Source organism: Pseudomonas sp. NPDC087612, assembly GCF_044743505.1.
In the GTDB taxonomy this organism is placed as follows: Bacteria; Pseudomonadota; Gammaproteobacteria; order Pseudomonadales; family Pseudomonadaceae; genus Aquipseudomonas.
In genome coordinates, this window is sequence record NZ_JBIUWO010000004.1 from 246,606 (window position 1) to 302,217 (window position 55,612).

At 63.2% G+C, this 55,612-nt stretch carries 51 protein-coding genes and 1 pseudogene (2 of these 52 only partly in view); 27 read left to right on the forward strand and 25 right to left on the reverse strand.

Translation table 11 applies throughout. From position 1 onward, the window contains the following. Positions 1-275: the start of a fumarate hydratase gene (locus ACIOVF_RS10025; protein ID WP_045197431.1), read on the reverse strand. It extends 1,249 nt beyond the left edge of the window; only the first 275 of its 1,524 coding nucleotides appear in the window; it begins with the start codon at positions 273-275; its stop codon lies beyond the left edge, outside the window. Between the two features lie 316 nt (positions 276-591). On the opposite strand from ACIOVF_RS10025, the gene ACIOVF_RS10030 reads away from it, so the two are divergent. The 3 genes from ACIOVF_RS10030 to ACIOVF_RS10040 all read left to right on the forward strand — a co-directional run bounded on the left by ACIOVF_RS10030 (position 592) and on the right by ACIOVF_RS10040 (position 3,167). After that, positions 592-1,704, forward strand: coding sequence for a diguanylate cyclase (locus tag ACIOVF_RS10030; protein ID WP_258607934.1), 1,113 nt, complete (start codon positions 592-594; stop codon positions 1,702-1,704). Further along, positions 1,697-2,635 carry an iron-sulfur-binding ferredoxin reductase gene (locus tag ACIOVF_RS10035; RefSeq protein ID WP_401289146.1) on the forward strand — a complete coding sequence of 313 codons (939 nt, stop codon included), beginning with the start codon at positions 1,697-1,699 and terminating at the stop codon, positions 2,633-2,635. Before ACIOVF_RS10030 ends, ACIOVF_RS10035 begins: the two co-directional genes overlap by 8 nt. 343 nt (positions 2,636-2,978) lie before the next feature. After that, positions 2,979-3,167 carry a hypothetical protein gene (locus ACIOVF_RS10040; protein ID WP_258715716.1) on the forward strand — a complete coding sequence of 63 codons (189 nt, stop codon included), beginning with the start codon at positions 2,979-2,981 and terminating at the stop codon, positions 3,165-3,167. A 143-nt stretch (positions 3,168-3,310) separates the two neighbouring features. Here the strand turns inward: ACIOVF_RS10040 and pyk are convergent, their stop codons facing one another. Beyond that, positions 3,311-4,762 (reverse strand): pyruvate kinase, encoded by a 1,452-nt coding sequence (pyk, locus tag ACIOVF_RS10045; RefSeq protein ID WP_045197438.1) that lies wholly within the window; start codon positions 4,760-4,762, stop codon positions 3,311-3,313. Positions 4,763-5,006: 244 nt separating this feature from the next. Here pyk and ACIOVF_RS10050 point away from each other — a divergent pair, with 244 nt between their 5' ends. From ACIOVF_RS10050 to sbcB, 3 genes are all read left to right on the forward strand, one after another. Continuing rightward, a complete protein-coding gene (locus ACIOVF_RS10050; protein WP_045197440.1) occupies positions 5,007-5,393 on the forward strand; it encodes a tol-pal system YbgF family protein in 387 nt (128 codons plus the stop codon). Between the two features lie 126 nt (positions 5,394-5,519). Then, positions 5,520-5,879: a PilZ domain-containing protein gene (locus tag ACIOVF_RS10055; protein ID WP_045197442.1), complete on the forward strand. Its 360-nt coding sequence runs from the start codon at positions 5,520-5,522 to the stop codon at positions 5,877-5,879. A gap of 61 nt (positions 5,880-5,940) precedes the next feature. Continuing rightward, the gene (sbcB, locus tag ACIOVF_RS10060) at positions 5,941-7,371 is read left to right on the forward strand and encodes an exodeoxyribonuclease I (RefSeq protein WP_401289150.1); all 1,431 of its coding nucleotides are present in this window, start codon (positions 5,941-5,943) and stop codon (positions 7,369-7,371) included. A 74-nt stretch (positions 7,372-7,445) separates the two neighbouring features. Here the strand turns inward: sbcB and mvaT are convergent, their stop codons facing one another. Beyond that, positions 7,446-7,823: a histone-like nucleoid-structuring protein MvaT gene (gene mvaT, locus ACIOVF_RS10065; protein WP_045197447.1), complete on the reverse strand. Its 378-nt coding sequence runs from the start codon at positions 7,821-7,823 to the stop codon at positions 7,446-7,448. A gap of 313 nt (positions 7,824-8,136) precedes the next feature. Here mvaT and purU point away from each other — a divergent pair, with 313 nt between their 5' ends. Continuing rightward, complete coding sequence (gene purU, locus ACIOVF_RS10070; RefSeq protein ID WP_045197450.1) at positions 8,137-8,988, forward strand: formyltetrahydrofolate deformylase; 852 nt, start codon at positions 8,137-8,139, stop codon at positions 8,986-8,988. Between the two features lie 23 nt (positions 8,989-9,011). Continuing rightward, positions 9,012-9,185 (forward strand): hypothetical protein, encoded by a 174-nt coding sequence (locus tag ACIOVF_RS10075; protein ID WP_176794221.1) that lies wholly within the window; start codon positions 9,012-9,014, stop codon positions 9,183-9,185. Here the strand turns inward: ACIOVF_RS10075 and ACIOVF_RS10080 are convergent. From ACIOVF_RS10080 to ACIOVF_RS10100, 5 genes and pseudogenes are all read right to left on the reverse strand, one after another. After that, the gene (locus tag ACIOVF_RS10080) at positions 9,160-10,164 is read right to left on the reverse strand and encodes a lysylphosphatidylglycerol synthase transmembrane domain-containing protein (RefSeq protein WP_401289155.1); all 1,005 of its coding nucleotides are present in this window, start codon (positions 10,162-10,164) and stop codon (positions 9,160-9,162) included. The two genes, ACIOVF_RS10075 and ACIOVF_RS10080, sit on opposite strands and share 26 nt — an antisense overlap. After that, on the reverse strand, positions 10,161-10,922 hold the full coding sequence (locus tag ACIOVF_RS10085) for a DUF2334 domain-containing protein (RefSeq protein ID WP_045197453.1): 762 nt from the start codon (positions 10,920-10,922) through the stop codon (positions 10,161-10,163). Before ACIOVF_RS10085 ends, ACIOVF_RS10080 begins: the two co-directional genes overlap by 4 nt. Continuing rightward, complete coding sequence (locus ACIOVF_RS10090; RefSeq protein WP_401289159.1) at positions 10,915-12,036, reverse strand: glycosyltransferase family 4 protein; 1,122 nt, start codon at positions 12,034-12,036, stop codon at positions 10,915-10,917. The genes ACIOVF_RS10085 and ACIOVF_RS10090 overlap by 8 nt, the downstream gene beginning before the upstream one ends. Positions 12,037-12,238: 202 nt before the next feature. Continuing rightward, positions 12,239-13,003 (reverse strand): methyl-accepting chemotaxis protein, encoded by a 765-nt coding sequence (locus ACIOVF_RS10095; RefSeq protein WP_371128668.1) that lies wholly within the window; start codon positions 13,001-13,003, stop codon positions 12,239-12,241. Positions 13,004-13,096: 93 nt separating this feature from the next. Then, positions 13,097-14,119: pseudogene (locus tag ACIOVF_RS10100) on the reverse strand (cache domain-containing protein); the annotation flags it as partial. A 169-nt stretch (positions 14,120-14,288) separates the two neighbouring features. Here ACIOVF_RS10100 and ACIOVF_RS10105 point away from each other — a divergent pair. Continuing rightward, positions 14,289-15,767, forward strand: a complete 1,479-nt coding sequence (locus ACIOVF_RS10105; protein ID WP_401289162.1) for a helicase HerA-like domain-containing protein — start codon at positions 14,289-14,291, stop codon at positions 15,765-15,767. 55 nt (positions 15,768-15,822) lie between these two features. On the opposite strand, the gene ACIOVF_RS10110 is transcribed toward ACIOVF_RS10105, so the two are convergent. Together ACIOVF_RS10110 and ACIOVF_RS10115 are read right to left on the reverse strand one after the other, a co-directional pair. Further along, positions 15,823-17,295 (reverse strand): inorganic phosphate transporter, encoded by a 1,473-nt coding sequence (locus tag ACIOVF_RS10110; protein ID WP_045197461.1) that lies wholly within the window; start codon positions 17,293-17,295, stop codon positions 15,823-15,825. Between the two features lie 341 nt (positions 17,296-17,636). After that, entirely contained in the window at positions 17,637-17,837 is a 201-nt protein-coding gene (locus tag ACIOVF_RS10115) for a hypothetical protein (RefSeq protein ID WP_010220873.1), read from the reverse strand. A 607-nt stretch (positions 17,838-18,444) separates the two neighbouring features. Here ACIOVF_RS10115 and pcaR point away from each other — a divergent pair. From pcaR to pcaC, 9 genes are all read left to right on the forward strand, one after another. Beyond that, positions 18,445-19,320, forward strand: a complete 876-nt coding sequence (pcaR, locus tag ACIOVF_RS10120; protein WP_176794222.1) for a pca regulon transcriptional regulator PcaR — start codon at positions 18,445-18,447, stop codon at positions 19,318-19,320. A gap of 277 nt (positions 19,321-19,597) precedes the next feature. Beyond that, on the forward strand, positions 19,598-20,944 hold the full coding sequence (locus ACIOVF_RS10125) for an MFS transporter (protein WP_093379926.1): 1,347 nt from the start codon (positions 19,598-19,600) through the stop codon (positions 20,942-20,944). A 167-nt stretch (positions 20,945-21,111) separates the two neighbouring features. Beyond that, positions 21,112-21,969 (forward strand): CoA transferase subunit A, encoded by an 858-nt coding sequence (locus ACIOVF_RS10130; protein WP_258607922.1) that lies wholly within the window; start codon positions 21,112-21,114, stop codon positions 21,967-21,969. Continuing rightward, positions 21,966-22,745: a CoA-transferase subunit beta gene (locus tag ACIOVF_RS10135; protein WP_045197471.1), complete on the forward strand. Its 780-nt coding sequence runs from the start codon at positions 21,966-21,968 to the stop codon at positions 22,743-22,745. Before ACIOVF_RS10130 ends, ACIOVF_RS10135 begins: the two co-directional genes overlap by 4 nt. After that, positions 22,742-23,947, forward strand: a complete 1,206-nt coding sequence (pcaF, locus tag ACIOVF_RS10140; protein ID WP_401289438.1) for a 3-oxoadipyl-CoA thiolase — start codon at positions 22,742-22,744, stop codon at positions 23,945-23,947. The genes ACIOVF_RS10135 and pcaF overlap by 4 nt, the downstream gene beginning before the upstream one ends. Before the next feature lie 119 nt (positions 23,948-24,066). Next, the gene (locus ACIOVF_RS10145) at positions 24,067-25,356 is read left to right on the forward strand and encodes an MFS family transporter (RefSeq protein WP_045197475.1); all 1,290 of its coding nucleotides are present in this window, start codon (positions 24,067-24,069) and stop codon (positions 25,354-25,356) included. A 19-nt stretch (positions 25,357-25,375) separates the two neighbouring features. Continuing rightward, positions 25,376-26,740, forward strand: a complete 1,365-nt coding sequence (locus ACIOVF_RS10150; RefSeq protein WP_401289170.1) for a 3-carboxy-cis,cis-muconate cycloisomerase — start codon at positions 25,376-25,378, stop codon at positions 26,738-26,740. 11 nt (positions 26,741-26,751) lie between these two features. Then, positions 26,752-27,549, forward strand: a complete 798-nt coding sequence (pcaD, locus tag ACIOVF_RS10155; RefSeq protein WP_401289173.1) for a 3-oxoadipate enol-lactonase — start codon at positions 26,752-26,754, stop codon at positions 27,547-27,549. Positions 27,550-27,551: 2 nt separating this feature from the next. Continuing rightward, positions 27,552-27,944 (forward strand): 4-carboxymuconolactone decarboxylase, encoded by a 393-nt coding sequence (gene pcaC, locus ACIOVF_RS10160; RefSeq protein WP_045197482.1) that lies wholly within the window; start codon positions 27,552-27,554, stop codon positions 27,942-27,944. Positions 27,945-28,019: 75 nt separating this feature from the next. On the opposite strand, the gene ACIOVF_RS10165 is transcribed toward pcaC, so the two are convergent. Next, positions 28,020-28,544, reverse strand: coding sequence for a DUF962 domain-containing protein (locus ACIOVF_RS10165; RefSeq protein WP_401289176.1), 525 nt, complete (start codon positions 28,542-28,544; stop codon positions 28,020-28,022). A gap of 88 nt (positions 28,545-28,632) precedes the next feature. Here ACIOVF_RS10165 and ACIOVF_RS10170 point away from each other — a divergent pair, with 88 nt between their 5' ends. Next, the gene (locus ACIOVF_RS10170) at positions 28,633-29,322 is read left to right on the forward strand and encodes a Crp/Fnr family transcriptional regulator (RefSeq protein WP_045197486.1); all 690 of its coding nucleotides are present in this window, start codon (positions 28,633-28,635) and stop codon (positions 29,320-29,322) included. On the opposite strand, the gene ACIOVF_RS10175 is transcribed toward ACIOVF_RS10170, so the two are convergent. The 3 genes from ACIOVF_RS10175 to ACIOVF_RS10185 are packed head-to-tail and all read right to left on the reverse strand — an operon-like array spanning position 29,294 to position 33,321. After that, positions 29,294-30,895: an arylsulfatase gene (locus ACIOVF_RS10175; RefSeq protein WP_401289179.1), complete on the reverse strand. Its 1,602-nt coding sequence runs from the start codon at positions 30,893-30,895 to the stop codon at positions 29,294-29,296. The genes ACIOVF_RS10170 and ACIOVF_RS10175 overlap by 29 nt on opposite strands. 9 nt (positions 30,896-30,904) lie before the next feature. Then, on the reverse strand, positions 30,905-31,729 hold the full coding sequence (locus ACIOVF_RS10180) for an ABC transporter ATP-binding protein (RefSeq protein WP_045197491.1): 825 nt from the start codon (positions 31,727-31,729) through the stop codon (positions 30,905-30,907). Then, the gene (locus ACIOVF_RS10185; RefSeq protein ID WP_401289182.1) at positions 31,726-33,321 is read right to left on the reverse strand and encodes an ABC transporter permease; all 1,596 of its coding nucleotides are present in this window, start codon (positions 33,319-33,321) and stop codon (positions 31,726-31,728) included. The genes ACIOVF_RS10180 and ACIOVF_RS10185 overlap by 4 nt, the downstream gene beginning before the upstream one ends. 279 nt (positions 33,322-33,600) lie before the next feature. Between ACIOVF_RS10185 and ACIOVF_RS10190 the strand changes: the two genes are divergently transcribed. Further along, a complete protein-coding gene (locus ACIOVF_RS10190; protein ID WP_093379938.1) occupies positions 33,601-34,647 on the forward strand; it encodes an ABC transporter substrate-binding protein in 1,047 nt (348 codons plus the stop codon). On the opposite strand, the gene ACIOVF_RS10195 is transcribed toward ACIOVF_RS10190, so the two are convergent. Then, positions 34,604-35,530 (reverse strand): LysR family transcriptional regulator, encoded by a 927-nt coding sequence (locus tag ACIOVF_RS10195; RefSeq protein WP_093379941.1) that lies wholly within the window; start codon positions 35,528-35,530, stop codon positions 34,604-34,606. The genes ACIOVF_RS10190 and ACIOVF_RS10195 overlap by 44 nt on opposite strands. A 182-nt stretch (positions 35,531-35,712) precedes the next feature. On the opposite strand from ACIOVF_RS10195, the gene ACIOVF_RS10200 reads away from it, so the two are divergent. Then, positions 35,713-36,618, forward strand: coding sequence for a TauD/TfdA family dioxygenase (locus tag ACIOVF_RS10200; protein WP_258607909.1), 906 nt, complete (start codon positions 35,713-35,715; stop codon positions 36,616-36,618). A gap of 84 nt (positions 36,619-36,702) precedes the next feature. Here the strand turns inward: ACIOVF_RS10200 and ACIOVF_RS10205 are convergent, their stop codons facing one another. From ACIOVF_RS10205 to ACIOVF_RS10225, 5 genes are all read right to left on the reverse strand, one after another. Beyond that, the gene (locus ACIOVF_RS10205) at positions 36,703-37,950 is read right to left on the reverse strand and encodes an OprD family porin (RefSeq protein ID WP_371128636.1); all 1,248 of its coding nucleotides are present in this window, start codon (positions 37,948-37,950) and stop codon (positions 36,703-36,705) included. A 394-nt stretch (positions 37,951-38,344) separates the two neighbouring features. Continuing rightward, entirely contained in the window at positions 38,345-38,467 is a 123-nt protein-coding gene (locus ACIOVF_RS10210; RefSeq protein WP_275559691.1) for a hypothetical protein, read from the reverse strand. A 373-nt stretch (positions 38,468-38,840) separates the two neighbouring features. Next, positions 38,841-40,295, reverse strand: coding sequence for an AdeC/AdeK/OprM family multidrug efflux complex outer membrane factor (locus ACIOVF_RS10215; protein ID WP_045197503.1), 1,455 nt, complete (start codon positions 40,293-40,295; stop codon positions 38,841-38,843). Then, positions 40,292-43,444 (reverse strand): efflux RND transporter permease subunit, encoded by a 3,153-nt coding sequence (locus ACIOVF_RS10220; protein WP_045197505.1) that lies wholly within the window; start codon positions 43,442-43,444, stop codon positions 40,292-40,294. The genes ACIOVF_RS10215 and ACIOVF_RS10220 overlap by 4 nt, the downstream gene beginning before the upstream one ends. Positions 43,445-43,447: 3 nt before the next feature. Beyond that, complete coding sequence (locus ACIOVF_RS10225; protein ID WP_258607908.1) at positions 43,448-44,599, reverse strand: efflux RND transporter periplasmic adaptor subunit; 1,152 nt, start codon at positions 44,597-44,599, stop codon at positions 43,448-43,450. 259 nt (positions 44,600-44,858) lie between these two features. On the opposite strand from ACIOVF_RS10225, the gene ACIOVF_RS10230 reads away from it, so the two are divergent. Beyond that, positions 44,859-45,491, forward strand: a complete 633-nt coding sequence (locus ACIOVF_RS10230; RefSeq protein WP_045197509.1) for a TetR family transcriptional regulator — start codon at positions 44,859-44,861, stop codon at positions 45,489-45,491. A 49-nt stretch (positions 45,492-45,540) separates the two neighbouring features. Here ACIOVF_RS10230 and ACIOVF_RS10235 read toward each other — a convergent pair whose 3' ends face one another. Next, positions 45,541-46,998, reverse strand: a complete 1,458-nt coding sequence (locus ACIOVF_RS10235) for an MDR family MFS transporter (protein ID WP_401289188.1) — start codon at positions 46,996-46,998, stop codon at positions 45,541-45,543. A gap of 78 nt (positions 46,999-47,076) precedes the next feature. Beyond that, positions 47,077-48,270 carry a 4-hydroxybenzoate 3-monooxygenase gene (gene pobA / locus ACIOVF_RS10240; protein ID WP_093379954.1) on the reverse strand — a complete coding sequence of 398 codons (1,194 nt, stop codon included), beginning with the start codon at positions 48,268-48,270 and terminating at the stop codon, positions 47,077-47,079. 168 nt (positions 48,271-48,438) lie between these two features. Between pobA and ACIOVF_RS10245 the strand changes: the two genes are divergently transcribed. Then, positions 48,439-49,317 carry a helix-turn-helix domain-containing protein gene (locus ACIOVF_RS10245; protein WP_093379957.1) on the forward strand — a complete coding sequence of 293 codons (879 nt, stop codon included), beginning with the start codon at positions 48,439-48,441 and terminating at the stop codon, positions 49,315-49,317. Here ACIOVF_RS10245 and ACIOVF_RS10250 read toward each other — a convergent pair. After that, positions 49,310-49,483, reverse strand: coding sequence for a hypothetical protein (locus tag ACIOVF_RS10250; RefSeq protein ID WP_401289192.1), 174 nt, complete (start codon positions 49,481-49,483; stop codon positions 49,310-49,312). The two genes, ACIOVF_RS10245 and ACIOVF_RS10250, sit on opposite strands and share 8 nt — an antisense overlap. 71 nt (positions 49,484-49,554) lie before the next feature. Then, the gene (locus ACIOVF_RS10255) at positions 49,555-50,463 is read right to left on the reverse strand and encodes a LysR family transcriptional regulator (RefSeq protein WP_045197516.1); all 909 of its coding nucleotides are present in this window, start codon (positions 50,461-50,463) and stop codon (positions 49,555-49,557) included. A 105-nt stretch (positions 50,464-50,568) separates the two neighbouring features. Between ACIOVF_RS10255 and ACIOVF_RS10260 the strand changes: the two genes are divergently transcribed. Both ACIOVF_RS10260 and ACIOVF_RS10265 read left to right on the forward strand, forming a co-directional pair. After that, positions 50,569-51,450, forward strand: a complete 882-nt coding sequence (locus ACIOVF_RS10260; protein ID WP_401289196.1) for an MBL fold metallo-hydrolase — start codon at positions 50,569-50,571, stop codon at positions 51,448-51,450. 30 nt (positions 51,451-51,480) lie between these two features. Then, positions 51,481-52,095 (forward strand): NAD(P)-dependent oxidoreductase, encoded by a 615-nt coding sequence (locus tag ACIOVF_RS10265; RefSeq protein ID WP_401289198.1) that lies wholly within the window; start codon positions 51,481-51,483, stop codon positions 52,093-52,095. Here ACIOVF_RS10265 and ACIOVF_RS10270 read toward each other — a convergent pair. Next, positions 52,089-52,970: a LysR substrate-binding domain-containing protein gene (locus ACIOVF_RS10270; RefSeq protein WP_401289201.1), complete on the reverse strand. Its 882-nt coding sequence runs from the start codon at positions 52,968-52,970 to the stop codon at positions 52,089-52,091. The two genes, ACIOVF_RS10265 and ACIOVF_RS10270, sit on opposite strands and share 7 nt — an antisense overlap. Positions 52,971-53,083: 113 nt before the next feature. On the opposite strand from ACIOVF_RS10270, the gene ACIOVF_RS10275 reads away from it, so the two are divergent. Continuing rightward, on the forward strand, positions 53,084-54,721 hold the full coding sequence (locus ACIOVF_RS10275; protein WP_401289204.1) for a 5-guanidino-2-oxopentanoate decarboxylase: 1,638 nt from the start codon (positions 53,084-53,086) through the stop codon (positions 54,719-54,721). After that, a protein-coding gene (locus ACIOVF_RS10280; protein WP_401289207.1) for an aldehyde dehydrogenase family protein crosses the window boundary here: on the forward strand, positions 54,718-55,612 show its 5' portion. It continues 539 nt past the right edge of the window; 895 of the gene's 1,434 nt are visible here — the first part of the coding sequence; its start codon is at positions 54,718-54,720; the stop codon falls past the right edge of the window. The genes ACIOVF_RS10275 and ACIOVF_RS10280 overlap by 4 nt, the downstream gene beginning before the upstream one ends.

The following is a 55,612-nucleotide window of genomic DNA, read 5'->3' on the forward strand; positions in this document are numbered from 1 at the left end:
TCCAGGCTCATGGTCGCGCCGTCCCAGCGCACATCCATACCGACGCGCACGAACACGGTAACGATACCGGTGTCCTGGCAGATCGGCCGGTGGCCGGTGGCGCACATGCGCGAGTTGATCAGGATCTGGGCGATGGAATCGCGCGCAGCCGGCGACTCTTCACGCAGATAGGCCTCATGCATGGCCTGGATGAAATCAACGGGGTGGTAGTACGAAATGAACTGCAGGGCGTCGGCAACGCTCTGAATCAGGTCGTCTTGCTTGATCACGGTCATGCAGCGCGCTCCTCTTAAAGACGGGAACATTCATTAAGGTATTCCGACGCGGACTGGCCGAGGTGTCGAAACGACCTTCAACAGGCGCCAACGCAAGGCTGTCGGCGCAAAAAAGGCGCGGCAGTATAGCGCGCATCCGCGGTTGGCACACGTACCAAAGGTCCCCACCAAGGTCGGCAGTGGCCGGGCACTGTTCTTGCCTGAATGCCTGTCAGGGCCGATATGTGCAACCATGGCAATTATTCTTCACACACCCTAAAGTGGCGGTTGGCCATGTCTTATTCCTCTGCCCTGGCCAGAGTACGGTGAGCCACCTGTGACCGAAACAGCGCTGCAGAAGCTTCTCCTCAAACGTTTTCTCATGGCGGCCGGCACCTATCTGTTGGTGTTGGCGCTGGTCTGGGTTGCGCTGTTGAATGGCCATCTGCAAGCCTCCCTGGATGTCTTGTTGCTGGGCAGCGGCCTGTTGCTGGTGAGCCAGTTGCTGCTCGGCTGGGTGTTTGCCAGTGGCCGCAACCTGCGCTTTGGCGATCCGAGCCTGACCGAATTCCAGGTGTTGCTGGCGATTGCCTGGCAGACCTGGCTGCTGGCCCAGCTTGACCAGGGCCGCGGTACTTTTCTGATGTTTTATCCGTTGATTCTGATGTTCGGCCTGTTTCACCTGAGGGGGCGGGTGTTCGTGCGCTGCGCGCTGCTGGTGCTGTGCAGCTTCTTCGGCCTGATTGCCTGGGAGGCCTGGCAGGTGCCGCATTTCGCCGGTTCGCTGCTGGCGTTGCAGGCCAGTGCCTTGCTGGTGGTGTTGTGCTGGTTGTGCCTGTATGCCCGCTATGTGCAGGCCGCTCGCCAGCGCATGCGCCAACGCCGCTATGCCTTGCAAGCCCATCAGGACACCTTGCGGGGCATGATGCGCCAGCTTGAAGACCTGGTGGCCACCGACGAACTGACCGGGCTGTTCAACCGTCGGCATTTTCTCAGTCTGGCCAGCCGCGAGCTTGCGCACATGCGCGCAGACAGCAGCCACGGCCTGGCGTTGATCGACCTCGATCATTTCAAGCGCATCAACGATGTCTATGGGCATGCCGCCGGCGACCAGGTGCTGCAAGCCTTCGCCTCGATCGCCAGCGATTGCCTGGGCGACACTGCGGTGCTGGCCCGTTACGGTGGCGAAGAGTTCGTGCTGTTGCTGCCCGATTGCAGCCAAGCGCAGCTGTTCAGCTGTTGTGAACGCTTGCGCAAGGCCTTTGCCCTGGCCCAGCCGCCAGCGGTCGGCTTGCGCGTCGAACCGTTAAGCCTGTCGGCCGGGCTGACCCTGTTGGCGCCTGGCGATGATCTCGACGACGCCTTGCAACGTGCCGATCAGGCCTTGTACCGGGCCAAACACTGTGGGCGCAACCGCTGCCTGGCCGCCTGGGAGGCCGTCGATGCCTGAGTTGCGGGTCGCTGAGCGACAATGGCAGGTGGCCGCGGGCAGCAACCTGCTCGATGTCCTTAATGATGCCGGGCTGGCGGTGCCCTACAGTTGCCGTGCCGGCAGTTGCCACGCCTGCCTGGTGCGCTGCCTGCAAGGCCAGCCCGCAGATGCCCGGCCCGATGCCCTGGCGGCGGACAAACGCCAGCAAGGTTGGCGCCTGGCGTGCCAGTGCAGTGTCGAAGAAGATTTGCAGGTGGCCTTGTTCGACCCGCTCGCAGATGGCCTGCCGGCCGAGGTCAGCGGCCTGGACTGGCTGAGCCCGACGGTGCTGCGCCTGCGGCTTGAGCCGCAAAGGGCACTACGCTACCAGGCCGGCCAGCACCTGGTGTTGTGGAGCCCGAACGGGGTCGCCCGGCCTTATTCGCTGGCGAGCCTGCCGGGGGAGGAGGGCTTTCTCGAGTTTCACCTCGATTGCCGGCAACCCGGTGCCTTCTGCGATGCCGCCCGGCAACTGACTATCGGTTCGACGTTGCGCTTGGGCGAGTTGCGCGGTGGCGCCTTGCATTACGATCCGGACTGGCAGGAGCGCCCGTTGTGGCTGCTGGCCGCCGGCACTGGCCTGGCGCCGTTATGGGGGATTGTGCGCGAAGCCTTGCGCCAGGAACACCACGGCCCGATTCGCCTGCTGCACCTGGCCCATGACCCGCAGGAACATTACCTGGCGCCCGCACTGACGGCGCTTGCCAGCCAGCATCCGCAATTGCAGGTCGAGCTGCTGACCCCGCAGCAGTTGCCCCAGGCTCTGGCGGCGCTACGCCTGCCGTCACGCCAGACCGTGACCCTGGCCTGTGGCTCGGCGGCCAGTGTCGAGCAGTTTGCCCGGCGCATGTTTCTCGCCGGCCTGCCGCGCAATCAGTTGCTTGCCGATGTTTTTATTGGCCACGCCTGATTCCCCGCAGGTAAAAAAAGGTTCTTCACAAAATCCGGGTTGGATGTTGAGGCTGCGAGTTTATCCATTCAGTGTGGGGCTGCTGCTGGCCCCTTCCGCCTTTACGGCGGCCTACTTTTCTCTTGGGAAGAAGTAGGCAAAACCGCTTGCTCCTGCATACGGCCCTACGCTGCGCTTCGGGTCCCCTCGCTACGGCACCTTCCGGGGCATCGCGGCCTACGACTTGCTTCGCAAGTCTACATCTCGCGTCTTCGGCTGCCGCCGAAGGTGCTGCGCACCGCCCCTACAGGCACCTACGCTCGGCCTCCTGAAGTCGCTTTTCGCGGCGCCTGGAAGTACGTGCATGAACATCAAGATCAAGATCAAGACCAAACAAGTTGGTGCTCGTTTTATCAGCGGGCTTGTCCCGCTCCTGCGTCAGCATGGCTTCGCCAACATCAGCTTTCGCAGATACATCAGTGCAGGCGCCGCCCGTACATGTGTCCACCACGTGTCCGGTCCGTACACCAAGAACAAAAGGGACCCGCCGTAAGGGCGGAAGGGGCCAGCAGCGGCGCCACACCGAATGGATAAGCCCGCAACAACCCAAGAATCATAGCCCCAGGGATTCCGTGAAGAATCAAAAAAAAGCCCCGCAGCACAGGCTACGGGGCTTTGTTCAGCAGGGCCTGAGCATCAGACCAGCGAATCACCGACGTGCAGGATCTTCATGCCGTTGGTACCACCGATGGTGTGGTAGCTGTCGCCTTTGGTCAGGATCGCCCAGTCACCTGGCTCGACCGCGCCGCGCTGCAGCAACTCGTCGACTGCCGCCTGGCTGACTTTCTCCGCCGGCAGGGCTGCCGGATCGAAAGCCACCGGGTACACGCCACGGAACATCGCAGCGCGAGCCAGGGTGGCGCGGTGCGGCGAGAACGCGTAGATCGGCACCGAGGAACGCAGGCGCGACATGATCAGCGGGGTGTAGCCACTTTCGGTGAGGGCGATGATTGCCTTGACGCCGGGGAAGTGGTTGGCGGTGTACATGGCCGCCAGGGCGATGCTTTCGTCGCAGCGCTCGAAGCGGGTGTGCAGACGGTGGCTGGACTTCTGGCTGGTCGGGTGCTTTTCCGCGCCCAGGCAGATGCGCGCCATGGCCTGTACCGCTTCGATCGGGTAGGCGCCGGCGGCGCTTTCGGCCGAGAGCATCACCGCATCGGTGTTGTCCAGCACGGCGTTGGCCACGTCGGACACTTCGGCGCGGGTCGGCATCGGGTTCTGGATCATCGACTCCATCATCTGGGTCGCCACGATCACCGCCTTGTTGTTGCGGCGGGCGTGCTGGATGATCTTCTTCTGGATCGCGATCAGCTCGGCATCGCCGATTTCCACGCCCAGGTCGCCACGGGCAACCATGACCGCGTCACTGGCGGCGATCAGGCCGTCGAGGGTCTCGTCATCGGCGACCGCTTCGGCGCGCTCGATCTTGGCCACCAGCCAGGCGCTACCGCCGGCTTCGTCGCGCAGGCGACGGGCGTATTCCATGTCGCAGGCGTCGCGCGGGAAGGAAACGGCCAGGTAGTCCAGGTCCATTTCGGCTGCCAGCTTGATGTCGGCCTTGTCTTTTTCGGTCAGCGCCGGAGCTGTCAGGCCGCCGCCGCGACGGTTGATGCCTTTATGGTCGGACAGCGGGCCGCCGATCAGCACTTCGCAGTGCAGGGCGTCGGCGGTGGCGCTGGTTACGCGCATGACCACGCGGCCGTCGTCGAGCAGCAGTTCGTCGCCGACGCCGCAGTCCTTGACCAGGTCCGGATAGTCGATGCCGACGATATCCTGGGTGCCTTCGGTCAGCGGATGGGCGGTGGAGAAGGTGAAGCGGTCACCGACCTTGAGTTCGATACGCTTGTTGCTGAACTTGGCGATACGGATCTTCGGCCCTTGCAGGTCACCGAGCAGCGCCACGTGGCGGCCCAGGCGGGCAGCGATATCGCGGATCAGGCGCGCGCGAGCCTTGTGCTCGTCAGGCGTGCCGTGGGAGAAGTTCAGGCGAGCGACATCCAGGCCGGCGAGGATCAGTTGCTCGATCACTTCCGGCGAGTTGCTGGCGGGGCCAAGGGTGGCGACGATTTTGGTACGGCGGATGGTCATGCACAGACTCCTATAGTGAAGCGCAGCGAAAGGCTACTCCGGAAAATCGCTGTAGTCATTGTTCCTTTGCACTACCTGGCGGTTAGCGCGGGTGGCGTTTGAACGGCTACAGGGCCCGAGCGCCGCTGGTGTGGGAGCGGCGGTGCGACGACTCGACTTGACCCGCGATGAGGCCAGTGCAGCCAGCCACGTCTACAGATTTTCCGCACAAAGCCGATACACTGCTCAATACAGGAGATCCCCCATGCGAGCCTTGATCGTTTTAGCCCTGGCCACCAGCGTCGTCGGTTGCACCCGCTGGTCGATGGACCATCATTTGAACAACGCCTACCGCGCCTATGACCGGGGCAACTGCGAGAAGGTCATGCTCGAGCTGTCCCAGGTCGAGCGCACCAGCCGTGCCCGACCGTTCATCCAGCCGGAAGTGTCGCTGCTGCGTGGCCAGTGCCTGGAACGGCAGAAATTGTTCGTCGATGCGGCGCAGACCTACCAGTTCATTCTTCAGCGCTACCCGCAGAGCGAGTACGCCTTCCGTGCCCGTGCCCGGCTGCAGACCCTCGAACAACTGGGCCACTACCGCAGCGGCGAAGCGGCGATTGCCCGCCCGGCAACCACCACGCCTTGGCGTTAATACTAAAGTCAGCAGGTCTGATTGTGACGCGCGGGTCAGGGTGCGCTAATCTTGTTGCTGAAATGAAGGAAAAACAGCAGCCCTAGCGCGGCCCTGCTAAAAGGGTCTTCGACAGCGATCCCGACCATGTTTGACGAGCGCCGCATCGAGCGTCACCAGCTCCCTTATTTTCTCAAAGTCTTCAACCGCTTCACCGACCAGCCCATCGGCTACCTGGGAAATGTGTCCGAAGACGGCCTGATGCTGATCAGCCAGCTGCCGATGCTGGTCGGCCCGGATTTCGAGTTGCAGCTCAAAGTCCCGGGCCGCGATGGCGCAGTGCACCTGATCAACCTCACCGCCAGTTGCCTGTGGAGCCATGAAGACCAGACGCCCGGGCATTACGACTCGGGTTTCATGCTGCTGCAGGCGCCACGTGACTACGAGCAACTGGTGCGTGCCCTGCGCAACTATTTCAGCTTCCATCCGTTGAACGCTTCGGCCTGACGCTGGCCGTGACGGGCTGCTGGCCCTAGACTCTGGGCGACCTTCTGTTCAGGACGACCCCGTGAGCTCCAGCATTTTCTGGCACGACTACGAAACCACCGGTATCAACCCGCGCAACGACCGGCCCTTGCAGGTCGCCGGGGTGCGCACCGACCTTGACCTCAACGAGATCGAGGCGCCGATCAACTTCTATTGCCAGCCCAGCGCCGATATCCTGCCGCATCCCAAGGCTTGCCTGGTCACCGGCATCACTCCGCAGCAACTGGCCGCCAACGGCTTGAGCGAAGCCGAGTTCATGACCCGGGTGCATGCCGAACTGGCCCGCCCCGGCACCTGTGGCGCCGGCTACAACAGCTTGCGGTTCGACGACGAAGTCACCCGCTACAGCCTGTATCGCAACTTTTTTGATCCCTATGCCCGCGAGTGGCAGGGCGGCAACAGCCGTTGGGACTTGATCGACATCGTACGCACTGCTTATGCCCTGCGCCCGGACGGTATCGAGTGGCCACAACAGGACCGGCGCACCAGTTTGCGCCTGGAGTTGATCACTGCCGCCAATGGCATCGACCATGGCCAGGCCCATGAAGCGTTGTCTGACGTGCGCGCCACCATTGCACTTGCGCGATTGATCCGACAGAAACAGCCCAAGCTTTATGACTGGTTGTTTCAACTGCGCAGCAAGCAGAAAGTCCTCGACCAGATTCGATTATTACAACCGATGGTGCATATCTCTGGCCGTTTCTCTGCGGCACGCAATTATCTGGGGGTGGTATTACCTCTGGCCTGGCACCCGCGCAATCGCAATGCCTTGATTGTCTGTGACCTGCACCTGGATGTTCAGCCCTTGATAGATGAGGATGCTGATTCACTGCGTCAGCGTTTATACACTCGTCGTGAGGAAATGCCTGACGGACAATTGCCGGTGCCGTTGAAATTAATCCATATCAATCGCTGCCCGGTGGTCGCCCCGTTGAGTGTATTGCGTGGCGAAGATCAGCAGCGTTTGCAACTGGATATGGCTGTTTATCAGGCGCGCGCGGCGAGTCTGATTGCCGCCGCCGGGCAATGGCAGGAGAAATTGCCGCTGGTTTATAGCGCCGAGGAGTTTGCTCCCAGCGAAGACCCGGAACAGCAGTTGTATGATGGCTTTCTTGGCGATCGTGATCGGCGTTTGTGCGAGCAAGTGCGCAGTGTCGATCCGCAGCAACTAGGGCAGGGGCAGTGGATGTTCGATGATGAACGTTTGCCAGAATTGTTGTTTCGTTATCGCGCACGCAATTTCAGCGAAACCTTGAATGCCGAGGAACGCCAGCGTTGGCAAACCTTCTGCCAGCAACGCCTGAGCGACCCGTTGATGGGCGCGCCCAATACCCTTGGGGATTTCGAGCGGGCCCTGCAGGAATGCTGGCTGGACGCCGACGCCCAGCAACAGCTGTTGCTCGGCCAGTGGCGTAACCATGTGCAGGCGCTTAAGTTGCAATTGGGAATGTAAGCAAACGTTGAAAATAAAAAACGCCAGCAAGGCTGGCGTTTTTAGCGAGTAACACAGGGTTACCAGCGGGCTTATTAACCCAGCAGGGTTGCCCAGCCTTCAACCACGTCACCACCCCATTTGGCTTTCCATTCTTTCAGGGTTTTGTGGTTGCCGCCTTTGGTTTCGATGACTTCACCGTTGTGCGGGTTTTTGTATTGCTTGACCTTGCGCGCACGTTTGGTGCCGGTGGTTTTAACCGCGCCGCGCGGGGCTTTGTTCAGTTTGGCTTCTGGATCCAGCAGCGCAATGATGTCACGCAGGGACTTCGAATATTCGCCCATCAGTGCACGCAGTTTGCCTTCGAATTCCAGCTCGGTTTGCAGCTTGTCGTCTTGCGACAGGTTCTGCAGACGCGCTTGCAGTTCTTTGATGGCTTCTTCGGTAGCGCGATATTCGTTGATCAGGGACATGAGGCGTTCCTTGGAAATGAAGGGTTCGGAGAGACAGTGCGGCAATAATAATCAGACAGTCCCCCCAAGTAAACATTAAAGCGGGCTATTAGCTCAATGAATTGTTAAACACCTCGGGAGAATAGGTTAAGAAAAATTTACAAACTAAGACGATTTTCCAATAGTTAACTTAGTCGCCAGTCCGCCGCGGGCGCCGGTTGCGCCCAGGACCGTGACACCCGGGCAGGCGACAGGCCGCGCGCAATGAGTACTGCAGTTTTGCCGGGCACTCGCTAGAATGTGCGCCTTTGCGAAAGTTTCTGGAGTCCATTTCATGCGCACCTACCGGCTGGTGATTGCCTGCCCCGACCGCGTTGGCATCGTCGCCAAAGTCAGTAATTTCCTGGCGTCCTATAACGGCTGGATCAACGAAGCCAACCACCACTCCGACGAGCAGAGCGGCTGGTTCTTCATGCGCCACGAAATCCGTGCCGAAACCCTGCCGTTCGGTATCGAGGAATTTCGTGAGGCCTTCGCACCGATTGCTGAAGAGTTCTCGATGGTCTGGCGCATCACCGATACCGACCAGAAGAAGCGCGTGGTACTGATGGCCAGCCGTGAGTCCCACTGCCTGGCCGACCTGCTGCACCGCTGGCACGCCAAGGAACTCGATTGCGACATTCCCTGCGTGATCTCCAACCACAACGACCTGCGCAGCATGGTCGAGTGGCACGGCATCCCGTTCTTCCATGTGCCGGTCGATCCGCAGAACAAGCAGCCGGCCTTTGCCGAAGTCTCGCGCCTGGTCAAGGAGCACGGTGCCGACGTGGTGGTACTGGCGCGCTACATGCAGATCCTGCCGCCGCAACTGTGCCAGGAATACGCCCAGCAGGTGATCAACATCCACCACAGCTTCCTGCCTTCGTTCGTCGGCGCCAAACCGTACCACCAGGCGTCGCTGCGCGGCGTCAAGCTGATCGGCGCGACCTGCCACTACGTCACCGAAGAGCTCGATGCCGGCCCGATCATCGAGCAGGACGTGGTTCGCGTCAGCCATAGCGACAGCATCGAAGACATGGTGCGTTTCGGCCGTGACGTCGAGAAAATGGTCCTGGCCCGCGGCCTGCGCTATCACCTGGAAGACCGCGTGCTGGTCCACGGCAACAAGACCGTGGTGTTCAACTAAGCCTCAGTGCCGGAGGTTGGCCGATGGCCGATCCACTCGACAAGGCTACCTCCAAGGCCCCGCCGACCCTCGGCGAGGGCTGCCTGAGCCGCTACGACCCGGATGCGCTGGACAGCGAAGACGGCACCGATTTTCCCGGTGCCGCCGAGCTCTGGGAGCAGCTCAAGCCGGCTAGCGACGAACCCGCGCCTGACTGAGCCGCCAGCGCTCCAGCAGCGGCCGGCCCAGCAGGCAGAGGAACACCGGGCCACCGGCGACCAGGTAGAAATAGTAGGTCACCAGCCGCCAGATCAGGATGGCCGCCGCCGCGGTCGATGTGCCCACCAAAGGCGAAAGCAATGCGGCCGAGGTCATTTCAGCCGCGCCTGCACCGCCCGGCAGCAGGCTGAATTGCCCGGCGCTGAGCGACAGCATCTGCACCAGAAAGCTCGGTATCCACTGCAGATCGACCCCAAGCCCGCGCAACGCCAGGTACAGCACGCTGTAGCGCAGCCCCCAGTGCACGCAGGTCAGGGCAAACACCAGCGCCAGGGTGCGTTTGGGTAGCCGCCAGGTTTCGCCCAAGGCGCGAAAGAAGTGCAGCAGCTTGCGCGTCCAGCGTCGGCGCCTGCGGGCGGACACCTTGAGCCGGTGCAGCAACCGGCCATTGAGGCGCAGTAGCGCGCGACGGTATCGCAGCAAGCCGAGCAGGGTGGCGAAGGCGGCGAGCATCAACAGCGCGCTGCTGAGCAGCAGGCCCTCCAGGCTGCGGTTGAGACTGTGGAACAGCGCGTAGCCGGCGATCCCCAGCATGGCGCAGAAAAAGAACAGCAGATCATTGAGCTGGTCGGCAGCAAATACCGCGCTGCTGCGCGCAGGCCCGATGCGATCGCGGGCCAGCAAGGCCATCAGTGCCAGCGGCCCGCCGCTGCCGCCCGGCGTTGTACAGATGGCAAACTCGGTGGCCATGATCACCCCCAGGCTGCGCAAGCGCCCCAGCGCCGCGCCCTGGCTGCCGAGCAGCAAGCGCAGGCGCATGGCGTTGATGATCCAGCACACTACAATCATGGCGAACAGGCCCAGCAGCAGGTGCGGGGCAAAACCACGCAGGCGCGGCAACAGCTCGCTGCCTCCGAGCAGGGCTGGCACCAGCAGCGCCACGATCAGCGCCATCAGCAGCCAGAGCAGGCGGTTCACCGAGGGTGCCTGCTGGCCAGCCAGGCGGATTTGGTCATCGGCTCGCGGCCCTGGCGCAGCAAGCGCTGGACCGTTTGCAGCCAGTAGCGGCGGGAAAAGCCATGGCGCATGTCCACCGGGTGCAGGCCCAGGCGGATCACCGGCGCTTGGCGCAGGCGCGCCTCACGTACGTCGCACAACACTTTCGACAGCCCGCGGCGCCAACGGCTGCGGGCGCTCCAGACCAGGCCGGGGGCCGCGATCGGGCTGAAGTCGGGCAATTGAAAGATGTGCTGCGGGTCGCTGGTGTAACGCAGCGGGAGTTGGCGCAAGGCCTGGCGGGTGCCGTCGCTCATCAGCCAGGCCGGGGCGACAAAGCCCGCCAGGGGCCAGTCATAGCGGCGGAACAGGTCAATACCGGCTTCAAGGCGTTGCCGCGCCTGGGGCTGGTCGAGGCTGTAGAACTCGCCTTCCCAGGTATAGATGCGGCGCATGAAGTAGTCCCGCGGCGAGCGCGGCGGCGGGCTGTCATCGGCATGAAAGTAGCCATGCAGGGCCATTTCGTCGCCACGCTGCAAGCGCCGGTCGAGCATCAGGCGAAATCCGGGGGCCTGCTCCAGGGCATTGCGCTTGTGAAAGTCCGGCACCACCAGCCAGGTCATGGGAATGTTGCCCAGAGCGTCGATGGCTTCGACGAAGGGTTGGTAGTCCGGCCAGGTTTCCGGCGCAACATCATGCAGCACCAGCAGCAGGCTCGGGCGATCGGCAGGCTCAGGCATGAGCGCGTACCGGCATCGGGTGGCCGAGCACTGCCCGGTAATGTTCCAGCAGGCCATTGACCACAGTGTCCCAGGCGTAGTGCTGCTCGACATGGGCACGGGCCTGCTGGCCCATTTGCCGGGCACCGGCCTCGAACACCTCGCGCACCGTGCGGGCCATGGCCTGGCCATCGTTGGGCGTACACAGGCGCCCGCACTGGTCGTTGACGATTTCAGTGAAGGCCCCGGCGGCCACGGCAATGACCGGAATGGCACTGGCCATGGCTTCGAGAATCACCAGGCCGAAGGTCTCCTGGTCGCCTGCGTGCAGCAGGGCATCGGCGCTGGCCAGCAGGCGGGCGACTTCAGCGGCCGGGCAGAAGTGATCGATGACGCTGACGTTGGCCGGCACGGTGGCCGGCATGTGCGAGCCCACCAGCAGCAGGTGATAGTGCTTGCCCAGACGTTTCATGCAGTCGAGCAGCACCGGCAGGTTCTTCTCCCGCGAGCCGCGTCCGGCGAACACCAGCAGGCGCGTGGTATCGGCGATGCCCAGTTGCCGGCGCAGCGACAGGTCACGGTGCTCCGGGTGGAAGGTTGCCAGGTCGACGCCCAGGCGCTGCACATGGACATTGTCGATACCCAGGCCGCGCAACTTGTCGGCCATTACCTGACTCGGCGCCAGCACCCGGTCGAAATTGCCATAGAGTTTGCTGACATAGGCTTCGACGTTGGGCGTGAACCAGTTGCCCATGCGGTTGCTCACCAGCAACGGCAGGTCGGAGTGATAGAAGCCGATCACCGGCACATCCAGCTGGCGCCGGGCATCCAGCGCCGCCCAGGCGGTCAGATAGGGGTCACCGACCTCGATCAGGTCCGGCTGAAGATCGTGCAGGACATTGCGCCAAGGTGCCAGGCGCAGGGGGAAGCGATAGCCGTTGCCGAATGGCAGGGCCGGGGCCGGCACCTTGTAGATGCCGTTATCGTGGCTGGCGCTGGCGCCGGGAATCAACAGGCTGTGGCGAACACCGGGGGTAAGGCCCAGGCGGCGGTGTTTGGCATCAAGATAGGTACGCACGCCGCCGCTGGCGGGCGCGTAGAACATGGTGATGTCAGCGATGTGCACGATCAGCATCCCTCCGAGATCGTCTCCAGAGTGTGTCACCAGGCGGCTTTTCGCCGCTGGAGACGCGCCCTAAGGTTGACCTCTATGAAGGATAGTTTGTTCGATTGGGTTCGGTAGCGGCTAGCGGCAAGCTACAAGCTGCAAGAAAAAGCAGAGCGCACTAGGCTCTGTTTCTTCTTGTACCTTACAACTTGTAGCTTGCCGCTCAAGCTCAAATACGGAAGCTGCCCACCAGTTGTTTCAGGCGGCTGGCTTGTTGCTCCAGGTCGGCGCAGGCGCGCAGGGTCGACTGCAGGTTCTCGACCCCTTCCTGGTTGAGCATGTTGATTTCGTTGATGTCCATGTTGATCGAATCGACCACGGCGGTCTGTTCCTCGGTGGCGGTGGCCACCGACTGGTTCATGCCGTCGATCTCGCCGATGCGCAGGGTTACGCTGCCCAGGCGCTCACCGGCCTGGTTGGCGATCTCGACGCTGTCCTGGCTGTGGCGCTGGCTTTGGCCCATGGTGTCGACCGATTCACGGGCGCCGACCTGCAGCTCTTCGATCATGTTCTGCACTTGCTGCGCCGACTCCTGGGTGCGGTGCGCCAGGTTGCGTACTTCATCGGCGACCACGGCAAAACCGCGACCGGCTTCCCCGGCACGTGCCGCCTCGATGGCGGCGTTGAGCGCCAGCAGGTTGGTCTGCTGCGAGATGCTGGTGATCACTTCGAGGATCTGGCCGATGTTCACCGTCTTGCTGTTGAGCGTCTCGATGTGTGCGCTGGAAGTGCAGATCAGGTCCGACAGACGGTTCATCGCCTGGATGCTGCGATCGACCACCTGCTGGCCTTCTTCAGCCAGATGCCGTGCCGAGCTTGCCTGTTGCGAGGCTTGCGCGGCGTTGTGGGCGATTTCCTGGGCGGCGGCGCCCAACTGGTTGATCGCCGCGGCAACGCTGTTGGTGCGGTTGGACTGCTCGTCGGAGTTGACCATCGACGAGTTGGAGGCACTGACTACCCGCAGGGCCACTTCGTTGACCTGCTCGGTGGCCGAGGACACTTCGCGGATCGAACCGTGGATGCGCTCGACGAAGCGGTTGAAGGCGGTGCCGAGGATGCCGAATTCGTCGTGGTTATGGATCGCGAGACGCTTGGTCAGGTCGCCCTCACCTTCGGCGATGTCCTCCATGGCCCGGGTCATGGTGTGCAGCGGTTGCATCAGTACGCGGATCAGTAGGCCGAGCAGGGCAATGATGATGACCACGGCGACCAGGGTGGCAATCACCGCCGAGGTGCGGAATTTGCTCAGCATCGAGTAGGCCTCGTCCTTGTCTACCGACAGGCCGATGTACCAGTTGGCTGAAGGCAGGCCCTTGACCGGGGCGAAGCTGAGGATCCGGGTCTTGCCGTCAAGTTCGACCTCGCTCGGCTCCTTGCTGATGCGCGGGGTGTTCTGTGGGAACAGGTCCGACAGCGACTTCATCACCAGGTTTTTATCCGGGTGCACGAGGATCTTGCCTTGATCGTTGATCAGGAAGGCGTAGCCCATGCCGCCGAAGTTCAGCGAGTTGATGATCTCGGTCAGGCCGTCGAGGGCCAGGTCGCCACCGACCACGCCGACATTGCGTGCAGCGGTCGCTACCACCGAAATGACCATCTTGCCGGTGCTGACATCAATATAAGGTTCGGTCAGGATCGGCCCGTTGGCGGCCATGCCGTCTTTATACCAGGGGCGTACGCGCGGGTCGTAGCCGTCGGGCATCTTGGTCTGTGGGCGGATGGTGAAACCGCCGTTGACGTCACCCAGGTAAATGGTCAGGAAACTTGAGACCAGCGCTTGTTGGCCGAGCAGCGTGCCGACTTTGTCAGCCTCGGGAAACGCGGCAATGTTTTGTGCAACGTTTTGTACCAGCAGAATACGACCGTCAAACAGGTTCTTGATATTGGTCGAAGTGGTTTCGCCCATTTCTTCAAGATAGTTTTCCAGATCCTCGCGAATGGCATTACGCTGCAAGAAATCGTTGTACAAGGTAAACAGGGTAAAGGCGATCATGACGATCAGCGAGGCGGCCAATAGGATCTTGTGGCTGAATCGGAGGCTTTTGTTCATAACGTGTCGGTCCGCTAAGGTCTTGTTATCCGGGTCGTTCGCACAAAGAACAGCGTGAAAGCAGTGCAGGTCCCAATTCCTTGTCGGGCTATTCCTGTCTTCCTGGTGGTCTATCGCTATTTAATATCGGCCGTTTCAAGCCAAAGCTTTAAACAGAGGGTGAAAAAACATGCCTGACTCTTCGCAATTCGTGCTCGGCGCCGACCTCGCCGGGCAGCCGGTGGCCCAGGCCATGCGCCTGGCCAACCGTCACGGCCTGGTGGCCGGGGCGACCGGTACCGGCAAGACCGTAACCCTGCAACACATGGCCGAAGCCTTCAGCGACGCTGGCGTGGCGGTGTTTGCCGCTGATGTCAAAGGCGACCTGTGCGGCCTGGGCGCGGCGGGCACCCCCCAGGGTAAGGTGGCCGAGCGCATTGCCGGCATGCCCTGGCTGAACCATCGGCCTCAGGCTTATCCGGTCAGCTTGTGGGATATTCACGGTCAGTCTGGTCATCCGCTGCGCACCACCCTCAGCGAAATGGGCCCGTTGTTGTTGGGCAATTTGCTGGAGCTGACCGACAGCCAGCAGGCGGCGTTGTATGCCGCGTTCAAGGTCGCCGACCGCGAAGGCCTGTTGCTACTCGACATCAAGGACCTCAAGGCGCTGCTGGCGCACCTGAAGGACAACCCGCAACTGCTCGGTGAAGACAGTGCGCTGATGACCACCGGCTCCAGCCAGGCCCTGTTGCGGCGCCTGGCAACCCTCGAGCAGCAGGGCGCCGAAGCGTTGTTCGGCGAACCGGCCTTGCAACTGGAAGATATCCTGCAGCCGGATGCCGATGGTCGCGGGCGCATTCACCTGCTCGATGCCAGCCGCCTGGTGCATGAGGCGCCGAAAGTCTATGCGACCTTCCTGCTGTGGCTGTTGGCCGAACTGTTCGAGCAATTGCCCGAGCGTGGCGATGCCGACAAACCGTTGCTGGCGCTGTTCTTTGATGAGGCCCACTTGCTGTTCAATGGCACCCCCAAGGCCCTGCAGGACCGGCTGGAGCAGGTGGTGCGGCTGATCCGTTCCAAGGGCGTAGGTGTGTACTTCGTCACCCAGTCGCCGGGCGATCTGCCGGATGATGTCCTCGCGCAGTTGGGCCTGCGCGTCCAGCACGGCCTGCGGGCATTCACCGCCAAGGAGCAGAAATCCCTCAAGGCCGTGGCCGATGGTTTCCGCCCCAACCCGCAATTCGACACCTTGAGCGTGCTAACCGAGCTGGGCATCGGTGAGGCGCTGGTCGGTACCCTGCAGGAAAAGGGCACGCCGGGTATGGTCCAGCGTGTACTGATTGCCCCGCCGCAGTCGCGCATCGGGCCGCTGAGCGCCGCCGAACGGGCAGCGCTGATTGCCGCTTCGCCCTTGGTCGGGCGTTATGACAAACCGATCGACCGTGAATCGGCCTATGAAATGCTCAATGCCCGTAAAGGCGGCGCCGCTGAGCCTGAGCAGGCGCCGGCTGCGGCTGAAGAGAGCTTGGCCGACAAAGCCGGCGAGTTCCTGCAAAGCGCAGCAGGGCAGGCGATCAAGTCGGCGGTACGCCAGGCGGCCAACCAGTTCGGGCGCCAGTTGGTACGGGGCCTGATGGGTTCGTTGCTCGGCGGCAGCAAGCGCCGCTGATTGCATCAGGCATAAAAAAGGCGCCCCTCGGGGCGCCTTTTTACTGCGGGGTGTATTAGCCGATGGCTTTGGTTGCCAGCCAGAACAAAGCTGCCGACAAGCCCACGGTAGCCGGAAGGGTCAGTACCCAGGCCAGCAGGATGGTGCGTACGGTGCCACCTTGCAGGCCGCTCTTGTTCGCCACCATGGTACCGGCCACACCCGAGGACAGTACGTGGGTGGTCGAGACCGGCAGGCTGAAGATGTTGGCCATGCCGATGGCGCAGGCTGCGGTGATCTGCGCCGACATACCCTGGGCATAGGTCATGCCCTGCTTGCCGATCTTCTCGCCGATGGTCAGCACTACGCGTTTCCAGCCGACCATGGTACCCAGGCCCAGGGCCAGGGCGACCGCGAGAATCACCCAGAACGGTGCGTACTCGGTGGTGGCGGTGAGGTCCTTGCGCAGTTTGTCCAGGTCCGCCTTCTCGCGTGCCTGCAGGCCTGGCAGCTTGCCGACCTTCTTGGCGGTGTCGTCCAGGCAGAGCAGGTAACGACGTACTTCAATGCGTTTTTCCGGCGTCAGCGAACGGTAGTCGGCCACACCTTTGAGCGAATCGAGCAAGGCATTGATGGTCGGCTCGGTCTGCTGCGGGTTGCAACTGAACTGTTCTGGCAGGTCGCCTTCTTTGGCTTTGCCCAGGGCCAGGAATTCGCCCAGGGTCGCTTCGTTGCGCTGGTAGAACTGGTTCAGGTGCAGCGTGGCGTCGCGGGTCCGCTCGATCTGGTAGGTGGTGCTGTTGAGGTCGAGAACGAACGCCGATGGAACGATACCGATCAGTACCAGCATGATCAGGCCGATACCTTTCTGACCGTCGTTGGAACCGTGCACGAAGCTCACACCCATCGCCGAAATTACCAGCACCAGGCGGTTCCAGAATGGCGGGTGCTTCTTGTCGTCGAGTTTGCGGCGCTGTTCCGGCGTCTTGTGCATCTTCGACAGTGGTCGCCACCATTTCAGGCCGAGCAGCACCAGCGCGGCGACAGCGAAACCGGCCATCGGCGACAGTACCAGCGACATGCCGATATCGATTGCCTTCTGCCAGTTGACCCCGTCACCCAGCGGAATGTCGCTGATCAGGGCGTTGGCCAGGCCCACGCCGAGGATCGAGCCGATCAACGTGTGCGAACTGGACGCCGGGATCCCGAAGTACCAGGTACCCAGGTTCCAGGTGATGGCGGCAGCCAATAGAGAGAAGACCATCGCCAGGCCATGGCCGGTGTTCACGTTGATCAGCAGTTCGACCGGCAGCAGGTGAACGATGGCATACGCCACGCCGACACCGCCGAGCAGAACCCCGAGGAAGTTGAACACGCCGGAGAAGAACACGGCCAGGTGCGGCGGCATGGCTTTGGTATAGATGACTGTAGCTACCGCGTTAGCGGTGTCATGAAAGCCATTGATGAACTCGAAGGCGAGTACGAAGGTCAGAGCGAGCAGCAAGCTCACCAGTACCCAGGCATCAAGTCCGCTGAATAAATCGATCATGAAGGAATTCTGACCCGGTCATAAGGGGGCGCGATTATGCCAGAAATCCCCGGTAATCGATGCCCCTGCGACGGACCGCTCGACGACTTTTCTACCCCATTGCCCAAGCCGCTGAGTCGGCGATGCTTCGGTGATCGTCGGCTAAAATCGAAAAAAATCGAGAAAAATTAAACATTTGCATGATTTCATGCGTGTCAGAAAAAAATCAAACGGCCGTATGAAATTTGTGAAATTCCGTTACCGCATGCGTATGACGGCGCAAAAATCAGCTGCATCGTGCTCAGCTAAAAGCATCCCCGCACGCCGTGGCGCGGCGTGTTGCGATCGCCATCAGGCGTGGCTCAGGGCGCCTGGTCCTTGAGTTCTTTCTCGATTTTTTCCAGTTCCTGGGCGAAGGCCTGGTCTAGCACGCTTGCGCGTTTGCGCCATGGCTTGCGTTCCGGGTCGGGTTGCGCGGCATAAGTGGTCACTTCACCGCCATAGACGTCCTTGTAACGTTGTTCCTGGCGCTCTAGTTCGGCGCGCAGTTCATCTTTGGTCACAGTATTACCTGTATGGATATAAACCCTGGCGTTTACGCGGGCAATTGAGTGCGCGGGGCACAACATGCACACGGCTACGCGGCCAGAGCGGCATAACTGTCGCAGCAACAGTAGGTTGTGGTGGTGCAAGCGAAAGTGAACATCGAGGTGTTCACGTTAATGGCACTTGCAGCGATCCGGTTGTGTCTGCCTGGGGGCAGCAGCGGATTGGATCCGCACTATCCCCGCCCAAGGGCGTGGATACGAAGTTTTATTATAGCAAGCAGATTGTCTGACACTAGTACTCTCTATTGTTGATAAGAACAATAGAGCGGCGGTTTTGTTACCAAGTTATGAATGCGCTCAGTCCGCCGAGTATGAAATTTGAACCGGGCGCCGAGAAAAAGTTCTCTGGCCACCGACCCCGTCTTTTACGGAGGAAGGAAAAACGGCCTCGCTTCGTGGGCAAGGCCGTGCCTGGGACTTCTACGGTGGGTACCTGACCAGTCTCTCCAAGAAGCCACATGGTGGCGGGAGAAAGGTATAAGCAATTGAGGGTAGCGGTCAATTGCGATTATCGGTCGATGGTTCGATAATCGCCCCAGTGACCGTGTTGCCGAGGCTAGCCATGACAGAAGAAACCACGCCCAAAGGGCCAGGATTGAACGACAACGTGCGTAGCTCGTTTGCGTCCCTGGCGCCGCCTATCGTTGCCTCGCCGGCCAAGCGTATCCAGGCCTTTACCGGTGACCCCGATTTCATGACCTCGCTGGCCCGGGGCCTGGCGGTAGTTCAGGCGTTCCAGGAGCGCAAGCGCCACCTGACCATCGCCCAGATCAGCCACCGCACGGAAATCCCCCGCGCCGCGGTACGCCGCTGCCTGCATACGCTGATCAAGCTCGGCTACGCCACCACCGACGGGCGCACCTATTCGCTGCTGCCCAAGGTGCTGACCCTGGGTCACGCCTACTTGTCGTCGACGCCGCTGGCGGTATCAGCGCAGCCTTATCTGGACCGCATGAGCGACCAGTTGCACGAGGCTTGCAACATGGCCACCCTGGAGGGCGACGACATTCTCTACATCGCCCGCTCGGCCACGGTGCAGCGCCTGATTTCGGTCGACCTGTCGGTTGGCGGGCGCCTGCCGGCTTATTGCACCTCCATGGGCCGTATCCTGTTGGCGGCGCTGGACGACGCAACCCTGCACGAATACCTCGAGCACGCCGACCTGCAGGCCAAGACCAGCCGCACCCTCCATGACCCGGTGGCCTTGCTCGAGTGCCTGCAGCTGGTTCGCCAGCAGGGCTGGTGCGTGGTCGACCAGGAGCTGGAGCAGGGCTTGCGCTCGATTGCCGTACCGGTCTACGACGCCTCCGGCCAGGTGCTGGCGGCGCTCAACGTCAGTACCCATGCCGGACGGGTCAGCCGCACCGAGCTTGAACAGCGCTTCCTGCCGATCATGCTTGCCGCCAGTCGTGACCTCAGCGCGCAATTGTTCGCCTGAACGTTCCTGTTCGATAAACGCACAGAGATGCGTTTATCGAATTGCGCCGCGCCCGCCTGCTTATTAATGTCCCTCGCAGCGGTCAGCCTGCCCTGACCGCCCATAATAATGAGCGAGAGGCAAACGCCCCATGACCGACTTCCTGTCCCTGCACGGTTTGCACCTGTCCTACGCGGGACTGCGCGGCAGCTGATCCAGTTTTTCGATCCCGTACCTGTTCGTCCGTGCCGTTCACGCGCGCACCCGCACACGCGCGCGCTTCTTCTGGATAAAAATAATGAATAGTCCTCAAGCTGCTGTCGGAAACTGCCTTGATGTGCAGTCCTTTATCAATAGCCAACCGCTGTCGCGCTACCAATGGCGGGTGGTGATCCTGTGCTTTCTGATCGTCTTTCTCGACGGCCTCGACACCGCTGCGATGGGCTTTATCGCCCCGGCCCTGTCCCAGGACTGGGGCATTGACCGGGCCAGCCTCGGCCCGGTGATGAGCGCCGCGTTGATCGGCATGGTCTTCGGTGCGCTGGGGTCCGGGCCGCTGGCCGATCGTTTCGGGCGCAAAGTCGTACTGGTGGGGGCAGTGCTGCTGTTCGGCGCGTTCAGCCTGGCGTCGGCCTACAGCACCAATGTTGACCAGTTGCTGGTGCTGCGTTTTCTCACCGGGCTGGGCCTGGGCGCGGGCATGCCCAATGCCACGACGCTGCTGTCCGAATACACCCCGGAGCGGCACAAGTCGCTGCTGGTGACCAGCATGTTCTGCGGCTTCAACCTGGGCATGGCCGGGGGTGGCTTCATTTCTGCCAAGCTGATCCCGGCGTTCGGCTGGCACAGCCTGCTGCTGATCGGCGGGGTTCTGCCACTGGTGCTGGCGGTGGTGCTGGTGTTCTGGCTGCCGGAGTCGGCGCGTTACCTGGTGGTGCGCAACCGCGGCACCGACAAGGTACGCAAGACCCTGGCGCCGATCGAGCCGGCCATCGTCGGCCAGGCATCGAGCTTCAGCGTGCCGGAGCAAAAGACAGTCAAAGCCCGCAACGTGTTTGCGGTGATCTTCTCCGGGACTTACAGCGTCGGCACTCTGCTCTTGTGGCTGACCTATTTCATGGGCCTGGTGATTGTCTACCTGCTGACCAGCTGGCTGCCAACCCTGATGCGCGACAGTGGCGCGAGCATGGAGCAGGCCGCCTTCATCGGTGCGCTGTTCCAGTTTGGCGGGGTGCTCAGCGCCGTGGCGGTGGGCTGGGCCATGGACCGTTACAACCCGCACAAGGTTATCGGCACCTTCTACTTGCTGGCTGGGGTGTTTGCCTACGCGGTAGGGCAGAGCCTGGGCAACATCACCCTTCTCGCGACCCTGGTGCTGATTGCCGGTATGTGCGTCAACGGTGCGCAGTCGGCGATGCCGTCGCTGGCGGCCCGCTTCTACCCGACCCAGGGGCGCGCCACCGGGGTGTCGTGGATGCTCGGTATCGGCCGTTTCGGGGCGATTCTCGGGGCGTGGATGGGCGCAACCCTGTTGGGCCTGGGCTGGAATTTCGAACAGGTGCTGACCGCGCTGGTGATCCCGGCGGCACTGGCCACCACGGCGGTGATTATCAAGGGCATGGTCAGTCACGCAGATGCGACCTGACAGCCCTCGCACGTGTTGTTAGCAAGATAACAATCAGTTCGATAATCGAACAGTTAGTCGATTATCGGATTGAACAGCCCCCCAGCCCATCTTAATCTGAACCCATGACCGGCGCCGCCCGAGGCGCCTTGAAACCGACCCCGACTCAGCATATCCAGGAGTCTGCAATGGCTGAAATCCTCTCGCTCCACGACGCCGTGAAGCAGTTCGTCAACGACGGAGACAGCGTCGCCCTCGAAGGCTTCACGCACTTGATTCCGACTGCCGCCGGGCATGAAATCATTCGTCAGGGCAAGAAAGATCTGACCCTGGTACGCATGACGCCTGACCTGATCTACGACCAGCTGATCGGCGCCGGTTGCGCCCGCAAGCTGATTTTCTCCTGGGGCGGCAACCCGGGTGTCGGTTCCCTCCATCGCCTGCGCGACGCGGTTGAAAAACACTGGCCGCACGCCATCGAGATCGAAGAACACAGCCACGCCGACCTGGCCAACGCCTACGTCGCCGGCGCCTCGGGCCTGCCATTCGCAGTGCTGCGTGCCTACGCAGGTTCCGACCTGCCGAAGGTCAACCCACTGATCAAGAGCGTCACTTGCCCGTTCACCGGTGAAGTCCTCGCCGCCGTGCCTTCGGTACGCCCGGACGTCACCGTGATTCACGCGCAAAAGGCCGACCGCAAGGGCAACGTGCTGCTCTGGGGCATTCTCGGTGTGCAGAAGGAAGCAGCCCTGGCGGCCAAGCGCTGCATCGTCACCGTCGAGGAAATTGTCGACGACCTCCAGGCGCCGATGAACGCCTGCGTGCTGCCGACCTGGGCGCTGTCTGCGGTGTGCCTGGTACCGGGCGGCGCACATCCGTCCTATGCCCATGGATACTACGAGCGGGACAACCGCTTCTACCAGGCCTGGGACCCGATTGCCCGCAGCCGCGAAAGCTTTACGGCGTGGATCGACCAGTACATTCGCGGCACCGCCGACTTCACTGAATTCAAGGCAAAACTGGCCAGCGCGGAGGCTGCACAATGAGCTACTCCACCAATGAAATGATGACCGTTGCCGCAGCCCGTCGCCTGCGCAATGGCGCCGTCTGCTTCGTCGGCATCGGCCTGCCGTCCAAGGCCGCCAACCTGGCGCGCCTGACCTCGTCGCCCGATGTCGTGCTGATTTACGAGTCCGGCCCGATCGGCGCCAAGCCAAGCGTGCTGCCGCTGTCGATCGGTGACGGCGAGCTGGCGGAAACCGCCGACACCGTGGTGCCGACCGGCGAGATCTTTCGCTACTGGCTGCAGGGCGGTCGCATCGATGTGGGCTTTCTCGGCGCGGCCCAGGTCGACCGCTTCGGCAACATCAACACCACCGTGGTCGGTGACTATCACCAGCCCAAAGTTCGCCTGCCAGGTGCCGGTGGCGCACCGGAGATCGCCGGTTCCGCCAAGCAGGTGCTGATCATCCTCAAGCAGTCGAACCGCGCCTTTGTCGACAAGCTCGACTTCATTACCTCGGTCGGCCACGGCGAAGGCGGTGATTCACGCAAGCGCCTGGGCCTGCCAGGCGAGGGGCCGGTAGGCATTATTACCGACCTGTGCATCATGGAGCCGGAAGCCGGTACTCATGAGTTCGTGGTGACCTCGATCCACCCGGGTGTGACCCGCGAGCAGATCATCGCTGCCACCGGCTGGGCCATCCGTTTTGCCGACAACGTGCAAACCACCGTCGCACCGAGCGATGTCGAGCTCAACGCCCTGCGCGACCTTGAAGCGCGTACCGCCGCCGCCCACGGCCAAGCGCCAGGAGAAGCCTGATGCGTGAGGTATTTATCTGCGATGCCATTCGCACCCCCATTGGCCGCTTTGGCGGCGCCCTGGCCAGCGTGCGCGCCGACGACCTGGCGGCAGTGCCGCTCAAGGCGTTGATCGAGCGTAACCCGCAGGTACAGTGGGATCAGCTCGACGAGGTGTTCCTCGGTTGCGCCAACCAGGCCGGTGAAGACAACCGTAACGTCGCGCGCATGGCGCTGCTGCTGGCCGGCCTGCCAGACAGCGTGCCGGGGGTGACCCTCAACCGCCTCTGCGCCTCGGGCATGGACGCGGTGGGCACGGCCTTTCGCGCCATCGCCAGCGGCGAGATGGAGCTGGCGATTGCCGGCGGCGTCGAGTCGATGTCCCGGGCGCCGTTCGTCATGGGCAAGGCCGACAACGCCTACTCGCGCAACATGAAGCTGGAAGACACCACCATCGGCTGGCGCTTCATCAACCCGCTGATGAAGGCCCAGTACGGCGTCGATGCCATGCCGCAGACCGCCGACAACGTTGCCGACGATTACCAGGTCTCGCGTGCCGACCAGGACGCCTTTGCCCTGCGCAGCCAGCAACGCACGGCCGCCGCCCAGGCTGCGGGCTTCTTTGCCGAAGAGATCGTGCCGGTGCGCATCGCCCATAAAAAGGGCGAGTCGGTCGTTGAGCACGACGAGCACCCGCGCGCCGACACCACCCTCGAAGCCCTGGCCCGCCTCAAGCCAGTCAACGGCGCGGACAAGACCGTCACCGCCGGCAATGCCTCGGGGGTCAACGACGGTGCTGCGGCGCTGATCCTGGCCTCGGCAGACGCAGTGAAAAAGCATGGCCTGACCCCGCGGGCGCGGGTGCTTGGCATGGCCAGTGCCGGTGTGGCGCCGCGGGTAATGGGCATCGGCCCGGTGCCGGCGGTGCGCAAACTGACCGAGCGCCTGGGCGTGGCGGTGGCTGATTTTGATGTCATCGAACTCAACGAAGCCTTTGCCAGCCAGGGCCTGGCCGTGCTGCGCGAACTCGGCCTGGCCGACGATGCGCCGCAGGTCAATCCCAACGGCGGCGCCATTGCCCTTGGCCATCCGCTGGGTATGAGCGGCGCGCGCCTGGTCCTTACCGCTTTGCACCACCTGGAGAAATCCGGCGGGCGCAAAGGCCTGGCGACCATGTGTGTCGGCGTCGGCCAGGGCCTGGCCCTGGCCATCGAGCGGGTGTAAACCAATGACCCGGCCGCGCCGCCTCCACGCAAGGCGGCGCGGCCGGCGTGATTGTTCTGTGGAACGTGAGTGTTACTGAGTGTGTCTAGACTCTCAGAACCCACCAAGAGTAAGCAGCCATGACTTCAGCCTATTACACCGGTGAGGAGCGTAGTAAACGCATCTTTGCCATTGTCGGTGCGTCCTCGGGCAACCTGGTCGAATGGTTCGACTTTTACGTCTATGCCTTCTGCGCCATCTATTTCGCCCCGGCCTTTTTCCCCTCCGACGATCCGACGGTACAGTTGCTCAACACCGCCGGGGTGTTCGCCGCCGGCTTTCTGATGCGACCGATTGGTGGCTGGCTGTTCGGCCGCGTCGCCGACCGTCATGGCCGCAAGAATTCGATGATGATCTCGGTGCTGATGATGTGCGCCGGATCGCTGGTCATCGCCTGCCTGCCCACCTATGCCTCGATCGGCGCCTGGGCGCCGGCGCTGCTGTTGCTGGCGCGGCTGTTCCAGGGCCTGTCGGTGGGCGGTGAATATGGCACTACCGCCACCTACATGAGTGAAGTGGCGCTGCGCGGCCAGCGCGGTTTTTTTGCCTCGTTCCAGTACGTGACCCTGATCGGCGGGCAGTTGCTGGCGGTGCTGGTGGTGGTGATCCTCCAGCAGTTGCTCAGTGAAGACGAACTGCGCGCCTGGGGCTGGCGCATCCCGTTTGTGGTCGGCGCCATTGCTGCGCTGATCTCGTTGTTTCTGCGCCGCTCGCTGGAAGAAACCAGCAGCGCCGAAACCCGCAACGACAAGGACGCCGGCAGCATCGCCGGGCTGTTTCGCAACCACAAGGCGGCGTTCATCACCGTGCTCGGCTACACCGCCGGCGGCTCGCTGATCTTCTACACCTTCACCACTTACATGCAGAAGTACCTGGTCAACACCGCCGGCATGAGCGCCAAGACCGCAAGCTTCATCATGACTGGCGCATTGTTTTTGTACATGTGCATGCAGCCGTTGTTCGGCATGCTCTCGGACCGTATCGGCCGGCGTAATTCGATGCTGCTGTTCGGCGCGTTGGGCACGCTGTTCACCGTGCCGATCCTGCTGGCGCTGAAAACCGTCACCAGCCCGTTCCTGGCCTTCGTACTAATAACCCTGGCGCTGTGCATCGTCAGCTTCTACACCTCGATCAGCGGTCTGGTCAAAGCCGAAATGTTCCCGCCGCAGGTACGCGCCCTGGGCGTCGGCCTGGCGTATGCGGTGGCCAACGCGCTGTTTGGCGGCTCGGCCGAGTACGTCGCCTTGGGGCTGAAATCCATGGGCATGGAAAACACCTTTTACTGGTACGTTACGGCGATGATGGCGATTGCCTTCCTGTTCAGCCTGCGCTTGCCGAAGCAGGCTGCGTACCTGCACCACGACCATTGACCTGTTCAAGGACCTGCCAATGAACCCGCGTCCGGGCAATCAGCTGTTCGATGCCTATTTCACCGCGCAGGGAATGCGCGAGATTTTCTCTGACCGTGGCCGGGTGCAGGGCATGCTTGATTTCGAAGCGGCCCTGGCTCGTGCCGAAGCGGCCACCGGGGTGATCCCCCAGGTGGCGGTGGCGGCGATCGAAACCGCCTGCCATGCCGAACGCTATGACTTTGCCGCGCTGGCCGAGGCGATTGCCGTGGCCGGCAACTCGGCGATCCCGCTGGTCAAGGCGCTGGGCAAGGTGATTGCCAGTGGCGTACCGGAGGCCGAGCGTTATGTGCACCTGGGCGCCACCAGCCAGGATGCCATGGACACCGGCCTGGTGTTGCAACTGCGGGCGGCGCTGGCCTTGATCGAGGCCGACCTGGCGCAACTGACCAACGCCCTGGCGCGCCAGGCCGAGATTCACGCCGAGACGCCCCTGGCCGGGCGCACCTGGCTGCAACATGCTACGCCGGTCACCTTGGGCATGAAGATTGCCAGCTGGCTGGGCGCCTTGAATCGCCATCGCCAGCGCCTGCAGGAACTCAAGCCGCGCCTGCTGACCCTGCAGTTTGGCGGCGCCTCCGGGACCCTGGCGGCGTTGGGCGACAAGGCCTTGCCGGTGGCCGAAGCCTTGGCCGCAGATTTGCAGCTGACGCTGCCTGAACAACCCTGGCACACCCAGCGCGACCGTCTGGTGGAGTTCGCGGCGGTGCTCGGCATGATTGCCGGCAGCCTTGGCAAGCTCGGCCGTGACGTCAGCCTGCTGATGCAGACTGAAGCGGCTGAGGTGTTCGAGCCTTCGGCGCCGGGCAAGGGCGGTTCCTCGACCATGCCGCACAAGCGCAACCCGGTCGGCGCTGCGGTGCTGATCGGCGCCGCCACCCGGGTCCCGGGCCTGCTGGCCACGCTGTATGCCGCCATGCCCCAGGAGCACGAGCGCAGCCTCGGCCTGTGGCATGCCGAATGGGAAACCCTGCCGGAGATCTGCTGCCTGGTCTCCGGGGCGCTGCGCCAGGCACAGATCATCGCCGATGGCCTGGAAGTGGACGCCGAGCGCATGCGCCGCAACCTCGACCTGACCCAGGGCCTGGTACTGGCGGAAGCGGTGAGTATCGTCCTGGCCCAGCGCCTGGGCCGTGACCATGCCCACCATCTGCTGGAAACCTGCTGCAAGCGGGCCGTGGCCGAGCAGCGCCATCTGCGCGCCGTGCTGGGCGACGAGCCGCAGGTCAGTGCCGAACTTTCGTCAGACGAGCTCGATCGTCTGCTCGACCCAGCCCACTACCTCGGCCAGGCTCGTGCCTGGGTCGAGCGGGCGCTGGCTGAACATCACCGCGTCAATGCCTGAAGGAGGCTGCAGTGGCACAGGTACAACTCACCGATGGCGTACTCAACTATCAACTCGAAGGCCCGGAACACCTGCCGGTGCTGGTGCTGTCCAATTCTCTGGGTACTGACCTGCACATGTGGGACACCCAGGTGCCGGCTTTGACTGCGCATTTTCGCGTGCTGCGCTACGACACCCGCGGCCATGGCGGTTCGCTGGTGACCCCGGGGCCGTACAGCATCGAACAACTGGGGCAGGATGTAGTGGCGTTGCTCGATGCCTTGCACATCGAACAGGCGCATTTCTGCGGTCTGTCGATGGGCGGGCTGATTGGCCAGTGGCTGGGGATCAACGCCGGTCACCGGCTCCTGCGCCTGATCGTGTGCAACACTGCGGCCAAGATCGGCGCGCCGGACACCTGGAACCCACGCATCGAGCTGGTATTGCGTGATCGTCAAGACGCGATGGTCGGCCTGCGCGATGCCTCGATCGAGCGCTGGTTCACCAAAACCTATGCCGAGGGCAATCCCGACCAGGCCAAGCGGATTACCGATATGCTCGCCGCCACCTCGCCTGAAGGCTATGCGGCCAACTGCGGGGCGGTGCGCGATGCTGATTTTCGTGAGCAACTGGGCCAGATCAAGGTGCCGCTGCTGGTGATCTCCGGCAGCCACGACGCGGTGACGCCGCCGGCCGGTGGGCGTTTCATCCAGGAGAACGTGGCGGGCGCGCGGTACGCCGAATTCCACGCTGCGCACCTTTCCAACGTCGAAGTCGGTGCGCCGTTCAGCCGCCGGGTAATTGACTTTCTGCTGGGCCGAGAGGGCTGACCATGGACGAGAAACAACGTTATGACGCCGGCATGCAAGTGCGCCGCGCGGTGCTCGGCGATGCCCATGTCGACCGTAGCCTGAGCAACCTGAGCGAGTTCAACAGCGAGTTCCAGGAAATGATCACCCGCCACGCCTGGGGTGACATCTGGACCCGCCCGGGCCTGCCGCGGCATACCCGCAGCCTGATCACCATCGCCATGCTGATTGGCATGAACCGCAACGAGGAGCTGAAACTGCACCTGCGCGCGGCGGCCAACAATGGCGTGACCCGTGAGGAGATCAAGGAAGTGCTGATGCAGAGCGCGATCTACTGCGGCATTCCGGCGGCTAATGCCACCTTCCACCTGGCCGAGTCGGTGTGGGATGAGTTGGGGGTTGAGTCCAGGGGCTGACCCTTAGGGCCTCATCGCGGGGCAAGCCCGCTCCCACAGGTTTGGTGTAAGCGCAGGGCTGCAAAGCAGCCCCGCTCAGACCGCTGCCTTCTTCTGCCGAACCGCCACCGGCCCGACATTCTCCTCGATGACCTTCTTCAGCTCCGGGCGCAGCCCCAGCAAGAACCCCAGCTCCACCACCACGAACAACGGCCCGATGATCAAGCCCATCAGATCATCGACAAACGCCGGCTTGCGCCCTTCATAGTGGTGGCCGACAAACTGGATCACCCAGCCGATCACGAACAATGCCAGCCCGGCACTCAGCCAGACCAGGGTGCTTTGCACCGCCAGCGCCTGCCCGGCCCACAGGCACAAGCCCAGCAATAGCGCCATCAGCAGGCCCAGGCGTTGGTCCAGGCGCAGGTAGAACCAGGCGGTAACCAGCGCCACCAGCAGTGCCGGCGACAGCCAGATGCCCGCCAGTTCAAGACCCGGGCGTGACAGCAAAACCGTTACCGCCAGCACGATCAGCGGTATGCCGATGAAGTGGGTGGCGATGTTGCGCGGGTCGCGGTGGTAGGCGGCGTATTGACTCAGGTGTTCGACCAGGTTTTTCATTGTTGTTCCTCCTGTAGGTAACGTGAGCATGTCCTACAGATATCCACCTGTCTGTCGGCTAGCCGACAGAGTTCAGCTTCGAGGCGCTATGCGCGAAACCCTGCTGCAAGGTCACTGGTTCCAGGCATTGCCTCCCAGCTTTCAGGATAGCCTGCTGGCACTGGCCCGGCCGCGTCAGCTGGCAGCCGGGCAATACCTGTTCCAGCGCGGCGATGCGCCGTGCGGGCTGTATGCGGTGCTCGACGGGGCGATGCGCGTGGGCGCGGTGGCCACCGATGGCAAGGAGGCGCTGCTGACCCTGATCGAAGCGCCGCACTGGTTCGGCGAGATCAGCCTGTTCGACGGCCAGCCGCGCACCCACGACGCCCAGGCCGAAGGACTGACCCAGTTGCTGTGGATCCCCCAGGCGCCGCTGTTGAAGTTGCTCGATCAACAGCCCCGGCACTGGCGCGACGTGGCCTTGTTGATGAGCCATAAACTGCGCGTGGTGTTTGTTGCGCTGGAGCAGCAGAGCCTGCTGGCCGCCGCACCGAGGGTGGCCCACAGGCTGTTGCAGATCGCCGCCGGCTATGGCGAGTTGCTTGGCAGCCGGCGCGTGCTGCAACTGTCCCAGGAGCAACTGGCGCTGATGCTCTCGCTGTCGCGCCAGACCACCAACCAGATCCTCAAGTCGCTGCAGCAGGAAGGCGCCTTGCGCCTGGGCTATGGCGAGATCGAGATCCTCGACCCGGCACGCCTGCAGGCCCTGGCTAGTCCGGCTGGAACGGCGACTGACTGAGGATCACTCCGGTCTCCTCGACATACTTCTGCCATTCGCCCAGCAGCGCCTGCAGCTTCGCCGGTTGTACTGCGGCCAGGTCGTTGATTTCGCCCGGGTCGCTGGCCAGGTCGTACAACTGCCAGGTGGCCGGGCCGACCGGGCCGGGAATGTACAGCGCTTTCCAATGGCCCTGGCGAATGGCCCGGCGCCCGAACAGCTCCCAGCCGGTGACGGTGTTTTCGTCGTGCACTTGCTCGGTCTCGCCCGACAGGTAACCCAGCCAGGATTTACCGCGCAGCGGCGCCACCTCACGGCCGCGCCAGCGCTTGCCGGGGTGGCGCACACCGGCAAGATCGAGCAGGGTCGGGGTGATGTCCATCACCGTGCTGAACTGCTGGCTGATCTGACCCTGGCGTGCCAATGCCGGGTAATGCACCAGCGCCGGTACGCGAATCCCGCCTTCGCTGGTAAAGGCCTTGTACAGCCGCGACGGTGCGGTGGCCGCCTGGGCCCAGTGCGGGCCATACCAAACATAGGAGTTGGCCCGGCCGATGTTGTCCAGGCTGTTGTCGTAGTGCTGGTCGAGGTAGCTGGCCAGTTGCGGGCCGAACTTGGGGAAGGCTTCGAGCAGCGCACCTTCGGCGCCGTTGTCGGACATGAACAGCACCAGGGTGTTGTCGAGCAGGCCCTGCTTGCGCAGGTAGTCGAGCACCCGGCCGATGTTCCAGTCCATGCGCTCGACCATCGCCGCGTACACCTCCATGGCCCGCGCCGAGCGCTGGCGTTGCTCGTCGCTGAGGCTGTGCCAGTGGTTGTCGACCGGGTGGGCCTGGGTGTCGGCGGCGATCAGGCCGAGCGTGCGCAGTTTTTCCAGGCGCTCCTGGCGCAGCACTTCGGGGCCGGCGTCGTAGCGGCCCTGGTAGCGCGCCACCACTTCGGCCGGCGCCTGCAACGGCCAGTGCGGCGCCGAGAACGGCAGGTAGGCGAAGAACGGCCGGCTCTGGTCGCGCTCCTTCAGGTACTGCAGCAGCTTGTCGCCGAAGGCGTCGGAAGAATAGAAATCCTTGGGCAGTTCGTCGATGAAGGTCTGGTCTTCGATGTACAACGCCGGCGTTGATTTGAGCAGGCCCGGGGTGTGTTCGTCGTAGGTCGGTTCAAAGCCATAGTGGTTGGCCGCGCCCGGCAGCAGGGCGAAGGAGCGCTCGAAGCCGCGGGCCTGGGGCGCCAGCTCGGCGGTCAGGCCCAGGTGCCATTTGCCGCTCATCAGGGTCTGGTATCCGGCATCGCGCAGCAGCTCCGGCAAGGCCACCACGCGGTCGTTGAGGTAGCCTTCGTAGCCCGGCTTGCCGATCAGCTCCGGGGTCAGCGCCTCGGCCATGGTGCCGATGCCGGCGATATGGTGATCGGTGCCGGTGAGCAGCATCGAGCGGGTGGGCGAGCAGGTCGGCGCGGTATGAAAGTCGGTCAGGCGCAGGCCGGCAGTGGCCAGCGCGTCGAGGTTCGGCGTGGCGATTTCGCCGCCGAAGGCGCCGATATCGGAGAAACCCAGGTCGTCGGCAACGATGACCAGAAAGTTGGGGCGTTGGCTCATGGTCGGTTCTCAGTAGGCAAGGTAGGTCAAGGGCAGGTCGCGGATCTGTTCCTGCGCCGGTGGCAGGTAGCGCGCGTCGGCGGTCAGTTCGTGCAGCAGGTCTTCGCGCAGGCGGTGGAAGGCCAGGCTTGCGCGTTGGCGCGGGTGCGCCAGGTCGATCTCGACGATGCGCTTGATCCGCCCCGGGCGCGGCTCCAGCACCACCACGCGGTCGGCGAGAAACAGCGCTTCCTCGACATCGTGGGTCACCAGCAGGGTGGTGATGCGCGCGCGCTCGCGAATCGCCAGCAGCTCGTCCTGCATCTGCTGGCGGGTCAGCGCGTCGAGGGCGCCGAAGGGTTCATCGAGCAGAAGAATGCGCGGGCTGGCCACCAGGCCGCGGGCAATCGCCACGCGCTGGGCCATGCCACCGGACAGCTGGTGCGGGTAGGCCTGGCTGAAGTCCTCAAGGCCGACCAGGGCGATGTACTGGTTGATGCGTTGCTGGCGCTGCTCGTTGTTCAAGGGGTCGTTGACCAGGCCCAGGGCGATGTTTTGCGAAACCGTCAGCCAGGGGAACAGCCGGTGCTCCTGAAAGACGATGCCGCGTTCGCTGCCGATGCCATCGAGCGGCTTGCCATCGATCAGGATCTGCCCCTGATAGTCGTTGTCCAGGCCGATTAGCAGGCGCAGCAGGGTGGATTTGCCGCAGCCGCTGGCGCCGACGATGGCGACGAATTCACCGTCGGCGATCTGCAGGTTGAAGTCGCGGATGGCTTCCAGTTCGCCGCCAGCAACGGCGAAGTGTTTGCCGACCTGATTGAAACTGACCAGGGCAGGGGCGATGGCGTTCATGCTCGTCTCCAGCGCGTGGCGCGCAATTCGAGGTGTTGTCCGAGGGCGCCCAGCAGGGCGCCGGTGAGGCCGACCAGGAGCATCCCGGCCATGATGATGTCCATGCGCAGCAGTTGCTGGGCGCCGATCATCAAGCTGCCGATACCGCCGCCCGAAGGCATGAAATACTCGGCGCCGATGGTGCCCAGCCAGGCGTAAATCAGGCTGATGCGCAGGCCGGCGAAAATCCCCGGCGCCGCGCCCGGCAGCACCAGCTGGCGCAAGCGCTGGGGCAGATCGAGGTGCAGTACGCGGGCGGCTTCCTCCAGCTGTGGCGAACGGCTGGCCACCGCCCGCTGGGTGGCAATGAACAGCGGGAAGAACGCCGCCAGGCCAACGAACACCCACTTGGCCAGTTCACCAAGGCCGAACCAGGCGGTCAGCAGCGGCACCCAGGCGAAGATTGCGATCTGCCGCAAGCCGGCCAGGCTGGGCCCGAGCAGGCGTTCGGCAGGCGTCGACAGCCCCAGCCACAGGCCCAGGGCGAAGCCCAGGCCACCGCCGAGCAGCAAACCGCCCAGTGCCCGGCCGACACTGATGGCCAGTGCGCCGCTGAGCGAGCCGTCAAGCAGGCCGTCCCAGGTGGTGTGCAAGACCTGCAGCGGGGCGACCAGGATCTGCGTGTCGACCCAGTCCAGCTGATTGGCCAGTTGCCACAGCACCAGCAGCGCCAACGGTAGCAGCAGGGCCTGCAGGCGCTGGCCACCTTGCAAGCGCGAGACCCGCAGCTCGGCGCTGGGCGGGTGCGGCCAGTGCACCAGGCGCCGGTCGAGCCAAGCCAAGCCACGGTCCATGACAAAACCCAGCAGGCCGATGACCAGGATGCAGACGAAGACGATATCGAGCATGAACAACTGCCGGGCCCAGACCATCAGGTAGCCGATGCCTTCACTGGAGGCCAGCAGCTCTACCGCCAGCAATGAAGTCCAGCCTGTGGCCAGGGCCAGGCGCACGCCGGCGAGAAAGGCCGGCAGGGCCGCCGGAAAAATCAGCCGGCTGATCAACAGGCGCGGCGGCAGGCGCAGTACCGTCGCCGCTTCGCGCAGGCGTGGCTGGGCATCGCGCACGCCGACCAGGGTGTGCAGGGTCACCGGGACGATGATCGCCTTGACCAGCACTACCAGCTTGAGCACCTCGCCGATACCGAACAGCACCATGAACAGCGGCACCCAGGCCAGGGTCGGGATCTGCGCCAGGGCATTGAAGGTCGGCAGCACCAGGCGTTCGGCGCGACGGCTGAACCCCAGCCAGGCGCCGAGCAAGGCGCCGCTGGCGACACCCGCCAGCAGGCCCAGGGCCAGGCGTTGCAGGCTGATCGCCAGGTGCGTCCACAGCTCGCCTTGGGCCAGTTCCAGGCCGCTCTGCCAGACCAGGCTCGGTGCCGGCAATATCTGTTCGCTCATCCACTGGTTGCGGCTGGCCAGCCACCACAATGTGGCTAATGACAGCGGCAGATACCAGGCTTGCAAGCGGCGCAGGGGCAGGCCGTCGAACAGTCGCGTCCGGACTGAGGGGCTTGCCATTGGCAGGCTGAAAAGTGAAGCTCGGGCCATGGAAAACCTCCGCACATTGGCTATTTGCTTATTCTTAAATTGAATTACTGGTTTAATTTCAATGCGTTTAGGTGATAAGAGCCTGCATTTAAAGCCGCTGCCATAACCCGCAGCCAATGCATTCGAAGCATATTTTTCTTGTGTCTGATGCATGGCACGCTGCAAGGCACGTGCTGCGGTATTTATGCTTACAAGTTATTAAAATGTAATTTATTAGTATTTATTTAATGGTTCGGGTTGTCGGTAGCGTGGGCGCACCATTACCAGGAGTCGCGTGCCATGAACCTGTCGATCAACCGTGTGTTCAACCTGTTTGCCGTTCCCGCCCTGGCCGCGGTGGTCGGCTGGCTGCCGCCGCTGGCCCTGGCTGGCGAGGTCAAGGAAATCCGCATTGCCGTGCCTGACCTGAGCGCCGGCACCCAGCATTCCGGTGGCGGTGTGACCGACGTGCTGCGCGACCAGCAACTGCTGGAAAAAGCCTTCGCCGCCGATGGCATCCACATTCAATGGAACTACTTCAAGGGCGCCGGTCCGGTGATCAACGAGGCCTTTGCCAACGGCCAGGTCGACTTCGCCTACCTTGGCGACCTGGCGGCGATCATCGGCAAGGCCAATGGCCTCGACACCCGCCTGCTGGCCGCCACCGGGCGCGGCATCAAGCACTACCTGGGGGTGGCGCCGGGCAGCAACATCAAGACCCTGCAAGACCTCAAGGGCAAGCGCGTGGCGGTGTTCCGCGGCACCGCCACCCAGCTGTCGTTCGACGCCGCCCTGGCCAGCCAGGGCCTGAGCGAGAAGGACCTGAAGGTCATCAACCTGGATTTCAACGCGGCGATTGCCGCCCTGGCCGCCAGGCAGATCGACGCCACTTGGGGCTCGACCGGCATCAGCGCCCTCAAGCAACGCGGCCTGGCCGAGCTGCCGTTGAATACCCGCGACCTGGGCGGCGCCGGCAATGTCCAGGCGGTGCTGGTGGGCTCCGGGCGCTTTGTCGACGAGCATCCCGAACTGGTGGAAAAACTGCTGGCCGCCCAGCAGCAGGCCGTGCACTGGCTGACCCAGGACGACAACAAGGACGCTTATATCCAGCTGGTTTCGGGGCTGGCCAGCTACCCGCCGGCGATCCTCCAGCAAGACTTGCAGGATGAGCAACTGAGCAAGATCTTCCCCTCGACCCTGGATGCCGACTTCCTGAGCAAATTGCAGGCGTCAGTGGACCTGGCCGCCGAGCAGCGGCTGATCCGCAAAGGGTTCAAGGTCGATCAGTGGCTGGCACCGCAGGCTATCCGGCCAGCACCTGCACCTCTGGCTGCCGATCGAGGCTGACCAGGGTTTCGATCATTGCCCGGGCGGCGGGCGAGAGGCGGTATCCGCTGCGGCTGACGATGCCGCAGCGGGCGTTGAGGCTATCAAGGTTGGCCGGCAGGTTGCGCCAGTGCAGGCGCACCAGGCGGCCGTGGTCGATGTCCTCGGCAAAGGCTTCTTCGGTGCCGATGCCAATGGCATCGGTACCCAGCACGATTTTCACCAGGGTCGGCAGGTGCTCGGTTTGCACCTGTGGGGCGAAGTCGGTCTTGCCGCTGAGGTTGGCCAGCAGCTTGCGCACCCCCGGCGGGATCAGGGTGGTGGCCAGCGGGTAGTCGAACATGTCGTTGGTCGACAGGCTGTCCTTGGCCAGCAGCGGGTGCCCCGGGCGGCAAAAGAACAGGCCGCGGCGCGGGCTCAGCGCTTGGGTCTGGAAGTTCGGGTCGGCCTCGAAGTGGCGGATATCGGCGACGAAGAATTCGATCTCTTCACGGTTTAGCGCGCGGCTGAGTTTTTCCCAGTTATCCACGTCGAAGCAGGTGCGCACCTTGGGGTGGGCGGCGAGAAAGCGCGCCACCGCCTGCGGCACCAGGTGCACTGCCGGCGCCGGGCCGCAGCCAAAGCGCAGCTCGCCGGCATCGAGCTTGGTCATCTGCTGCACCTCGCTGTTGAGCTGCGCTGCGCCTTGCACCAGGCGCAGGGCGTGTTGCAGCACCACCTGGCCTTCGGGGGTGGGGCGCAAATCCTTGTTGCCGCGATCGATCAGCACGCAGCCAAACTCTTGTTCCAGGCCCTGGATGCTGCGGCTGAAAGCCGGTTGGGTGATGCCCATGGCATCGGCGGCGCGGACAAAACTGCGGTGTTCGGTGAGGGCGATGAAGTAACGCAGTTGGCGAAGATCCATATGCTTTCCCGGCATTCCAAAAATACGGCGAAGGTATTTGCCGCCGCGCAGGCTCAGGTTTTAAATGCAAGCTCTTATTCCGTCAATGAAGCATCTGCTTATTTGTTAGAGCTTATTTGCATATCAATAGAGCAGAGCTTTCATCGGCACTTAGCGCAACCTAGCCAGATGAGGGTCAAACCATGAGCAATGCCGCACGCGCCGTAGTACCTGTCACCCATACCCTGGAGATTCACCCGGTGGCCGGGCGCATCGGTGCCGAGATTCGTGGCGTCCAGTTGAGCGCCGACCTTGAGCCGGCCGTGATCGAGGCCATCCAGGCCGCGCTGGTGCAGTACAAGGTGGTGTTCTTCCGCGCCCAGACCCACCTTGATGACCAGGGGCAGGAAGCCTTCGCGCACCTGCTCGGCGAGCCGATCGCCCACCCGACCGTGCCGGTGCGCGAAGGCACCCGCTACCTGCTTGAGCTCGATGGCGGCGAAGGGCGCCGGGCTAATTCCTGGCACACCGACGTGACTTTCGTCGATGCCTACCCCAAGGCGTCGATCCTGCGCTCGGTGGTGGCGCCCGAATCCGGCGGCGATACCGTCTGGGCTAACACCGCTACGGCTTACCAGGACCTTTCCGCCGAGCTGCAGGCCCTGGCGGACCAGCTCTGGGCAGTGCACAGCAACGAGTACGACTACGCCGCCGCCAAACCCAACGTGAGCCTTGAGCAGCTGGAAAACTACCGCAAGATCTTCACCTCGACGGTGTACGAAACCGAGCACCCGGTGGTGCGCGTGCACCCGGTCAGCGGCGAGAAAAACCTGCTGCTGGGGCACTTCGTCAAACGCATCAAGGGCTACTCGCAGAGCGACTCGGCGCACTTGTTCAACCTGCTGCAAAGCCATGTCACCCGGTTGGAAAACACCGTACGCTGGCGCTGGCAGGCCGGTGACGTGGCGATCTGGGACAACCGCGCGACCCAGCATTATGCAGTGGACGACTATGGCACCCAGGGCCGGGTGGTGCGCCGGGTGACCTTGCAGGGCGATGTGCCGGTGGGGGTTGCCGGGCAGCGCAGCCGCACGACTCGCGGGGCTTGAAGCCATCGCGGGTCAAGTCGAGTCGTCGCACCGCCGCTCCCACAGGTGTCCCAAATACCTGTGGGAACTGGCGTAGCAGCAGATTCAGAGAATACCGATCGGATAACTGATGATCAGCCGGTTCTCGTCAAAGGCGTTGGTGCTGTAGTCCCGGCGCATGGTCGAGTTGCGCCATTTCAGCGACAGGCTCTTCAAGGTCCCGGACTGGATTACATAAGCCAGCTCCGATTCCCGCGCCCATTCCTTGCCATCGGTGATGGCGCCGGTATGCACGTTGTCGCCGCTGATGTAGCGGTTCATCAGGGTCAGCCCGGGCACGCCGAGGGCGGCGAAGTTGTAGTCGTGACGCAACTGCCAGGAGCGCTCCTGGGCGTTGTCGAAGCTTGAGTTGTAGCTGTCGTTGGCCAGGGTGCCACCACTGGTGCCATTGACCCGCATCCAGGCATCGTCGCCGCTGACTTTCTGCAGGCCGACATAGAAGGTACTGGCGCCGTACTTGGCCGAGAGCATTGCCGAGGCAGTGCGGTTGTCCAGTTTGCCTGCGCGCTCGGCGCCGTCTTCCTTGCCGATGAAGTAGCCGAGGTTGGCGCCCAGGGTCCAGTCGCCCAGCGGCTGGCTGTGCACCAGGTTGAGGTACTGCTGGTTGTAAATGTCCTTGAGCTCGGCGTTCCACAAACCGATCATCGTGCGCTTGTCGTTGAAGCTGTATTCGCCACCGGCAAAGTTGAAACGGTCGGAGGTGAAGGCCGCGCGGCCGTTCATCGACATGTCTTCCATGCTCGCATCGTTACGCGGGCTGTTGCCGCGAAACTGCCCGGCATACAGGGTCAGGCCGGCGATTTCCTGCGAGGTGAGCTGGCCGCCACGGAAGGTCTGCGGCAGCGAGCGGCCGTCGTCGGAACGCAGGATCGGCAGCACCGGCATCCATTCGCCAACCTTAAGCTCAGTGTTGGAGATCTTCGCCTTCAGCGCCACCCCCAGGCGGCCGAAGTCGTCGGCCGGGCGGCCATCATCGTGCACCGGCAGCAGGTGGGTGCCCGCTGTGCCCTTGCCGCCATCGAGCTTGACCGAGTACAGGCCCAATACATCCACGCCAAAACCGACCAGGCCCTGAGTAAAGCCGGAGCGGGCGTCGAGGATGAAACTCTGGGTCCATTCCTCGCCCTTGCCCTGGGGGTTGGCCGGGTCGACGAAGTTGCGGTTGATGTAAAAGTTGCGCAGGTTGAGGCTGGCCTTGGCGTCCTCGACAAAGCCGCCTTCGGCCGCGAGGGCGGGCAGGGCGCAAGTCATGGCCAGCAAGCCGGGAAGCAGGTGTCGTGCGGGTGTGGTCATCGTCAGTTGTCTCTTGTTTTTATGTAAGCCGAAGCCATCCGCTGCGACGCTTGGAGGTCACAGGCCGGGCTACGATCTTTGGGAATACGCTTTGGAAAAGCTGCGAAGCGATGGTGCGGCGGCGGGCGGGGATGAATCAATTCGTTACGGGCGGAATTGGGCGATAATCGAACGGTAACTGTTTGGTTAATTCCTTGGCCCGGGGTTACAAAAGGCTCTTCATGCAATCCTGAGATCTATGATTTTTGTGGTTGGGTTTGCAAGCTTATCCATTTGATGTGGCGCGGCTGCCGGCCCCTTCCGCCCTTACGGCGGGTCCCTTTTGTTCTTGGTGTAGAGACCGGACACATGGTTGACGGGTGTGCGGAGACATGGTGGACACTTTTCGGCGAGCTCACTTCGCCGGAAAACCATCATGCCTTGGAACACGAGAGATGCCATGAGCCTGAAAGAAGAGTTCGTTGCCTTGGCCCTGCAACCCGGCAGTAACAAGCGCCAACTTGATCTTGATATTCATGCACGCACTTCCAGACGCCGCGAAAAGCGACTTCAGGAGGCCGAGCGTAGGTGCCTGTAGGGGCGGTGCGCAGCACCTTCGGCGGCAGCCGAAGACGCGAGATGTAGACTTGCGAAGCAAGTCGTAGGCCGCGATGCCCCGGAAGGTGCCGTAGCGAGGGGACCCGAAGCGCAGCGTAGGGCCGTATGCAGGAGCAAGCGGTTTTGCCTACTTCTTCCCAAGAGAAAAGTAGGCCGCCGTAAAGGCGGAAGGGGCCAGCAGCAGCCCCACACTGAATGGATAAACTCGCAGCCTCAACATCCCAACCCGGGATTCTGTGAAGAGCCAAAAAAAAGCCCACCGCCAAGGGTGGGCTCTTCTACAGCACAGTGACTCAGCCTTTCGGCGTCTGGACCGCTGCCTGCTGCTGCGCCTGACCGGTCTGCTCGTACCAGCCGCCACCGAGGGCCTTGTACAGGTTGACCTCGCTGACCAGCTGCGACAGGCGATCGCTGATCAACGACTGCTGGGTGTTGAACAGCTGACGCTGGGCGTCGAGGAAGGTCAGGTTGCTGTCGATACCGATGCGGTAGCGACGCTCGGCCAGGCGGTAGTAGTCCTGGTTGGCGGCAACCAGATCACGCTGGGCCTGCAACTGCTGGTTGAAGGTCTGGCGCGCGGCGAGGCCATCGGAGACTTCCTGGAAGGCGGTCTGGATGGTTTTCTCGTATTTCGCGACGTTGATGTCCTTCTGGATCTTCGAGTAATCGAGGCTGGCGCGCAGGGCACCGGCGTTGAAGATCGGCAGGTTGATCTGCGGCTGGAACAGCCAGGTGCCCGAACCACCCTTGAACAGGCCGCCCATGTCCGGGCTCAGGGTGCCGGCATTGGCGGTCAGGCTGATGCTCGGGAAGAACGCTGCGCGGGCGGCGCCAATGTTGGCATTGGCGGCCTTGAGCAGGTGTTCGGCTTCCTGGATGTCTGGCCGGCGTTGCAGCAGGTCGGACGGCAGGCCCGCCGGCACTTCGGCCAGCAGGTCGCTGTCGAGCTTCTGCGCGGTCGGCAGGTTGGCCGGCACGCCGGTGCCGAGCAGCACGGTCAGGCTGTTGAGGTCCTGAGCAACCTGGCGCTGGAACTGCGCCAGCTTGACCCGCGCGCCCTCAACCGAGGTGCGTGCCTGGCTCAGGTCCAGAGCCGAGGCCACCCCCACTTCATTGCTACGCGCGGTCAGCTGATAGCTTTCCTCGTAGGTCTTGAGGGTGTCTTCGGTCAGCTTGAGCAGTGCCTGGTCGGCCTGCCAGGTGAAGTAGGCGTTGGCCACACTGGCCACCAGGCTGATCTGCGTCGAGCGCCGGGCTTCTTCGCTGGACAGGTAGTTCTCCAGCTGTTGTTCGGTCAGGCTGCGCACCCGGCCGAACAGGTCGAGCTCATAGGCGCTGACCCCGAGGGTCGCCGAGTACTGGCTGGTGATGCCCGATTCGCCGGTTTGCGACATGTTCGCCGGCATCCGCTGGCGGCTGCCGCTGCCATTGGCCGAAACCGCCGGGAACAGGTCGGCACGCTGGATGCGGTATTGCGCACGGTAGGCATCGATGTTCAGCGCCGCGACCTTGAGGTCGCGGTTGTTGACCAGCGCAGTCTGGATCAATTGCTGCAGCGCCGGGTCATGGAAGAACTGACGCCAGCCCTGTTCGGCGGCGGCCACCTCGGCCGACTCGGTCGGCGAGTAGGCAGGGCCTTGCGGCCACTGCGCGGCCACCGGCGATTCCGGGGTCTGGTAGTCAGGGATCAGCGAGCAGCCGCCAAGAATGAAAGCGGTTACTGCCAGGGACAACAGGGACTTACTCATTGCCCGGCCTCATAGCGTGGAGTTTCAGGGGTGGCGTCTTCTTCGGGCTTCTTGCTACCGAACAGCGACGACACACTTACGAAGAACAATGGCACCCAGAAGATCGCCAGTACCGTGGCGGTGATCATGCCGCCGATCACCCCGGTACCGATCGCATGCTGGCTACCCGAGCCTGCACCGCTGGAAATGGCCAGCGGTACCACGCCGAGGATGAACGCCAGCGAGGTCATGATGATCGGCCGCAGACGCATCCGGCAGGCTTCGATGGCCGCGTCGATCAGGCTGCGGCCCTGCTCGTGCAGCTCTTTGGCGAATTCGACGATCAGGATCGCGTTCTTCGCCGCCAGGCCGATGGTGGTCAACAGACCCACCTGGAAATACACGTCGTTGGACAACCCGCGCAGGCTGGTGGCCAGCAGCGCACCGATGATCCCCAGCGGTACCACGAGCATGACCGCGATCGGGATCGACCAGCTTTCATACAGCGCTGCCAGGCACAGGAACACCATCAGCAGCGACAGGGCGTACAGCGCTGGCGCCTGGGAGCCGGACAGCCGCTCCTCGTACGACAGGCCCGTCCATGAGTAACCGATACCCGCCGGCAGTTGCGCGGCCAGGCGCTCGACCTCAAGCATGGCTTCACCGGTACTGTAGCCAGGGGCTGGTGCACCGAGGATTTCCATGGCTTCTACACCGTTGTAACGCGACAGCTTCGGTGCACCGTAGATCCACTCGCCCTTGGCGAAGGAGGAGAACGGCACCATCTCGCCAGCGGCGTTGCGCACGAACCACTTCTGCAGGTCTTCCGGGCTCATCCGTGCACCGGCTTCACCCTGGATGTAGACCTTCTTGACCCGGCCGCGGTCGATGAAGTCGTTGACGTAGCTGGCACCCAGGGCAATCGACAGGGTGTTGTTGATGTCGGCGATGGTCACGCCCAGGGCACTGGCGCGCTCGTCGTCGACGGTCAGCTGGTACTGCGGTTCATCGTTCAGGCCGTTCGGGCGCACTGCCGAGAGGATCTTGCTTTGCGCAGCCATGCCGAGGAACTGGTTACGCGCTTGCATCAGTTTTTCGTGGCCGACACCGGCACGGTCTTGCAGGAACACGTCGAAACCGGTGGCGTTACCCAGCTCCAGTACCGCAGGCGGGGCAAAGGCGAACACCATCGCGTCGCGGAAGCTGAAGAAGTGCTGCTGGGCACGGTTGGCCAGGTTGAACACGTTGTTCTCGGCCGAACGTTCGCCCCATGGCTTGAGCATGATGAAGGCCATGCCCGAGCTCTGGCCGCGACCGGCGAAGTTGAAGCCGTTGACGGTGAACACCGAGGCAACGGTATCGGCTTCCTTGTCGAGCAGGTAGCTGCGCATCTCGTCGATCACCACCTGGGTGCGCTCGGCGCTGGAACCGGCCGGGGTCTGCACCTGGGCAAACAGTACGCCCTGGTCTTCTTCAGGCAGGAACGCCGTCGGAATGCGGGTGAACAGCCAGATCATGCCGACCACGATCAGCAGGTAGGCCAGCAGGTACGGGGCCTTGTGCCGCAGCATGTTGCCGACGCCGCGCTCGTAGCTGCGCACGCTGCGGTCGAAGTTGCGGTTGAACCAGCCGAAGAAGCCGCGCTTGGCAACGTGGTGCTCGCCCTTGGCAATCGGCTTGAGCATGGTTGCGCACAGCGCCGGGGTGAAGATCAGTGCCACCAGTACCGACAGGGCCATGGCCGAGACGATAGTGATCGAGAACTGTTTATAAATCACACCGGTGGAGCCGCCGAAGAAGGCCATGGGCAGCAGTACCGCCGACAGCACCAGGGCGATACCGACCAGGGCGCCCTGGATCTGGCCCATGGACTTCTTGGTCGCTTCCTTGGGTGACAGCCCTTCTTCGGACATCACCCGCTCGACGTTCTCCACCACGACGATGGCATCGTCCACCAGCAAGCCGATGGCCAGTACCATGCCGAACATGGTCAGGGTGTTGATGCTGAAATCGAACGCCGCAAGGATCCCGAACGTACCCAGCAATACCACCGGTACGGTCATGGTGGTGATGATGGTGGCGCGGAAGTTCTGCAGGAACAGGTACATCACCAGGAACACCAGCACGATCGCTTCGATCAGGGTGTGGATTACCCCGCTGATCGACTCGGTCACCACTGGCGTGGTGTCATACGGGAACACCGCCTTCATGCCTTCCGGGAAGAACGGTTCCAGGTCGGTGATGGTCTGGCGCAGGGCCTTGGCGGTATCCAGGGCGTTGGCGCCGGTGGCCAGTTTCACCGCAAGGCCAGAGGCCGGCTTGCCGTTGAACTGGGCGCTGATTGCGTAGTTTTCACCACCCAGGCCGACCTTGGCGACATCACTCAGGCGCACCTGGGAGCCGTCACGGTTGACCTTGAGCAGGATCTTCTCGAACTGCTCGGCGGTCTGCAGGCGGGTCTTGCCGATGATCGTGGCGTTCAGCTGGGTACCCGGCAGTGCAGGCAGGCCGCCGAGCTGGCCGGAGGACACCTGGACGTTCTGCGCGGCCACCGCGGTACGCACGTCGACCGGCGTCAGCTGATACTTGTTCAGCTTGGCCGGATCGAGCCAGATGCGCATGGCGTACTGGGCACCGAATACCTGGAAGTCACCGACACCGGCAGTGCGCGAGATCGGGTCCTGCATGTTGGAGACGATGTAGTTGGCCAGGTCGTCCTTGGACATGCTGCCGTCTTCGGACACCAGGCCGATCACCAGCAGGAAGTTCTTCACCGCCTTGGTCACGCGGATACCCTGCTGCTGCACTTCTTGCGGCAGCAGCGGGGTGGCCAGGTTGAGCTTGTTCTGCACCTGGACCTGCGCGGTATCGGGGTTGGTACCCTGCTCGAAGGTCGCGGTAATGGTCATGCTGCCGTCGGAGTTACTTTCCGACGACACATAACGCAGGTTGTCGATACCGTTGAGCTGCTGCTCGATCACCTGCACCACGGTGTCCTGCACGGTCTGCGCCGAAGCGCCCGGGTAGGTCACGGCGATGGCGATGGCCGGCGGCGCGATGCTCGGGTACTGGTTGATCGGCAACTTGAGGATCGACAAGGCGCCGACCAGCATGATCACCAAGGCGATCACCCAGGCAAAGATCGGGCGATCGATAAAGAATCTCGACATGGTTTACTCCCCTTTGGCCCCTGCAGTCGTTGCATTGGCCTGGGTTGGCTGGGCAGGCTTGACGTTGGTGGCTTCGCTGACCTTGACCTCGACGCCCGGCTTGACGAACTGCAGGCCTTCGGTGATCAGGCGGTCGCCCGGGTTCAGGCCTTCCTCGATCAGCCAGTCGCTACCGACGGTACGGCTGGCCTTGAGCTGACGCAGCTCGACCTTGTTGTCCTTGTTGACGATCAACGCGGTCGGCTGGCCCTTGAGGTCGCGGGTCACACCCTGTTGCGGCGCGAGGATGGCGGCGCTGTTGACCCCGGCAGCCAGGCGCGCATGTACGAACATGCCGGGCAGCAGGTTGTGCTCGGGGTTGGGGAACACGGCGCGCAGGGTCACGGAGCCGGTGGTCTGGTCGACCGAGACTTCGGAGAACTCCAGGCGACCTTCCTTGGCGTAGGTGCTGCCGTCTTCCAGGGTCAGGGTGACCTTGGCGGCGTTGTCGCCGACCTTCTGCAACTGGCCGCTTTCCAGCTCGCGGCGCAGTTTGAGCAGCTCGGCCGAGGACTGGGTGACGTCGACATAGATCGGGTCGAGCTGCTGGATAACGGCCATGGCGTCGGCCTGGCCGTTGTTGACCAGCGCGCCTTCGGTTACCGAAGAGCGGCCGATACGGCCGCTGATGGGCGCCAGGACCTTGGTGTAGCGCAGGTCGATCTGGGCACTGCGCAGCGAGGCTTCAGCCTGCAAACGTTTGGCTTGGGCGTCGTCGTATTCCTGGCGGCTGACAGCCTGTTCGTTGACCAGCTGCTTGTAACGCTCTGACAGCGAACGGGTCGATTGCAGGTTGGCCTGGGCGCTGTTCAGGGTCGCCTCGTACACCGACGGGTCGATCTGGTACAGCTGCTGGCCGTCTTTGACCTCGCTGCCTTCCTTGAACAGACGCTTGAGAATGATGCCGTTGACCTGTGGGCGAACCTCGGCGATGCGGTACGCGGTGGTACGGCCGGGGAGGTCGGATGTCAGGGTATAGGCTTGGGTTTGCAGGGTCACGACGCCGACCTGAGGAGCTTGCGCCGCAGGCGCCGCCTCTTCCTTTTTACAGCCGCTGAGCAGTGTTGCCAGGGCGACGGCGGAAACCAGAGCGGTAACAGCTGGCTTGAATTGCATGAAGATCCTCGGGTCGCAAGAGCTGAAGACGCTCAAGAATAATGGAAAGGGTGCGCTATAAAAAATGCTGTCGAGTGGATAAATAGCTTGCTAAGGAATATACTTACATTCATGGTTGTTTGTAAATACCTCGCAGGCGACGTGTTCAGCCAATGCGAGCCCCCAAATTAATACAGCCGGTAACAGCCTGCAGAGGCTGACCCGGCCCGACTCCCAGGCACCCTGCGTGCGTGCCCGGGCCTGATGAGGTTGTACTGCCATGGTCCGTCGAACCAAAGAAGAAGCCCAGGAAACCCGCGCCCAGATTCTCGAAGCTGCGGAAAAGGCCTTCTACAAGCGCGGGGTAGCGCGTACCACCCTGGCCGATATCGCCAAGGAGGCGGGTGTGACCCGCGGTGCTATCTACTGGCACTTCAACGACAAGGCCGAACTGGTGCAGGCCATGCTCGACAGCCTGCACGAGCCGCTGGACGCCCTGGCCCGGGCCAGCGAAAGCGAGGATGAACTCGACCCGCTCGGCTGCATGCGCAAGCTGCTGGTACGCTTGATGCACCAGATGGTGCTCGATCCGAAGACCCGGCGAATCAATGAAATTCTGCATCACAAATGCGAGTTCACCGATGATATGTGCGAGATCCGCCAGCAACGGCAGGCCTCGACGATCGAATGTCATGCCCATATTGCGTTGTCGCTGGGCAATGCAGTCAAGCGCGGGCAACTGCCCGCCGACGTGGACCCGGAACGCGCAGCGCTGGCCATCTATGCCTATATAGACGGACTGATTCGCCGCTGGCTACTGCTGCCCGACAGCTTCGACCTGCTCAACCAGGCCGAGCAGTGGATCGATACCGGGCTGGATATGCTGCGCTTGAGCCCCGCCTTGCGCAAATGAGACTTTGTGAAGCTTTGTGATCATTTGTTTCCACGTCAGTTATAAGGTCTTACGGGCGGCCGCGCAATTGTCTGTCAGGCAAGGCCAGCGCCGCCGTCAGCCCCAGCAGTGAAACTGCCGCGCTGCCGAGCAGCAGGTTGCGAAAGGTCAGCAGCAATTCAGCCTGCATTGCCGCGGTCGGTTCGCCGGCCTGCAGGCTGCCAAGCAGGGCATCGCCGGCCAGGCTCAAGCCGCCCTGGGCGAGCATCGCCAGCAACAGGGTGGACATGATAGCCACGCCCATGGCCCCGCCCAATGAGCGGAACAGGTTGGTGGTACTGGTGGCCACGCCGATATCCCGCGGTTCTACCGCACTCTGGGTTGCCACCAGCGAGGTGGGGAACTGCAGGCCCGAGGCAATGCCGGTCAACAACATGAACACGCCACTGAACCAGGCTGCCTGCGGCGGGCTGAAGGCCATGCCGACGATGGCAAACGGCATCAGCAGTGCGCCGCCGAGAATCTGCGGTTTGTAGCGCCCTGTGTGCGAAGTCATGCGGCCGCCGCAATAAGCGCCGATGGGCAAGCCGATGGCCAGCGGCAGCAGGTGCAACGCGGCGCTGTCGGCGCCGGCACCGGTGATGCTCTGGTAGCGCAGCGGCATCAGCATGGTCAGCGAGATGGCCTGGAAGCTGGTAAAGAAAATCGTGCACCAGCACAGGGTGGCGATGCGATTGGCGAACAGCTTGAGCGGCAGCAGCGGTTCGGCGGTTCGCTGTTCATGCAGTACGAACAGCAGCAGGCCGATCAGCGCACAGCCGAGCAGGCTGGCCACTTGCGCAGAATCCCAGGGCTGGCCCTGGCCGATCAGGGTGATGCCCAGCAGCAGGCTGCCCAGGCCAAGAATCAGCAGCGCGGCGCCGAGGTAATCGACCTGCGCCTTGCGTGTAGGCACCTGCAGGCTGCGCAGGGCTCGGCGGGTCACCCACCAGGCGGTCAGGCCCAGCGGCAGGTTGAGCCAGAACACCCAGCGCCACGACAGGTATTCGGTGAGTATTCCGCCCAGCACCGGCCCGGCGACACTGGCCAGGGCGTACATGCTGCTGAAATAGCCCTGGTAGCGGCCGCGTTCGCGCGGCGGCACGAAGTCGCCGATGATCGCCTGGCTGACCGAGACCATGCCGCCGGCGCCGATACCCTGCAGCACCCGCGCCAGCACCAGTTGCTCCATGTTCTGCGCCAGTGCGCAGAAGATCGACGCCAGGGTAAACAGCGCAGTGCCGGTAAGAATCATCCGCCGCCGGCCGTACAAGTCGCCGAGCTTGCCGTAGATCGGCACCGCTACGGTCATGGCCACCATGTAGCCGGAAATCACCCAGGCGAGCAGGCCGACGTCGTTGAATTGCGCCGAAATCGCCGGCATCGACACGGCGACGATGGTCTGGTCGAGGGCGCCGAGGAAGATCGCCAGCATCAGCGCGACGAGCACGCTGCGCAGCACCGGTTGCGGAGTGTTCAGTTGAGTCACGGGCCAGCTCGGGGGCAGGTGAAGCCCGCAGCCGTTACGCTGCGGGAACAGGTGCTGACCAGTCTACTCGATAGCTTGCTAAGCGTCTTCTTCGATTGGCTCGTAGGGCAGGCCGACGTAGTTTTCTGCCAGTGTTGTGCGACCGGCTGCGGAGCTCACGTAATACTCAAGCTCGGTTTGCTGGATACGCTGGCTGAAGGCGTCGCTGTCCGGGAATCGATGCAGCATGGAGGTCATCCACCAGGAAAACCGTTCGGCTTTCCAGATCCGCCGCAGGCAGATCTGCGAGTAGCGCTCGAGCAGATCGGTGCGCCCTTCGCCGTAGACCTTGCGCAGGATGTTGTACAAGGTGCTGACATCGCTGGCCGCCAGGTTAAGGCCCTTGGCGCCGGTGGGCGGGACGATGTGCGCGGCGTCGCCGAGCAGGAACAGCTTGCCGTACTGCATGGGTTCGACGACGAAGCTGCGCAGCGGCGCGATGCTTTTCTCGATTGACGGGCCGGTCACCAGGCGCTCGGCAAGATCCGTGGGCAGGCGCGATTTCAGTTCAGTCCAGAAGCGCTCATCGGACCAGTCCTCGACCTTTTCTTCAGCCGCCACCTGCACGTAATAGCGAGTGCGGGTCGGCGAGCGCATGCTGCACAGGGCGAAGCCGCGCTCGTGGCGGGCGTACACCAGTTCGTCGCTGACCGGCGGGGTATCGGCCAGCACGCCGAGCCAGCCGAACGGGTAGACCCGCTCGAAAATCTTCAGCGCCTCAGCGGGAATCGATTGCCGGGCGATGCCGTGGTAGCCGTCGCAGCCAGCAATGTAGTCGCAGTCCAGGCGAAGCACTTCGCCGTTTTTTTCGAAGGTCAGGTAAGGATGCTCGGACTTCAGATCATGGGGCCGGACGTTGTCGGCTTGATAGACCGTCACGGCGCCGCAGGCCTGGCGCGCTTGCATCAGGTCACGGGTGACTTCGGTCTGGCCGTAGATCATCACCCCTTTGCCGCCGGTCAGGCCCTTGAGGTCGATGTGTTCGCGGCGCCCGTCGAAGGCCAGTTCAAAACCGCTGTGGGGCAGGCCCTCGGCGTCCATGCGCGCACCGACGCCGGCTTCGCGCAGCAATTGGACCATGCCTTGTTCCAGCACCCCGGCACGGATGCGCCCGAGCACGTAGTCGGCGCTCTGGCGCTCGACGATGACGTTGGCAATCCCGGCCTTGTGCAGCAACTGGCCGAGCAGCAGTCCGGCAGGGCCGGCACCGATAATGGCGACTTGAGTCTTCATGGTTGTTATCCCAGGCAAGCTTCAGCGCAGGGCCGAAAGCAGCTTATGATTGTTGTGCTTGCATTTTTCGCTTGGAAAGACGGGCGAAGAAGGGATAAAAACCGCAGGAAGCAGGACTTTTCACTAATCAGTGCGATTATCGGGCATTGCCCTGGAGCCAGTTGATCAATGAGCAAGGCGTCGATACCGGTATTCAAACTGTATGGCGAACAGTTGCAGTGGCCGACCCCGGACCTGCTGCACTGCGAGTCGATCCCGGCGCGCAGCCGCTTGCACGACTGGGAAATCGAGCCCCATCGGCACGCCGATCTGTGCCAACTGCTGTTCCTTTATGCCGGCCAGGCCGAGATCGAAGTCGAAGGCCAGGTGCGGCGCCTGGAGCAGGCCGCGATCCAGGTGGTACCGGCGCTGTGCGTGCACGGCTTTCGTTTTTCCAGCGATGTCGACGGCTACGTGGTGACGCTGGCGGCGCCGCTGGTCAACCTGCTGCACACGCAACTGGCCGGCGCACCAGCGGCCCTGGCCCAGGCCGGCACCTACCTGGCAGGCGACGATCGCAACTATCTCTACAGCCTGTTCAGCGCCTTGCAGCAGGAGTACCAGCGGGACCTGCCCGGGCGCGATTTGCAGTTGCGCTCATTGATCAACCTGTTGGTGGTGTGGATCAGTCGCCAATGTTTGCAGCGTCATGGCCAGGGCCTGGCGGTGGCACGCGGACGTGAGTATCTGGAGCGCTTCAACGCGCTGGTCGAGCAGCAGTTTCGTCAGCAGCCGAGCGTCGAGGCGCTGGCCCATGAGGTGGGGATTTCGGTGGCGCACCTGAACAGCATCTGCCGCGAACTGGCCGGACAGTCGGCCTTGCAGATCATTCATCAACGCCTGTTGCTCGAAGCCAAGCGCGAGCTGATCTATACCAGCCTGAGCATCAAGCAACTGGCCGACAGCCTGGGCTTTGCCGACCCTGCGTATTTCTCGCGGTTCTTTCGCCGCCTGACCGGCAAGGCGCCCAGTGACTTTCGTCACCAGCCCGGGCAATCACCTACTTGAGTGCGCTCAGCGTCGCGGTGTGCGGCACGCAGTGCGCCAGGCTGCAACTGGCGGCGGAGTAGGGTTGATTGCGGATCTGTTCAATCCGCCAGGCGGCGGTGGCATACAAGCCGACCACAGCGGCCATGGCACAGATAACGGCGCATTTTCTGGATTTGACGCCCATGATGCTCACCTCCTGCCAACCACCTACAGGTGCTATTCAAAGCATAGGTCAGCTTGGCCGGGTGTGCCCGTCTAGAGCAGGTCCTGGTCCCAGATGGGCTCGGCGGTAAAGCGCTCGGCGAGAAAGTCGAGCATGCTGCGCAGGGTCGCCGGCATGTGCTTGCGCGAGGTGTACACAGCGTTGAGGTTCAGCTCGCGCGGCTTGGCCCGGGGCAGCAGGCGAACCAGCTCGCCACTGCGCAGGGCGCCCGCAGCCTGGTAGGTCGGCAGCATGGCCACACCGGCGCCAGCCAGCGCCGCCCGTTGCAGGGTCATGGCTTCGTTGGCGCTGATGTTGCCTTGCACCGGTACCGACACCACCTCGCCAGCCACGTCGAAATGCCACAGGCTGCGACCGAAGTAGGAATGGGTCAGGCAGTTGTGCTGGCTGAGCTCCTGCACCTGCTGCGGCGCCGGGTGCTGGCGCAGGTAGGCGGGCGAGGCGCAGATCACCGAGCGGCATACGCTCAGGCGCCGGGCGATCAGGTTCGGGTCCAGGTCGTTGCTGGTGCGGATCGCCAGGTCGATGCGCTCATCCACCAGGTTCACCGTGCGGTCGAGCATCTGCAGGTCGATCTTTACCCCGGGATAGCGTTTGACGTAGTCGGCTACGGCGTCCATCAACTGTGCCTGGCCGAACGAGGTGCTGACGCTGATGCGCAACTCGCCGCGCGGCGCATCGTTGGGGGTACTGACCGCGGCCTGCAGGTCGCCGGCAAGCTCGAGCATCTGCCGGCAGCGCGGCAGGGTTTCCTGGCCGGCGGCGGTCAGGCTCAGGCGCCTGGTGGTGCGCTGCATCAGGCGCGCGCCGACCCAGTCCTCAAGCTCGGCCAGGTAACGGGAAACCACCGGCCGGGAGAGTTCCAGGTGGTCGGCGGCAGCCGATTGGCTGCCCAGGTCGACCACGCTGACGAAAACCCGCATTGCTGTCAGACGATCCATGATTTGCCCGCTTTCAGAAACAAACTAATCCTAAGCATCGCATTTTTTGTGACGGATCGTGCAACTAAGCTGTTGCTCATTGCCCACTTCACAGGAATCACCTTGATGCCTCGTTCGTTCTCCCTGCGCCGCTTGTTGCTCGCCTTTGCCACCCTTGGGGTCATGGCCCAGGCTTCGGCCGCCGAGCCGCTGAACCTGGATGTCTACAACCCGGGTAGCAATGCCTTGTTTCCGGTCAGTTCGGTGATCGTCAGCGGCAAGCATGACGCCATCCTCGTTGACGCCCAGTTCGGCAAGGCCCAGGCCGAACAGGTACTGGCCAAGCTGCAAGCGAGCGGCAAGCAACTGACCACTATCTATATCAGCCACGGTGACCCGGACTACTACTTCGGCCTGCAGACCCTGACCGACGCCTACCCCAAGGCCAAAGTCGTGGCCTCGGCGGCGACCGTCGCCCATATCAAGCAGACCATGGATGGCAAGCTGGCCTACTGGGGCCCGCAGATGGGCGCCGACAAGCCGGCGAAGCTGATCGTGCCGCAAGTGCTGCAAGGTACCGAGCTCAAGCTTGAAGGCCAGCGCCTGCAAGTGGTTGGCCTCGACGGCCCGCAACCGGACCGCAGTTTCGTGTGGATTCCATCGATCAAGGCGGTGGTCGGTGGCGTGGTAGTCGCCGAGAACCTGCACGTGTGGATGGCCGACACGCAGTCGGCGCAATCGCACAAGGACTGGCTGGCGACCCTCACGCGTATCGAGCAGCTCAAGCCCGACACCGTGATCCCTGGCCACTACCTGGGCCAGAGCAGCCGTTCGCTCAAGGCGGTGCAGTTCACCGCGGACTATATCCGTGCCTTCGACGAAGAAACCGCCAAGGCTGGCAACGCCGCCGAACTGATCGCGGCGATGAAAAAGCGTTACCCGGACCGGGGCGAAGAGAGCTCGCTGGAGCTCGGCGCCAAGGTCGCCAAGGGCGAGATGAAGTGGTAAGCGTTGTTCAATCCTGACTGGAGAATGTCCATGAGCAAGATCGCAATCATTGGGGCTACCGGCCGTGCTGGCAGCCAGTTGCTGGAAGAGGCCCTGCGCCGCGGCCACAGCGTTACCGCCATTGCCCGAGACCCGTCGAAACTGCAGGGGCGTGAGAGGGTGAAAAGCGTGGCGCTAGACGTCAGCGATGCCGCCGCCCTTGAACAGGCAGTAGCCGGGCACGACGTGGTACTGAGCGCCGCACACTTTTCCAGCATCAAGCCGCAGGCCATCATCGAGCCGGTCAAGCGCGCCGGGGTCAAGCGCCTGCTGGTAGTAGGCGGGGCCGGCAGCCTGTTGCTGCCGTCGGGGCACAAGGTCATCGACAGCCCGGACTTTCCCGAGGCCTACAAGGCTGAAGCCACCGCCGGCGGCCACTACCTTGACACTCTGCGTCAGGAACAGGAACTGGACTGGAGCTTCCTCTCGCCTTCGGCCGAGTTCGTCGAAGGTGAGCGCCGCGGCGCTTACAAACTGGGCAAGGATCACCTGCTGATCGGCGTCGACGGCAAGAGCTGGATCAGCTTTGCCGACTACGCCATCGCCATGCTCGATGAAGTGGAGAAACCGGCGCACTCGCGCCAGCGCTTCACTGTCGGTTACTGAGGGGCCTGGGCCTGCTCGCACAACCAGGCGAGCAGCTCCAGCAAAGCCGCTGAAGCCGACCCTTGCGGTCGCACCAGGTAATAGGCCTGGCCAGTGCTGACCTTGAGCGGGAACGGCGTCACCAGCCGTCCGCACTTGAGGTCATCACCGATCAGCGACCAGTCGCCGATGGCCACCCCGGTGCCCTGAGAGGCCATCGACATGGCCATGTCCAGGGTTTCGAAATGCTGGCCCTTGCCCTGCCGGGGCAGGTTCGCCCCGGCGGCATCGAGCCAGGCATTCCAGTCGCGCTGGTCGCGGGTCGGGTGCAGGAGCATGTGCTGATCAAGGTCGGCGACCTGTTGCAAGGGCAGGGCGCCGCTCAGCAGTTGCGGCGCGCACACCGGCGTCAGTTGTTCATCAAAGAGTTTCTGGGTCTGCAGGCCATGGTTGGGCCGGGCGCCATAGACCACCGCCGCATCGAACACTTCCCGACGAAAATCCACCCCGTGCTGCACCGTGGTGGTCAGCTCCACCGGCACGTCCGGGCGCAGCGCCTGCCATTCCATCAGCCGTGGCAGCAGCCAGCGCATCACGCAGGTCGGTGCCTTGAGCTGCAAGGTGGTACTGCGCGCCCCGACCTGCTGCACGCCTTCCTCGATCAGGGCGAACACCTGCTGCACCCGTGGCAGCCAGTCCTGGCCTTCGCGGGTCAGGCTCAGGCCGCGGGCCTGACGCAGGAACAGCGGATAACCCAGGTGCTCTTCAAGGCCGGCAATCTGCCGGCTCACCGCACCCTGGGTGATGTGCAGCAATTGCGCGGCGCGGGTGAAGTTGCAGCACTGGGCGGTGACCAGAAAGGTGTGCAGCGCAGGCAATGGAGGCAGGCGTTTCATCAGCTTGAGCCATGACTTGGGAACATGGCTAGTATGAGCTTTTTTGCATTGTGCAGGTAGCCGTCGGGCGGTCCAATACAAGCTGTTTCCCGAACAATTACAGGCACACGATCATGGCGACTTGCGGCGAAGTACTGGTCAAACTCCTTGAAGGCTATGGCGTAGACCATGTCTTTGGAATACCCGGCGTGCATACCGTTGAACTCTATCGCGGGCTGGCAGGCTCGAGCATCCGCCACATCACTCCGCGCCACGAGCAAGGCGCCGGCTTCATGGCTGACGGCTATGCGCGTACCCGTGGCAAGCCGGGCGTGTGCTTCATCATCACCGGCCCGGGCATGACCAACATCACCACCGCCATGGGCCAGGCCTACGCCGATTCGATTCCGATGCTGGTGATCTCCAGCGTGCAGTCGCGCGACCAGCTGGGTGGTGGGCGCGGCAAGCTGCACGAGTTGCCGGCGCAGGGCAACCTGGTGGCCGGTGTGGCGGCGTTTTCCCACACGCTGATGAGCGCCGATGACCTGCCGTCGGTGCTGGCCCGTGCCTTTGCCGTGTTCGATGGCGCCCGGCCACGCCCGGTGCATATCGAGATTCCGCTGGATGTGCTGGTCGAAGACGCCGATCACCTGCTGGCCTGTGCCCCGGTGCGCATCGCCCGTGCTGGCGCCGCGCCTGCGCCGGTCGCACAAATGGCCGCCATGCTCGCTGCCGCTCAGCGGCCGCTGATTCTCGCCGGGGGTGGCGCCATCGATGCCAGCGCCGCGCTGACCCGCCTGGCGGAATACCTGCAGGCACCGGTAGCGCTGACCATCAATGCCAAGGGCGTACTACCGGCCAGCCACCCGCTGCAGATCGGCTCGACCCAGTCGCTGGTCGCCACCCGCGCCCTGGTCGCCGAGGCCGATGTGGTGCTGGCGATCGGTACCGAGCTTGCCGAGACCGACTACGATGTGACCTTCAAGGGCGGTTTCGAGATCCCTGGTGAGCTGCTGCGTATCGATATCGACCCCGACCAGACCGTGCGCAACTACCCGCCGAAGGTCGCTTTGGTCGCCGATTCGACTATCGCCACCCAGGCCCTGCTGGTCGCCCTGGCCGAGCAACCGGCCCCGGTGCGCGGCGCCGAATGGGGCGCTGCCCGTGCCGCGCGCCTGCGTGAGGTGCTGCAAGCCGAGCGCGACCTGCCGATGCGCAGCCAGACGCGCATGCTCACAACCCTCCTCGAAACCCTGCCCGGCGCAGTGCTGGTCGGCGATTCGACACAGCCGGTGTACACCGGCAACCTGACCCTGGACATGGACCAACCGCGGCGTTGGTTCAACGCCTCGACCGGCTACGGTACCCTCGGTTACGCATTGCCGGCGGCCATGGGCGCCTGGCTGGGTAGCAATGAAGTGGCGGCCGACCGCGCGCCGGTGGTGTGCCTGATCGGCGACGGCGGCTTGCAGTTCACCCTGCCGGAGCTGGCCAGTGCCCGTGAGGCGCAGGTGCCGCTGATCGTGCTGTTGTGGAACAACCAGGGCTATGAAGAGATCAAGCGATACATGGTCAACCGCGCCATCGAGCCTGTCGGTGTCGACATCTACACCCCTGACTTTATCGGCGTGGCCAAGGCCCTGGGCTGCAGCGCCGAATCGGTGGGTGACCTTGCCCAGTTGCGTGAAGCCTTGCGCCAGGCTTGCGATCGCAAAGGCCCGAGCCTGATCGAAATCGACCAGGCCACCTGGATGCAGGCGGTGCCCGCATGATCAAGCTGCCTGGCATTTATATCGAAGGCGTCTGGCAGCATGGCCCGCAGGCGCTGACGGTAATCAACCCGAGCAACGAGCAGGTGCTGGCCGAAGTTGCCGGTGGCGATGCTGCGGCGGTCGAGCGGGCAACGCTGGCGGCGCAGGCTGCGTTTGTTGAGTGGTCCACCTCCAGCGGGCCGACCCGTGCGGCGATCTTGCGGGCCATTGCCGAGGGCGTCGAAGCGCGCCGCGAGCGCCTGGTGCAGTTGCAAGCCAGCAACAACGGCAAGCCGCTGGCTGAAGCCCATATCGATGTCGATGATGTCGTCGCCACTTTCCGCTATTACGCGGAACTCGCCGATAACCTCGGGCGTGACCGCTCGGTGGCGCTGCCCAGCGAAGACTTTGTCGCCCGGGTGCGCCGTGAACCGTGCGGCGTGGTTGGCTTGATCGTGCCGTGGAACTTCCCCATGGTCACTACCGCCTGGAAGCTCGCGCCAGCGCTGGCGGCCGGCTGCTGCGTGGTGCTCAAACCGTCGGAAGTCACGCCGCTGGCCGAGCTGGAGCTGGCGGCAATCATCGCCGAAGCGGGGCTACCGCACGGGGTGTTCAACCTGGTCTGTGGTACTGGCCTTGCAGTGGGCGCGCCGCTGGCGGCCGATCCGCGTGTTGCCAAGATTTCCTTCACCGGCAGCAATGCGGTGGGTGTGCAGGTCATGCAGCGCGCGGCGGAAACGGTCAAGGGCGTGAGCCTTGAGCTGGGCGGCAAGTCGCCGTTGCTGGTGCTCGAGGACGCCGACCTCGAACTGGCAGTGGAGCTGGCTTGCCTGGGTGGCTTCTTCAATGCCGGGCAGATGTGTTCGGCGACCAGCCGGGTGCTGGTGGCCGAAGCCCTGTACCCGGCGTTTA

What these genes read in the sequence shown, in the direction of transcription:
- ACIOVF_RS10035 (WP_401289146.1), top strand. Translation starts at nt 1,697, where the DNA reads ATGCCTGAGTTGCGGGTCGCTGAGCGACAATGGCAGGTGGCCGCGGGC.
- ACIOVF_RS10040 (WP_258715716.1), top strand. Translation starts at nt 2,979, where the DNA reads ATGAACATCAAGATCAAGATCAAGACCAAACAAGTTGGTGCTCGTTTT.
- pyk (WP_045197438.1), bottom strand. Translation starts at nt 4,762, where the DNA reads ATGACCATCCGCCGTACCAAAATCGTCGCCACCCTTGGCCCCGCCAGC.
- ACIOVF_RS10050 (WP_045197440.1), top strand. Translation starts at nt 5,007, where the DNA reads ATGCGAGCCTTGATCGTTTTAGCCCTGGCCACCAGCGTCGTCGGTTGC.
- ACIOVF_RS10055 (WP_045197442.1), top strand. Translation starts at nt 5,520, where the DNA reads ATGTTTGACGAGCGCCGCATCGAGCGTCACCAGCTCCCTTATTTTCTC.
- mvaT (WP_045197447.1), bottom strand. Translation starts at nt 7,823, where the DNA reads ATGTCCCTGATCAACGAATATCGCGCTACCGAAGAAGCCATCAAAGAA.
- purU (WP_045197450.1), top strand. Translation starts at nt 8,137, where the DNA reads ATGCGCACCTACCGGCTGGTGATTGCCTGCCCCGACCGCGTTGGCATC.
- ACIOVF_RS10075 (WP_176794221.1), top strand. Translation starts at nt 9,012, where the DNA reads ATGGCCGATCCACTCGACAAGGCTACCTCCAAGGCCCCGCCGACCCTC.
- ACIOVF_RS10085 (WP_045197453.1), bottom strand. Translation starts at nt 10,922, where the DNA reads ATGCCTGAGCCTGCCGATCGCCCGAGCCTGCTGCTGGTGCTGCATGAT.
- ACIOVF_RS10090 (WP_401289159.1), bottom strand. Translation starts at nt 12,036, where the DNA reads ATGCTGATCGTGCACATCGCTGACATCACCATGTTCTACGCGCCCGCC.
- ACIOVF_RS10095 (WP_371128668.1), bottom strand. Translation starts at nt 13,003, where the DNA reads ATGGTCAACTCCGACGAGCAGTCCAACCGCACCAACAGCGTTGCCGCG.
- ACIOVF_RS10105 (WP_401289162.1), top strand. Translation starts at nt 14,289, where the DNA reads ATGCCTGACTCTTCGCAATTCGTGCTCGGCGCCGACCTCGCCGGGCAG.
- ACIOVF_RS10110 (WP_045197461.1), bottom strand. Translation starts at nt 17,295, where the DNA reads ATGATCGATTTATTCAGCGGACTTGATGCCTGGGTACTGGTGAGCTTG.
- pcaR (WP_176794222.1), top strand. Translation starts at nt 18,445, where the DNA reads ATGACAGAAGAAACCACGCCCAAAGGGCCAGGATTGAACGACAACGTG.
- ACIOVF_RS10125 (WP_093379926.1), top strand. Translation starts at nt 19,598, where the DNA reads ATGAATAGTCCTCAAGCTGCTGTCGGAAACTGCCTTGATGTGCAGTCC.
- ACIOVF_RS10130 (WP_258607922.1), top strand. Translation starts at nt 21,112, where the DNA reads ATGGCTGAAATCCTCTCGCTCCACGACGCCGTGAAGCAGTTCGTCAAC.
- ACIOVF_RS10135 (WP_045197471.1), top strand. Translation starts at nt 21,966, where the DNA reads ATGAGCTACTCCACCAATGAAATGATGACCGTTGCCGCAGCCCGTCGC.
- ACIOVF_RS10145 (WP_045197475.1), top strand. Translation starts at nt 24,067, where the DNA reads ATGACTTCAGCCTATTACACCGGTGAGGAGCGTAGTAAACGCATCTTT.
- ACIOVF_RS10150 (WP_401289170.1), top strand. Translation starts at nt 25,376, where the DNA reads ATGAACCCGCGTCCGGGCAATCAGCTGTTCGATGCCTATTTCACCGCG.
- pcaC (WP_045197482.1), top strand. Translation starts at nt 27,552, where the DNA reads ATGGACGAGAAACAACGTTATGACGCCGGCATGCAAGTGCGCCGCGCG.
- ACIOVF_RS10165 (WP_401289176.1), bottom strand. Translation starts at nt 28,544, where the DNA reads ATGAAAAACCTGGTCGAACACCTGAGTCAATACGCCGCCTACCACCGC.
- ACIOVF_RS10170 (WP_045197486.1), top strand. Translation starts at nt 28,633, where the DNA reads ATGCGCGAAACCCTGCTGCAAGGTCACTGGTTCCAGGCATTGCCTCCC.
- ACIOVF_RS10175 (WP_401289179.1), bottom strand. Translation starts at nt 30,895, where the DNA reads ATGAGCCAACGCCCCAACTTTCTGGTCATCGTTGCCGACGACCTGGGT.
- ACIOVF_RS10180 (WP_045197491.1), bottom strand. Translation starts at nt 31,729, where the DNA reads ATGAACGCCATCGCCCCTGCCCTGGTCAGTTTCAATCAGGTCGGCAAA.
- ACIOVF_RS10185 (WP_401289182.1), bottom strand. Translation starts at nt 33,321, where the DNA reads ATGGCCCGAGCTTCACTTTTCAGCCTGCCAATGGCAAGCCCCTCAGTC.
- ACIOVF_RS10190 (WP_093379938.1), top strand. Translation starts at nt 33,601, where the DNA reads ATGAACCTGTCGATCAACCGTGTGTTCAACCTGTTTGCCGTTCCCGCC.
- ACIOVF_RS10195 (WP_093379941.1), bottom strand. Translation starts at nt 35,530, where the DNA reads ATGGATCTTCGCCAACTGCGTTACTTCATCGCCCTCACCGAACACCGC.
- ACIOVF_RS10200 (WP_258607909.1), top strand. Translation starts at nt 35,713, where the DNA reads ATGAGCAATGCCGCACGCGCCGTAGTACCTGTCACCCATACCCTGGAG.
- ACIOVF_RS10205 (WP_371128636.1), bottom strand. Translation starts at nt 37,950, where the DNA reads ATGACCACACCCGCACGACACCTGCTTCCCGGCTTGCTGGCCATGACT.
- ACIOVF_RS10210 (WP_275559691.1), bottom strand. Translation starts at nt 38,467, where the DNA reads ATGAATATCAAGATCAAGTTGGCGCTTGTTACTGCCGGGTTGCAGGGC.
- ACIOVF_RS10215 (WP_045197503.1), bottom strand. Translation starts at nt 40,295, where the DNA reads ATGAGTAAGTCCCTGTTGTCCCTGGCAGTAACCGCTTTCATTCTTGGC.
- ACIOVF_RS10220 (WP_045197505.1), bottom strand. Translation starts at nt 43,444, where the DNA reads ATGTCGAGATTCTTTATCGATCGCCCGATCTTTGCCTGGGTGATCGCC.
- ACIOVF_RS10225 (WP_258607908.1), bottom strand. Translation starts at nt 44,599, where the DNA reads ATGCAATTCAAGCCAGCTGTTACCGCTCTGGTTTCCGCCGTCGCCCTG.
- ACIOVF_RS10230 (WP_045197509.1), top strand. Translation starts at nt 44,859, where the DNA reads ATGGTCCGTCGAACCAAAGAAGAAGCCCAGGAAACCCGCGCCCAGATT.
- pobA (WP_093379954.1), bottom strand. Translation starts at nt 48,270, where the DNA reads ATGAAGACTCAAGTCGCCATTATCGGTGCCGGCCCTGCCGGACTGCTG.
- ACIOVF_RS10245 (WP_093379957.1), top strand. Translation starts at nt 48,439, where the DNA reads ATGAGCAAGGCGTCGATACCGGTATTCAAACTGTATGGCGAACAGTTG.
- ACIOVF_RS10250 (WP_401289192.1), bottom strand. Translation starts at nt 49,483, where the DNA reads ATGGGCGTCAAATCCAGAAAATGCGCCGTTATCTGTGCCATGGCCGCT.
- ACIOVF_RS10255 (WP_045197516.1), bottom strand. Translation starts at nt 50,463, where the DNA reads ATGGATCGTCTGACAGCAATGCGGGTTTTCGTCAGCGTGGTCGACCTG.
- ACIOVF_RS10260 (WP_401289196.1), top strand. Translation starts at nt 50,569, where the DNA reads ATGCCTCGTTCGTTCTCCCTGCGCCGCTTGTTGCTCGCCTTTGCCACC.
- ACIOVF_RS10265 (WP_401289198.1), top strand. Translation starts at nt 51,481, where the DNA reads ATGAGCAAGATCGCAATCATTGGGGCTACCGGCCGTGCTGGCAGCCAG.
- ACIOVF_RS10270 (WP_401289201.1), bottom strand. Translation starts at nt 52,970, where the DNA reads ATGAAACGCCTGCCTCCATTGCCTGCGCTGCACACCTTTCTGGTCACC.
- ACIOVF_RS10275 (WP_401289204.1), top strand. Translation starts at nt 53,084, where the DNA reads ATGGCGACTTGCGGCGAAGTACTGGTCAAACTCCTTGAAGGCTATGGC.